The organism is Agrococcus sediminis (assembly GCF_007923295.1).
Lineage (GTDB): Bacteria > Actinomycetota > Actinomycetes > Actinomycetales > Microbacteriaceae > Agrococcus > Agrococcus sediminis.
In genome coordinates this window covers 205,569-262,090 of sequence record NZ_VOIR01000014.1, presented here as the reverse complement: position 1 = coordinate 262,090, position 56,522 = coordinate 205,569, and the positions used below count along the sequence as shown (strand labels likewise).

50 protein-coding genes and 1 other RNA gene (2 of these 51 cut by a window edge) are annotated in these 56,522 nt (G+C 73.4%); 22 read left to right on the top strand and 29 right to left on the bottom strand.

Annotation, left to right across the window (positions count from 1 at the left end):
- The 4 genes from FQ330_RS08825 to FQ330_RS08810 all read right to left on the bottom strand — a co-directional run.
- A protein-coding gene (locus FQ330_RS08825; protein WP_128189667.1) for a hemolysin family protein crosses the window boundary here: on the bottom strand, positions 1–768 show its 5' portion. Its footprint begins 276 nt before the window's first position; only the first 768 of its 1,044 coding nucleotides appear in the window; it begins with the start codon at positions 766–768; the stop codon falls past the left edge of the window.
- Positions 765–2,078 carry a hemolysin family protein gene (locus FQ330_RS08820; protein ID WP_146356834.1) on the bottom strand — a complete coding sequence of 438 codons (1,314 nt, stop codon included), beginning with the start codon at positions 2,076–2,078 and terminating at the stop codon, positions 765–767. The genes FQ330_RS08825 and FQ330_RS08820 overlap by 4 nt, the downstream gene beginning before the upstream one ends.
- Before the next feature lie 63 nt (positions 2,079–2,141).
- Complete coding sequence (gene guaB1, locus FQ330_RS08815; RefSeq protein ID WP_146356832.1) at positions 2,142–3,584, bottom strand: GMP reductase; 1,443 nt, start codon at positions 3,582–3,584, stop codon at positions 2,142–2,144.
- 18 nt (positions 3,585–3,602) lie between these two features.
- Positions 3,603–5,180 (bottom strand): bifunctional 3'-5' exonuclease/DNA polymerase, encoded by a 1,578-nt coding sequence (locus FQ330_RS08810; protein WP_146356830.1) that lies wholly within the window; start codon positions 5,178–5,180, stop codon positions 3,603–3,605.
- 90 nt (positions 5,181–5,270) lie between these two features.
- On the opposite strand from FQ330_RS08810, the gene FQ330_RS08805 reads away from it, so the two are divergent.
- The 6 genes from FQ330_RS08805 (at position 5,271) to FQ330_RS08780 (ending at position 15,078) form a co-directional block, all read left to right on the top strand.
- Complete coding sequence (locus FQ330_RS08805; RefSeq protein ID WP_146356828.1) at positions 5,271–5,777, top strand: HNH endonuclease; 507 nt, start codon at positions 5,271–5,273, stop codon at positions 5,775–5,777.
- Positions 5,778–5,870: 93 nt separating this feature from the next.
- Complete coding sequence (locus FQ330_RS08800; protein ID WP_146356826.1) at positions 5,871–9,722, top strand: multifunctional oxoglutarate decarboxylase/oxoglutarate dehydrogenase thiamine pyrophosphate-binding subunit/dihydrolipoyllysine-residue succinyltransferase subunit; 3,852 nt, start codon at positions 5,871–5,873, stop codon at positions 9,720–9,722.
- 136 nt (positions 9,723–9,858) lie between these two features.
- The gene (locus FQ330_RS08795) at positions 9,859–11,394 is read left to right on the top strand and encodes a sugar transferase (RefSeq protein ID WP_225792775.1); all 1,536 of its coding nucleotides are present in this window, start codon (positions 9,859–9,861) and stop codon (positions 11,392–11,394) included.
- Positions 11,395–11,405: 11 nt separating this feature from the next.
- Complete coding sequence (locus FQ330_RS08790) at positions 11,406–12,557, top strand: glycosyltransferase (protein ID WP_225792774.1); 1,152 nt, start codon at positions 11,406–11,408, stop codon at positions 12,555–12,557.
- A 20-nt stretch (positions 12,558–12,577) separates the two neighbouring features.
- Positions 12,578–13,912 carry a polysaccharide biosynthesis tyrosine autokinase gene (locus FQ330_RS08785; RefSeq protein ID WP_146356821.1) on the top strand — a complete coding sequence of 445 codons (1,335 nt, stop codon included), beginning with the start codon at positions 12,578–12,580 and terminating at the stop codon, positions 13,910–13,912.
- A gap of 2 nt (positions 13,913–13,914) precedes the next feature.
- Complete coding sequence (locus FQ330_RS08780; RefSeq protein WP_146356977.1) at positions 13,915–15,078, top strand: glycosyltransferase; 1,164 nt, start codon at positions 13,915–13,917, stop codon at positions 15,076–15,078.
- Between the two features lie 1,182 nt (positions 15,079–16,260).
- Here the strand turns inward: FQ330_RS08780 and FQ330_RS08775 are convergent.
- The 6 genes from FQ330_RS08775 to FQ330_RS08750 form a co-directional block, all read right to left on the bottom strand.
- Positions 16,261–17,610 carry a lipopolysaccharide biosynthesis protein gene (locus FQ330_RS08775; RefSeq protein ID WP_128189659.1) on the bottom strand — a complete coding sequence of 450 codons (1,350 nt, stop codon included), beginning with the start codon at positions 17,608–17,610 and terminating at the stop codon, positions 16,261–16,263.
- A complete protein-coding gene (locus FQ330_RS08770) occupies positions 17,607–18,749 on the bottom strand; it encodes a glycosyltransferase family 4 protein (protein ID WP_146356819.1) in 1,143 nt (380 codons plus the stop codon). The genes FQ330_RS08775 and FQ330_RS08770 overlap by 4 nt, the downstream gene beginning before the upstream one ends.
- A gap of 24 nt (positions 18,750–18,773) precedes the next feature.
- Positions 18,774–23,255 carry a PKD domain-containing protein gene (locus tag FQ330_RS08765; RefSeq protein ID WP_225792773.1) on the bottom strand — a complete coding sequence of 1,494 codons (4,482 nt, stop codon included), beginning with the start codon at positions 23,253–23,255 and terminating at the stop codon, positions 18,774–18,776.
- 136 nt (positions 23,256–23,391) lie between these two features.
- Entirely contained in the window at positions 23,392–24,102 is a 711-nt protein-coding gene (locus FQ330_RS08760) for a hypothetical protein (protein WP_128188483.1), read from the bottom strand.
- 24 nt (positions 24,103–24,126) lie between these two features.
- A complete protein-coding gene (locus FQ330_RS08755; protein ID WP_146356817.1) occupies positions 24,127–25,053 on the bottom strand; it encodes a glycosyltransferase in 927 nt (308 codons plus the stop codon).
- Complete coding sequence (locus FQ330_RS08750) at positions 25,043–25,774, bottom strand: CDP-alcohol phosphatidyltransferase family protein (protein WP_128188481.1); 732 nt, start codon at positions 25,772–25,774, stop codon at positions 25,043–25,045. Before FQ330_RS08750 ends, FQ330_RS08755 begins: the two co-directional genes overlap by 11 nt.
- Before the next feature lie 143 nt (positions 25,775–25,917).
- Here FQ330_RS08750 and FQ330_RS08745 point away from each other — a divergent pair, with 143 nt between their 5' ends.
- The 4 genes from FQ330_RS08745 to FQ330_RS08730 all read left to right on the top strand — a co-directional run bounded on the left by FQ330_RS08745 (position 25,918) and on the right by FQ330_RS08730 (position 30,388).
- Complete coding sequence (locus FQ330_RS08745; protein WP_146356815.1) at positions 25,918–28,110, top strand: glycosyltransferase family 4 protein; 2,193 nt, start codon at positions 25,918–25,920, stop codon at positions 28,108–28,110.
- The gene (locus FQ330_RS08740) at positions 28,107–29,144 is read left to right on the top strand and encodes a glycosyltransferase family 2 protein (RefSeq protein WP_146356813.1); all 1,038 of its coding nucleotides are present in this window, start codon (positions 28,107–28,109) and stop codon (positions 29,142–29,144) included. The genes FQ330_RS08745 and FQ330_RS08740 overlap by 4 nt, the downstream gene beginning before the upstream one ends.
- Positions 29,141–29,857, top strand: a complete 717-nt coding sequence (locus FQ330_RS08735) for a polysaccharide deacetylase family protein (RefSeq protein ID WP_146356811.1) — start codon at positions 29,141–29,143, stop codon at positions 29,855–29,857. The genes FQ330_RS08740 and FQ330_RS08735 overlap by 4 nt, the downstream gene beginning before the upstream one ends.
- Before the next feature lie 72 nt (positions 29,858–29,929).
- A complete protein-coding gene (locus FQ330_RS08730; protein WP_146356809.1) occupies positions 29,930–30,388 on the top strand; it encodes an adenylyltransferase/cytidyltransferase family protein in 459 nt (152 codons plus the stop codon).
- A gap of 9 nt (positions 30,389–30,397) precedes the next feature.
- Here FQ330_RS08730 and FQ330_RS08725 read toward each other — a convergent pair whose 3' ends face one another.
- Positions 30,398–31,885: a helix-turn-helix domain-containing protein gene (locus tag FQ330_RS08725; RefSeq protein WP_146356807.1), complete on the bottom strand. Its 1,488-nt coding sequence runs from the start codon at positions 31,883–31,885 to the stop codon at positions 30,398–30,400.
- Positions 31,886–32,036: 151 nt separating this feature from the next.
- Between FQ330_RS08725 and aceA the strand changes: the two genes are divergently transcribed.
- Complete coding sequence (aceA, locus tag FQ330_RS08720) at positions 32,037–33,335, top strand: isocitrate lyase (protein WP_146356805.1); 1,299 nt, start codon at positions 32,037–32,039, stop codon at positions 33,333–33,335.
- Positions 33,336–33,361: 26 nt separating this feature from the next.
- Positions 33,362–35,002 carry a malate synthase A gene (aceB, locus tag FQ330_RS08715; protein WP_146356803.1) on the top strand — a complete coding sequence of 547 codons (1,641 nt, stop codon included), beginning with the start codon at positions 33,362–33,364 and terminating at the stop codon, positions 35,000–35,002.
- A gap of 72 nt (positions 35,003–35,074) precedes the next feature.
- Here aceB and FQ330_RS08710 read toward each other — a convergent pair whose 3' ends face one another.
- Both FQ330_RS08710 and FQ330_RS08705 read right to left on the bottom strand, forming a co-directional pair.
- Positions 35,075–35,335, bottom strand: coding sequence for a zf-HC2 domain-containing protein (locus tag FQ330_RS08710; protein ID WP_128188473.1), 261 nt, complete (start codon positions 35,333–35,335; stop codon positions 35,075–35,077).
- Positions 35,332–35,967 (bottom strand): sigma-70 family RNA polymerase sigma factor, encoded by a 636-nt coding sequence (locus FQ330_RS08705; protein ID WP_146356973.1) that lies wholly within the window; start codon positions 35,965–35,967, stop codon positions 35,332–35,334. Before FQ330_RS08705 ends, FQ330_RS08710 begins: the two co-directional genes overlap by 4 nt.
- Before the next feature lie 62 nt (positions 35,968–36,029).
- On the opposite strand from FQ330_RS08705, the gene aroA reads away from it, so the two are divergent.
- From aroA to FQ330_RS08685, 4 genes are read left to right on the top strand one after another with little or no spacing between them, the layout of a single operon-like run.
- Complete coding sequence (aroA, locus tag FQ330_RS08700; protein ID WP_146356801.1) at positions 36,030–37,340, top strand: 3-phosphoshikimate 1-carboxyvinyltransferase; 1,311 nt, start codon at positions 36,030–36,032, stop codon at positions 37,338–37,340.
- Positions 37,341–37,347: 7 nt separating this feature from the next.
- Positions 37,348–38,388, top strand: a complete 1,041-nt coding sequence (gene rsgA, locus FQ330_RS08695; RefSeq protein WP_146356799.1) for a ribosome small subunit-dependent GTPase A — start codon at positions 37,348–37,350, stop codon at positions 38,386–38,388.
- 22 nt (positions 38,389–38,410) lie between these two features.
- Positions 38,411–39,187, top strand: a complete 777-nt coding sequence (gene hisN / locus FQ330_RS08690) for a histidinol-phosphatase (protein WP_225792771.1) — start codon at positions 38,411–38,413, stop codon at positions 39,185–39,187.
- A 45-nt stretch (positions 39,188–39,232) separates the two neighbouring features.
- The gene (locus FQ330_RS08685; RefSeq protein ID WP_146356795.1) at positions 39,233–39,877 is read left to right on the top strand and encodes a methyltransferase domain-containing protein; all 645 of its coding nucleotides are present in this window, start codon (positions 39,233–39,235) and stop codon (positions 39,875–39,877) included.
- A 1-nt stretch (position 39,878) separates the two neighbouring features.
- On the opposite strand, the gene FQ330_RS08680 is transcribed toward FQ330_RS08685, so the two are convergent.
- On the bottom strand, positions 39,879–40,358 hold the full coding sequence (locus FQ330_RS08680) for a VOC family protein (protein WP_128188467.1): 480 nt from the start codon (positions 40,356–40,358) through the stop codon (positions 39,879–39,881).
- A gap of 47 nt (positions 40,359–40,405) precedes the next feature.
- Between FQ330_RS08680 and FQ330_RS08675 the strand changes: the two genes are divergently transcribed.
- From FQ330_RS08675 to FQ330_RS08665, 3 genes are read left to right on the top strand one after another with little or no spacing between them, the layout of a single operon-like run.
- Entirely contained in the window at positions 40,406–40,696 is a 291-nt protein-coding gene (locus tag FQ330_RS08675) for a rhodanese-like domain-containing protein (protein ID WP_146356793.1), read from the top strand.
- Between the two features lies 1 nt (position 40,697).
- Complete coding sequence (locus FQ330_RS08670; protein ID WP_146356791.1) at positions 40,698–41,243, top strand: TetR/AcrR family transcriptional regulator; 546 nt, start codon at positions 40,698–40,700, stop codon at positions 41,241–41,243.
- A gap of 51 nt (positions 41,244–41,294) precedes the next feature.
- Positions 41,295–42,095 (top strand): SDR family NAD(P)-dependent oxidoreductase, encoded by an 801-nt coding sequence (locus FQ330_RS08665; RefSeq protein WP_146356789.1) that lies wholly within the window; start codon positions 41,295–41,297, stop codon positions 42,093–42,095.
- Between the two features lie 26 nt (positions 42,096–42,121).
- Here the strand turns inward: FQ330_RS08665 and FQ330_RS08660 are convergent, their stop codons facing one another.
- From FQ330_RS08660 to prfB, 8 genes are all read right to left on the bottom strand, one after another.
- On the bottom strand, positions 42,122–43,489 hold the full coding sequence (locus FQ330_RS08660; RefSeq protein ID WP_146356787.1) for an aldehyde dehydrogenase family protein: 1,368 nt from the start codon (positions 43,487–43,489) through the stop codon (positions 42,122–42,124).
- A gap of 79 nt (positions 43,490–43,568) precedes the next feature.
- Positions 43,569–43,939: a transfer-messenger RNA gene (ssrA, locus tag FQ330_RS08655) on the bottom strand.
- Between the two features lie 108 nt (positions 43,940–44,047).
- Positions 44,048–45,076: a 6-phosphofructokinase gene (locus FQ330_RS08650; RefSeq protein WP_128188462.1), complete on the bottom strand. Its 1,029-nt coding sequence runs from the start codon at positions 45,074–45,076 to the stop codon at positions 44,048–44,050.
- Positions 45,077–45,163: 87 nt separating this feature from the next.
- Positions 45,164–45,640 carry an SsrA-binding protein SmpB gene (smpB, locus tag FQ330_RS08645; RefSeq protein ID WP_128188461.1) on the bottom strand — a complete coding sequence of 159 codons (477 nt, stop codon included), beginning with the start codon at positions 45,638–45,640 and terminating at the stop codon, positions 45,164–45,166.
- 65 nt (positions 45,641–45,705) lie between these two features.
- Entirely contained in the window at positions 45,706–46,620 is a 915-nt protein-coding gene (ftsX, locus tag FQ330_RS08640; protein ID WP_146356785.1) for a permease-like cell division protein FtsX, read from the bottom strand.
- Positions 46,617–47,345: a cell division ATP-binding protein FtsE gene (gene ftsE / locus FQ330_RS08635; protein ID WP_128188459.1), complete on the bottom strand. Its 729-nt coding sequence runs from the start codon at positions 47,343–47,345 to the stop codon at positions 46,617–46,619. Before ftsE ends, ftsX begins: the two co-directional genes overlap by 4 nt.
- 58 nt (positions 47,346–47,403) lie before the next feature.
- Positions 47,404–48,804, bottom strand: a complete 1,401-nt coding sequence (locus FQ330_RS08630) for a 4-hydroxyphenylacetate 3-hydroxylase N-terminal domain-containing protein (protein WP_146356783.1) — start codon at positions 48,802–48,804, stop codon at positions 47,404–47,406.
- Between the two features lie 21 nt (positions 48,805–48,825).
- Entirely contained in the window at positions 48,826–49,941 is a 1,116-nt protein-coding gene (gene prfB, locus FQ330_RS08625; protein ID WP_128188457.1) for a peptide chain release factor 2, read from the bottom strand.
- A 65-nt stretch (positions 49,942–50,006) separates the two neighbouring features.
- Here prfB and FQ330_RS08620 point away from each other — a divergent pair, with 65 nt between their 5' ends.
- A complete protein-coding gene (locus tag FQ330_RS08620) occupies positions 50,007–51,236 on the top strand; it encodes an MFS transporter (RefSeq protein ID WP_225792770.1) in 1,230 nt (409 codons plus the stop codon).
- A gap of 6 nt (positions 51,237–51,242) precedes the next feature.
- Here the strand turns inward: FQ330_RS08620 and FQ330_RS08615 are convergent, their stop codons facing one another.
- Entirely contained in the window at positions 51,243–51,482 is a 240-nt protein-coding gene (locus tag FQ330_RS08615) for a hypothetical protein (protein WP_128188455.1), read from the bottom strand.
- 124 nt (positions 51,483–51,606) lie between these two features.
- Here FQ330_RS08615 and FQ330_RS08610 point away from each other — a divergent pair, with 124 nt between their 5' ends.
- Together FQ330_RS08610 and FQ330_RS08605 are read left to right on the top strand one after the other, a co-directional pair.
- Entirely contained in the window at positions 51,607–52,326 is a 720-nt protein-coding gene (locus FQ330_RS08610) for a metallophosphoesterase (RefSeq protein WP_146356779.1), read from the top strand.
- A 69-nt stretch (positions 52,327–52,395) separates the two neighbouring features.
- A complete protein-coding gene (locus FQ330_RS08605; protein WP_225792769.1) occupies positions 52,396–53,817 on the top strand; it encodes a PKD domain-containing protein in 1,422 nt (473 codons plus the stop codon).
- A 12-nt stretch (positions 53,818–53,829) separates the two neighbouring features.
- Here the strand turns inward: FQ330_RS08605 and FQ330_RS08600 are convergent, their stop codons facing one another.
- The 6 genes in view from FQ330_RS08600 to FQ330_RS08575 are tightly spaced (at most 11 nt apart) and all read right to left on the bottom strand, a layout consistent with a single transcriptional unit that may run on beyond the window.
- Positions 53,830–54,276 carry a pilus assembly protein TadG-related protein gene (locus tag FQ330_RS08600; protein ID WP_146356775.1) on the bottom strand — a complete coding sequence of 149 codons (447 nt, stop codon included), beginning with the start codon at positions 54,274–54,276 and terminating at the stop codon, positions 53,830–53,832.
- Positions 54,273–54,746, bottom strand: a complete 474-nt coding sequence (locus FQ330_RS08595; RefSeq protein WP_146356773.1) for a TadE/TadG family type IV pilus assembly protein — start codon at positions 54,744–54,746, stop codon at positions 54,273–54,275. The genes FQ330_RS08600 and FQ330_RS08595 overlap by 4 nt, the downstream gene beginning before the upstream one ends.
- Positions 54,721–55,101 (bottom strand): TadE/TadG family type IV pilus assembly protein, encoded by a 381-nt coding sequence (locus FQ330_RS08590; protein WP_310124406.1) that lies wholly within the window; start codon positions 55,099–55,101, stop codon positions 54,721–54,723. Before FQ330_RS08590 ends, FQ330_RS08595 begins: the two co-directional genes overlap by 26 nt.
- Entirely contained in the window at positions 55,101–55,289 is a 189-nt protein-coding gene (locus tag FQ330_RS08585) for a hypothetical protein (RefSeq protein ID WP_146356771.1), read from the bottom strand. Before FQ330_RS08585 ends, FQ330_RS08590 begins: the two co-directional genes overlap by 1 nt.
- A gap of 11 nt (positions 55,290–55,300) precedes the next feature.
- On the bottom strand, positions 55,301–56,236 hold the full coding sequence (locus FQ330_RS08580) for a type II secretion system F family protein (RefSeq protein ID WP_225792768.1): 936 nt from the start codon (positions 56,234–56,236) through the stop codon (positions 55,301–55,303).
- A protein-coding gene (locus FQ330_RS08575) for a type II secretion system F family protein (RefSeq protein ID WP_146356769.1) crosses the window boundary here: on the bottom strand, positions 56,233–56,522 show its final stretch. It continues 568 nt past the right edge of the window; 290 of the gene's 858 nt are visible here — the last part of the coding sequence; its start codon lies beyond the right edge, outside the window; the stop codon is at positions 56,233–56,235. Before FQ330_RS08575 ends, FQ330_RS08580 begins: the two co-directional genes overlap by 4 nt.

Sequence of the window (56,522 nt, the reverse complement as noted above, 5' to 3'; positions counted from 1 at the left end):
GGCGTCGGAGATCACGTAGCGCGAGAAGCCGCGCTCGCGCACGGCCGCCTCGACGTCGCCGGGCGTCGCGCCCGCGGGCAGCGTGACGATCTCGTCGAGCGGCAGCGCCACGTCGCGCACCCGGCGCTCGGTGAACTCGAACGTGCGCGAGATGGCGCCCGTCGGGTCGAACAGCAGCCCCTCGCGCTTCGAGGTCTCGACGATCGTCTCGACCTCGTCGATCGTGAAGGTGCTCGACGCCTCGTCGACCGGCTCGACGCGGAAGAGCCGCAGGATGCCGTTCGCGACCGCGTTCATCACCCAGATGACGGGCTTGAACACGCGCGAGATGAGCACGAGCGGCGGGGCGAGCAGCAGCACCGCGCGGTCGGGCACCGAGAACGCGGCGTTCTTCGGCACCATCTCGCCGAGCACGACGTGCAGGTACGTGACGAGCAGCAGCGCGATCACGAACGCCACGACCGACACGACCTCGGGCGCGAGGCCCGTGAACGCGAGCGGCCCCTCGAGCAGGTGGTGGATCGCCGGCTCGGAGACGTTGAGGATGAGCAGCGAGCAGATCGTGATGCCGAGCTGGCACATCGCCAGCATGAGCGAGACGTGCTCCATCGCCCACAGCGCGAGCTTCGCGGCGCGGTTGCCGCGGTCGGCGAGCGGCTCGATCTGGCTGCGCCGCGCCGAGATGACGGCGAACTCGGCGCCGACGAAGAAGGCGTTCGCGACCAGCAGGATCACGAGCCAGAGGATGCCCAGCCAGTCCTCGCTCATCGGTGCCCCTCCTCGGTCGCGGTGGGCCTCGCGGTGAACCGCACGCGGTCGACGCGGCGGCCGTCGACGCGCTCGACGCGCAGGCTGCCGCCCTCGACGTCGACCGTGTCGCCGACGGCGGGCAGCGAGCCCAGCTCGGCCATGATGAAGCCGCCGATCGTCTCGTAGGGGCCGTCGGGCGGCACGGCGACGCGCGTGCGCTCGAGCAGCTCGTCGGGGCGCAGCGAGCCCGGGAACGTCACCCATCCGGGGCCCTGCACGACCTCGACGAGGTGGCGGTCGTGCTCGTCGGCCACCTCGCCGACGACCTCCTCGATGAGGTCCTCGAGGGTCGCGATGCCGGCGGTGCCGCCGTACTCGTCGACGATGATCGCCATCTGGTAGCCGCGCTCCTTGAGGTCCGACAGCAGCGCATCGAGGTGCAGCGACTCCGGCACGCGGTGCGGCTCCTCGGCGATCGCGGCGACCGGCACGTCGGCGCGGCGATCGCGCGGCACGGCGATCGCCTGCTTGATGTGGGCGATGCCCTGCACCTCGTCGAGGTCGCCGTCGATGACGGGGAACCGGGACAGCCCGGTCGCGTGCGCGAGGGCGACGAGGTCGGCCACCGACTCGGAGCGCTCGATCGCCTGCACGCGCGGGCGCGGCGTCATGACGTCGCCGGCGCTCAGCTCGGAGAAGCGGAGCGTGCGGGAGAGCAGCGTGGCCGCCCCGGCGTCGAGCGCGCCCTCCATGGCGCTGCGCCGCACGAGCGTCGAGAGCTCCTCGGCGGTGCGGGCGCCCGAGAGCTCCTCCTTCGGCTCGAGGCCGATGGAGCGCAGGATGCCGTTGGCGGAGCCGTTGAGCGCCAGCACGGCCGGCTTGAAGATCGCGGTGAAGGCGCGCTGGAAGGGCGTGACGGCGATCGCGGTGCCGAGCGGCCGCGCGAGCGCGAAGTTCTTGGGCACGAGCTCGCCGACGATCATCGAGAGCACCGTGGCCCCGGTCATGGCGATCACGCTCGCGAGGGGCCCCGCGAAGCCCTCGTCGAGCCCCCACGAGACCAGCACGGGCGTGAGCTGGCGCGAGATCGCCGGCTCCATCGTGTAGCCGGTGAGCAGCGTCGTGAGCGTGATGCCCAGCTGCGCGCTCGAGAGGTGCGTGGACGTCTGGCGCAGCGCCTTGATGGTGCCCTCGAGCCGGCCCTCGCCGCGGGCGCGGCGCGCCTCGAGCTCGGAGCGGTCGAGGTTGACGAGCGCGAACTCGCTTGCCACGAAGAGGCCGGTCCCGATCGTGAGCACCACGCCGATGGAGATGAGGATCGCATCCATCAGCGGATCGGGTCCGGCGAGGGACTATGACTGTCGTCGTTCACCCGGGCATCCTACCCGGCCTCACCACGAGACCGGCAGCGCCTTGCCCTCCTCGTAGCCGGCGGCCGACTGCACCCCGACGCGCGCCCGCTCGCGGAACGCGGGCACCGTGTCGGCCCCCGCGTACGTGAAGGACGACCGCACGCCGGCGGTGATCATGTCGACGAGGTCCTCGACGCTCGGCCGCTGCGGGTCGAGCAGGATCGTCGACGACGAGATGCCCTCGGCGAAGAGCCGCTTGCGCGCGAGCTCGTAGGCGTCGAGCTGCCCGAAGCGCCCCAGCACCGCACGCGTCGAGGCCATGCCCCACGACTCCTTGTACAGGCGGCCCTGCCCGTCGCGCTGCAGCCTCCCGGGCGCCTCGATCGTGCCGGCGAACCACGAGCCGATCATGACGCTCGAGGCGCCGGCCGCGAGCGCGAGCGCCACGTCGCGCGGGTAGCGCACGCCGCCGTCGGCCCACACGCGCGCGCCGAGCTCGATGGCCGTCGCCGAGGTGTCGAGCACCGCCGAGAACTGCGGCCGCCCGACGGCCGTCATCATGCGCGTCGTGCACATGGCGCCGGGCCCGACGCCCACCTTCAGGATCGACGCGCCCGCCGCGACGAGGTCGCGGACGCCGTCGGACGAGACGATGTTGCCCGCGGCGACCGGCACGTCGTCGCCCACCGCGGCGCGGACGGCCTCGAGCGCCCGCAGCATCCCCTCCTGGTGGCCGTGCGCCGTGTCGACGACGATCACGTCTGCCCCTGCGTCGACGAGCGCCTTCGCCTTCGCTCCCGGGTCGCCGTTGATGCCGACCGCGGCGGCGACGCTCAAGCGGCCGGATGCGTCGAGGGCGGGCCGGTAGATGTCCGAGCGGATGGCGCCGAGGCGCGAGGCGATCCCGATCGCCCTGCCCTCCTCGACGACCGGCGCGACGTCGACGCCCTCGCGCTCGAGCGCGGCGAACATCGCGCGGCCGTCGGCCGCGTCCGAGGGCGACAGGTGCGACAGGTGCGAGTGCAGCAGGTCGCCGAGCCGCGCGTCGCCGAGCGCCGAGCCGAGCCGCTCCGCCGGGATCGCGCCGAGCAGCGTGCCGTCGGCGTCCTCGACGACCACCGCGTGCCCGGCCATCGCCGGCACCCGCTCGAGCACGTCCTGCACGACGTCGTCGGCGCTCGCCCGGTGCGGCGACTCGAGCCGCACCGGCTGCGCCTTCACCCAGTCGATCGACGCGACCGTCTCCTCCAGCGGCGGATCCTGCGTGAGCACCGCCATGCCGCCGCGCCGCGCGAGCGTCGCCGCCATGCGCGGGCCGGTGACCGAGCTCATGTTCGAGGCGACGATCGGCAGCGACGCGCCCGTGCCGTCGTCGGGCGAGAGGTCGACGCTCATGCGGGAGCCGACGTCGCTGCGGCTGGGGACCAGGAACACGTCGGAGTAGGTGAGGTCGTGCTCCGGCAGGTCGTCGATGAAGCGCATGCCACCAGGGTAGAGCGGTCAGTCCTTCGCCTGACCCCAGTCGTCGACGACCGCGGTCTGCACCGGGAAGTCGACCGGGAAGTCGCCGAAGAGCACGCGGCCCGCGAGCGCCGCCGCCTCGCGCACCGACTCGGCCACCGCATCCGCGTGCTCCGCCGGCGCCTGCACGATCACCTCGTCGTGCAGGAAGCACACGAGCGCCGCGCCCTCGACGTCGCGGATCGCGCGGCGCACGCCGGCCATCCAGGCGAGCGCCCACTCGGCGGCGGTGCCCTGCACGACGAAGTTGCGCGTGAACCGGCCCCAGGCCCGCGCCTGCCGGGCGCCGCGCTCGTCGTCGCGCCAGCGCGGCGGCAGCGGCGACGTGCGCCCGAGCCACGTGCGCACGCGCTCGCGCCGCTCACCGGCCCGCGCCGCCTGCTCGACCGCCGCGAGCGCCTTCGGATAGGCGCGGGCGAGGCGCGGCAGCACCACCGCCGACTCGCCGGTCGTGCCGCCGTAGAGGGCGCCCAGCATGCCGAGCTTGCCGTGCTGGCGGCTGTCGACCACGCCCCGGTCGACGAGCCCCTGGTAGAGGTCGGCACCGCGCCCCGCCTCCGCGAGCGCCTCGTCGCGGGCGAGCGCGGCGAGCGCGCGCGGCTCGAGCTGCGCGGCGTCGGCGACCACGAGGCGCATGCCGGGCTCGGCCGCGACCGCGCCGCGGATCTGCCGCGCGATCTGCATCGCCCCCGAGCCCTCAGTCGCCCACCGGCCGGTGACGACGCCTCCCGGCACGTACTCGATCGCGAGCCGGCAGCGGCCCCGCTCGTCGACCCGCGCCCACCGCTGCGCCCACGCCCAGCCGTTGGCCGTGTGCAGCCGCGAGAGCCGCTTGTACGCCAGCAGCGGCGCGATCGCGGGGTGCTCGAGCTCGCGCAGCTCCCATCGCGCCGTCGAGGACGCGTCGAGGCCCGCGCGCCGCAGCGCCCGCAGCACCTCCTGCGGCGAGTCGGGGTTGAGGCCGGGCTCGCCGAGCGCGGCGCGCACCTCGCCGGCGAGCTGCTCCATGCGCCGCGGCCTGCCGCCGGCGCCGGCGCCGCGCTCGCCGAGCGCCTCGACGAGCAGCGCATCGTGCCTCGCGCGGTCGAACGGCAGGCCCTCGCGGCCGAGCTCGGTCGCGACCACCGCCCCCATCGACTCCGCCCCGGCCAGCATCGCGAGGCCCGTGTCGGCCCCGATCGCGCGCTCCTGGGCGCCGAGCTGCAGCGCGAGCTCGTCGAGCGGCTCGGCCTCGGGCGCGAGCGAGAAGAGGCCCTCGGCGTCGCGGCGCAGCGGGCGCGCCCAGCGCTCCTCGAGCGGGAGCCCGCGCGCGTCGGCGAGGATGCGGTGCACGAGCCGCACGTCGCGCGCGCGCTCGATGCGCACCCCGGCCGCGAGCAGCGCCGGCACGACCGCGCGCGCGTCCTGCCAGACGAGGCGCACGCCTGCCCGCGTCAGGCGCTCGTCGTCGGCGATGCGCTGCGCGTCGTGGACGCGCACGTCGACGGCCCGCTCGGCGTCGAGCGTCGCCACCGCCATGCGCTCGCCGTGCGCCAGCGGCACGACCGCGACATCCATGGCCCGAAGCTACGCCGAGCCGCCCACGCGCTCGCGCGCCCATAGCCCCCGTTCACCGGCGTGGTGCACCATGTCCCTGGAGGCAGTGCGATGACCGCGCAGGTGGTGGTGCTCAACGCGACGCTCGAGCCGATCGGGGTCGCCTCGCTGCAGCGCGCCGTCGCGTTCATCGTCAAGGAGCGGGCGCAGATCATGCTCGCCGCCGACGGCACGATCCGGTCGAACTCCCTCGAGCTGCCCGTGCCGCGCGTCGTGGTCTTCAACGAGTACGTGCAGATCCCCCACACCCGGCTGTACGACCGCATGCCGTGGAGCAGGCGGGGCGTGCTCGACCGCGACCGCCGCCGCTGCGCCTACTGCGAGGGGCCGGGCGCGACGATCGACCACATCCACCCCGCCTCGCGCGGCGGCGCATCGACGTGGCTCAACACCATCACGGCGTGCGTGGCGTGCAACGGCGCGAAGGGCGACCGCACGCCGAGCGAGGCCGGCATGCCGCTGCGCTTCGAGCCGCGCGTCGTCTGGCGACGCGAGGTCATGCTGCTCGCCGTCGAGGCCGCCGGCGTCGACCTCGCGGAGCTCGGCCTGCGGCACTGAGCGCGGCCGCGGCGCGACTATGCTGGAGGGCGATGTCGCCGCGGACTGCCTGCGGCATGCCCGAGAAGAACATCGGAAGAGGCGATCGATACCGTGTCCAGCCCGGCGGACGACAGTGACTTCGGAGCGAACGAGTGGCTCGTCGAGGAGCAGTACCAGCTCTTCGTGAAGGACAGGGGGTCGGTCGCCCAGTCGTGGTGGCCCATCCTCGAGCGGTACGCCGCGCAGCGTGACGGCGGCGGTGCCGCCACCGGCATGAGCGAGGCGCCGAAGGCCGCGACCGCGACGGCCACCGCAGAGCCGCCGAAGCCCGCGCCGGCGACCGAGGCGCCCGCCGCTCCCGCCGCGACGCCCGCTCCGCCCAAGCAGCCCGCGCCGCCGCGGAAGCCGGTCCGCGCCGAGTCGCGCCCCGACCAGCCCGTCGACTCGGGCGAGGGCCAGCGCAACCAGGACGCGCCGCAGGAGAACACCGAGGGCCAGGCCGACACGCCCGCCCCCGCGAAGGCCGACGGCGGCATCGTCGCCCGCACGACCCGGCAGGCGGCGCGCCCGAAGCCCGTGCCCGCCGACGCGCCGACCGCGAGCGACAAGCAGGCGGCGAAGGAGGCGAAGCCGACCGAGGAGCCGGTCGTCACGACCCTCCGCGGCATGCCGAAGTCGCTCGCCGCCAACATGGACAAGTCGCTGTCGGTGCCGACCGCGACGAGCGTGCGCACCGTGCCGGCGAAGCTGATGATCGACCAGCGCATCGTCATCAACAACCACCTGCGCCGCACGCGCGGCGGCAAGGTCTCGTTCACGCACATCATCGGCTACGCCCTCGTGCAGGCGCTCAAGGCCTTCCCGAGCCAGAACGTCTACTACGACGAGATCGACGGCAAGCCCGCGATGGTCGCCCCGCCGCACATCAACCTCGGCATCGCGATCGACATGCCGAAGCCCGACGGCTCGCGCGCGCTGCTCGTGCCGAGCATCAAGAGCTGCGAGACGCTGGACTTCTCGGAGTTCGTGGCCGCGTACGAGGCGCTCGTCAAGAAGGCGCGGGCCAACAAGCTCGAGGCCGGCGACTTCGCCGGCACCACCATCTCGCTCACGAACCCGGGCGGCATCGGCACTGTGCACTCGGTGCCGCGCCTCATGCAGGGCCAGGGCGCCATCATCGGCGTGGGCGCGCTCGACTACCCGGCGGAGTTCATGGGCTCGAGCCCGGAGCGGCTCGCCGAGGCGGGCATCGGCAAGACGGTCACGATGACCTCGACCTACGACCACCGCGTGATCCAGGGCGCAGGCTCGGGCGAGTTCCTGAAGATCGTGCACGGGCTGCTCGTGGGCGAGCAGGACTTCTACCGCGGCATCTTCGCCGACCTGCGCATCCCGTACGAGCCGATCAAGTGGTCGACCGACGTCTCCGTGCGCGCCGCCGACGAGCTCTCGAAGCAGACGCGCGTCGCGCAGCTCATCAACTCGTTCCGTGTGCGCGGCCACCTCATGGCCGACATCGACCCGCTCGAGTACGTGCAGCGCACCCACCCCGACCTCGAGATCGAGCAGCACGGCCTGTCGTTCTGGGACCTCGACCGCGAGTTCGTCACCGGCGGCTTCGGCGGCAAGCGCTCGGCGCTGCTGCGCGACATCCTCGGCGTGCTGCGCGACACCTACTGCCGCACCATCGGCATCGAGTACATGCACATCGCCGACCCGGCGCAGCGCCAGTGGTTCCAGAGCCACCTCGAGGTGCCGTACGTCAAGCCCACGCACGACGAGCAGATGCGCATCCTGCGCAAGCTCAACGAGGCCGAGGCGTTCGAGACGTTCCTGCAGACGAAGTACGTCGGCCAGAAGCGCTTCTCGCTCGAGGGCGCCGAGTCGATGATCGCGTTCCTCGACGCCGTCCTCGCCGGCAGCGCCGAGGCGGGCCTCGACGAGGTCGCGATCGGCATGCCGCACCGCGGCCGCCTCAACGTGCTGACCTCGATCGCCGGCAAGACCTACGGGCAGGTCTTCCAGGAGTTCGAGGGCGCCGCCGTCTTCCAGGGCTCCGGCGACGTGAAGTACCACCTGGGCAACCAGGGAGAGTTCACCGCCGCCGACGGCTCGACCGTGCCGGTCTACCTCGCCGCGAACCCCTCGCACCTCGAGGCGGTCAACGGCGTGCTCGAGGGCATCGTCCGCGCCAAGCAGGACCGCATCGGCGACGGCGAGCACTCCGTGCTCCCGATCCTCGTGCACGGCGACGCGGCGAACGCCGGCCAGGGCGTGGTCTTCGAGACGCACCAGCTCTCGCAGCTGCGGGCCTACCAGACCGGCGGCACCATCCACCTGGTCGTCAACAACCAGCTCGGCTTCACGACGCCGCCGAGCGAGTCGCGCTCGTCGACCTACGCGACCGACATCGCGAAGTCGATCCACGCGCCCGTGCTGCACGTGAACGGCGACGACCCCGAGGCCGTCGTGCGGGTCGCCGAGCTCGCGTTCCAGTACCGCCAGGAGTTCAAGCGCGACATCGTCGTCGACCTCATCTGCTACCGCCGCCGCGGGCACAACGAGGGCGACGACCCCACGATGACGCAGCCGCTCATGTACTCGCTCATCGAGGCCAAGCGCTCGGTGCGCACGCTCTACGCCGAGAACCTCGTCGGCCGTGGCGACATCACGAAGGACGAGTACGAGGCGGCGCAGGCCGACTTCCAGGGCAAGCTCGAGCAGGCGTTCATGGAGACGCACGCCGCGGCAACCGGCTCGATGCCCATCGTCACGCCGCACGCCGAGCAGGCGGTCGCGGGCGAGCCCGAGACGACCGGTGTCGACGCATCCGTCATCGCCGCCATCGGCGACGCGCACGGCAACGCGCCCGAGTCGTTCACGGTGCACCCGAAGGTCAAGCAGGTGCTCGACAAGCGCGTCAAGGCGAGCCGCGAGGGCGGCGTCGACTGGGCGTTCGGCGAGCTGCTCGCGCTCGGCTCGCTGCTGCTCGAGGGCACGCCGGTGCGCATGTCGGGCCAGGACACGCGTCGCGGCACCTTCGTGCAGCGGCACGCGGTCATGCACGACCGGCACAACGGCCAGGAGTGGCTGCCGCTCGCGAACCTCGGCGAGCAGCAGGGGCGCCTGTCGATCTACGACTCGCTGCTGAGCGAGTACGCGGCGATGGCGTTCGAGTACGGCTACTCGGTCGAGCGGCCCGATGCGCTCGTGCTGTGGGAGGCGCAGTTCGGCGACTTCGCCAACGGCGCGCAGATCGTGATCGACGAGTTCCTCGCCTCGGCCGAGCAGAAGTGGAACCAGCAGTCGTCGCTCGTGCTGCTGCTGCCGCACGGCTACGAGGGCGCCGGCCCCGACCACTCCTCGGCCCGCATCGAGCGGTTCCTGCAGCTGTCGGCCGAGAACAACATGACGATCGCCCGGCCGTCGACGCCCGCGAACCACTTCCACCTGCTGCGCCGCCAGGCGTACGCGCGTCCGCGCCGCCCGCTCGTGGTCTTCACGCCGAAGGCCATGCTGCGCCTGCGCGACGCGACGAGCGCGGTCGAGGACTTCACGAGCGGCCGCTTCCAGCCGGTGATCGACGACCAGCAGGTGCAGGACGCGGGCGCTGTCACGCGCGTGCTGCTGCACTCGGGCAAGATCCACTACGACCTGAAGGCCGAGCTCGCCAAGCGCGGCCGCAGCGACATCGCGCTCGTGCGGGTCGAGCAGCTCTACCCGCTGCCGGTGGACGAGATCAACGCCGCCGTCGACCGCTACCCGAACGCGCAGCTCGTCTGGGTGCAGGAGGAGCCGCTCAACCAGGGCGCGTGGCCGTTCGTGCACCTCGCGCTCCCCCGCCACCTGCACGGCCGCACGCTCAAGGTGGTCGGCCGCGCCGCATCCGCGAGCCCCGCGACGGGCTCCGCGAAGCGCTCGTCGCAGGAGCTGCAGGCGATCCTGGAGTCCTCGCTCGGCTGAGCATCCTTCGGCTGAGCAACGCCTCAGCGCCGCCTGACGATCCCCGCATGAGTCCGCTCATGCGGGGATCGTCGCTTGCCGCCCCCTCGACGCCGCGCATACTGTGTTCTAGAACGCTGTTATTGCAATCGAGCGGGTGGTGCAGGTGGTGCAGGTGCAGGGAGCGGCCGCTCCGCTCGGAGCCCGCGCGCGAGCGGTCGGGATCACGCTCCCCGGGGCGCAGTCGCCCCGGGCGACCAGCACCCTGACCCGCCGGCTGCGGTGGGAGCGGCGCAGCCGCACCCGCCTCGTGATCGCCGACACCGCGATCGTGCTCGCCGCGAGCCTGCTCGTCGCGCTCGGCGGCCTCGACACCGCCGCCATCGAGGTCGCCGCCTGGCCCGTGGAGCCGGCCCTCGCGGCGCCCCTCGCGACCATGGTCGCGTGGCTCGTCGCACTCGCGGCCTTCCACTCCCGCGACTCCGCGATCCTCGGCGGCGGCGCGACCGAGTACCGCCGCGTCGCCCACGCGACCGGCATCGCGTTCGCCGTGCTCGCGGCCGCTGCGCTCGTCGTCGAGTGGCCGGAGCTGCGGCTGCAGCTGCTGCTCGCGCTGCCGATCGGCCTCGTCGGCCTGCTCATCAGCCGCTGGCAGTGGCGGCGCTGGCTGCTCGCCCGGCGCCGCGAGGGCGAGTGGGCGTCGCGCACCATCATCATCGGCGACCGCGACGAGGTCCAGTACGTGCTCGAGCGGCTCGGCGGCACCCGCGACCTCGCGTACCGGGTGGTGGGCGCCGCGGTCACGGGCGACCCCGGCGACCCGCTCGAGCTCGACGGCCGGCCGGTGCCGGTGCTCACCTCGAAGGCCTCGCTCGCCGAGAGCGCGGAGCGGATGGGCGCCGACACCGTCATCCTCGCGGCGAAGCCGGACGCCGATCCCGAGTACCTGACGCGCGTCAGCAGGCAGCTGGAGGGAACGTGCGCCGAACTCGTGCTCTTCAGCAGGCTCACCGACGTCGCCGGCCCCCGGATCTCGTTCCGGCCCGTCGACGGCCTGCCGCTCATCCAGGTGCGCATCCCCACGTTCGACGGCGGCCGCCACGTGCTGAAGCGCGCGCTCGACATCGTCGTGGCGACCTGCGCGCTGCTCGCGATCGCAGTGCTCGCGGTGCCGATCGCGATCGCCATCCGGCTCGACTCCCCCGGCCCGGTGCTGTTCCGCCAGCAGCGGGTGGGCCGCGACGGCCGCACGTTCGGCATGCTGAAGTTCCGCACCATGCACATCGACGCCGAGCAGCAGCTCGAGGCCCTCCGGGCGCAGAACGAGGGCGCCGGGCCGCTGTTCAAGCTGCGCAGCGACCCCCGAGTCACGCGTGTGGGCGCCGTGCTGCGCAAGTACTCCCTCGACGAGCTGCCGCAGTTCTGGAACGCGCTGAAGGGCGACATGAGCGTCGTCGGGCCGCGGCCGCCGCTGCCCGGCGAGGTCACCGCCTACGACGGCACCGTCATGCGCCGGCTGTACCTCAAGCCCGGCATCACCGGCCTCTGGCAGATCAGCGGGCGCAGCGACCTCTCGTGGGACGAGAGCGTGCGGCTCGACCTGCGCTACGTCGAGAACTGGTCGGTCATGCAGGACCTCATGATCATGGTCAAGACCGCCCGGGTGATGGTGCGCCCGGCCGGCGCGTACTGAGGCGGCCCCCGATGCGCATCGCGATGCTCGGCACCCGGGGCGTCCCCGCCGCCTACGGCGGCTTCGAGACGGCCGTCGAGGAGATCGGCTCGCGGCTGGCCGCGCGCGGGCACGAGGTGACCGTCTACGGCGACCGCGCGCATCCGCGCCTCGACGAGCACCTCGGCATGCGCCTCGTGCACGTGCCGTCGCTGCCGGTGAAGCAGCTCGAGACCCTCAGCCGCACCGGGATCGCGACGCTGCACGCGATCGCCGGCCCGCCGCCCGACGCCGCGTTCGTCTTCAACGCCGCGAACGCGCCGTACGTCTCGCTCCTGCGCGCCCGCGGCATCCCCGTCGCGGTGCACGTCGACGGGCTCGAGTGGCGGCGCGCGAAGTGGGGCGGCGCGGGCCGCGCCTACTACCGCTGGGCCGAGGCCCGCTCGGTGCGCACCGCCGACGCGCTCATCGCCGACGCGCCGGGCATCGCCGACTACTACCTCCGCGAGTTCCGGGTGCCGACCGAGCTCATCCGCTACGGCGCGCCCGTGCTGCACCGCTGCTCGACGGCGCCGCTGCGGGCACTGGGGCTCGATGCCGAGCGCTTCCACCTCGCCGTCGCGCGCTTCGAGCCCGAGAACCACGTGCTCGAGATCGTCGAGGGCTACCGGCGAAGCAGCGCGCGGCTGCCGCTCGCGGTGGTGGGATCGGCGCCCTACAGCGCCGACTACACGCGCGCGGTGCGCGACGCGGCCGCCGGTGACGACCGCATCCGGCTCCTCGGCGGCGTCTGGGACCAGGAGCTGCTCGACGCGCTCTACGCCCACGCCTACACCTACGTGCACGGGCACTCGGTCGGCGGCACGAACCCGTCGCTGCTGCGCGCCATGGGCGCCGGCACCGCCACGATCGCCTTCGACGTCGACTTCAACCGCGAGGTGCTCGCCGACGACGCGTGGACCTTCCGCGACGCCGAGCAGCTGGCCACGGCGCTCGCGCGGGCGGAGGCCGACGAGCCGCTCGTCATCGCGCGGGGCCTCCGCGCCCGCGAGCGCGCGGCCCGCGTCTTCCGCTGGGAGGACGTCGCCGACGAGTACGAGCGGCTCGCCGAGGAGCTCGCGACGGGCGCGTCGATGCACGGCTTGGGCCGGACAGCCAGGAGGACGGTGCAGAATGCGAGGTGAGGCTCTGAGAGGGGGTCGCGTTGACGCTCCACGAGTACGCCGCAGCGCTGCGGAAGCACTGGCTGGTGATCGTGCTGCTCGCGGCGCTCGGAGCCGGGGCCGGGTGGGGCGTCTCGCAGCTCATGCCTGAGCGCTTCCGTGCCGAGACGACCGTCATGATCATCCCGGCGCGCGGCGACTCGACGACCGAGCTCGTGCAGGGCTCGAACTACGTGCAGAGCCTCGTGGAGACGTACACCGTGCTCGCGCGCTCCCCCGTGGTGCTCGAGCCCGTCATCGAGCAGATGGGGCTCGACGAGACCGCCGCGCGGCTCGCCGCCCGCACCGACGTCGACGCGCCGCTCAACACCGTCGTGATCGAGATCGGGGTGTCGGATGCGTCGGGCGAGCGCGCGAGGGACGTCGCCGACGCGATCGCCGTCGAGTTCGCGGACGCCGTCGCCGCGACCTCGCCGGAGGGCGCGGACGGCGAGCCCGCCGTGCGCGTGTCGGTGATCGCCCCCGCGCGCACGCCGCTCGCCGCGATCGCGCCCAACACGCGGCTCAACACCGTGCTCGGCGGCGGCGCGGGCCTCGTGCTCGGCGTGCTCGCCGCGCTCGGGCTGCGCCTGTTCGGCAGCCGGATGGGCACGGTCGAGGAGCTCCAGGAGGTGCTGGGCGAGACGCCGGTGCTCGGCACCGTCGGCCGCGCCGGCGCGGGCGGCGTCGCCGCGTCGCTGCGCGACCATCCCGGAGGGCGCGTCGCCGAGACGCTCCGGCACACGACCGCCGCCTTGAAGTTCGTCGACATGGATCAGTCGCGGCGGGTGCTGCTCGTCTCGAGCGCCGCCGCCGGCGAGGGCAAGTCGTCGCTGAGCGTCGGCCTCGCGCTCACGCTCGCGGATGTCGGGCACCGGGTGCTGCTGGTCGAGGCCGACCTGCGGCGGCCGACGCTCGCCGAGACGACCGGCGTCGAGGGCGCGGTGGGACTGACGACCGTGCTCGTCGGCGACGCGACGCTCGCCGAGGCCGCGCAGCAGTGGGGCCACGCCCGGCTCTCGGTGCTGCCGAGCGGTCCGAAGCCGCCGAACCCCGGGCAGCTGTTCACGAGCGGCAGGCTGCGCGGCGTCATCGAGCAGGCGCGCGCCGCCTACGAGTACGTGATCATCGACGCGCCGCCCGTGCTCGCGGTGAGCGACGCGCTCTGGCTCGCGCCCGCCGCGGACGCCTCCATCCTCGTCGCGCGCGCCGACCGCACCAAGCGCGCGACCCTGCTGCGCGCGATCGCGGCGCTCGACGCGACACCGGCGACGGTGCTCGGCGTGGTCCTGAACGCCGTCACGCTCTCGCGGAGCCCGTACGACAGCACGTCGTGAGCATGCCCACCTGCCTGTTCGCGCATCCGGGGGCCGAGCTGTTCGGCTCCGACCGGATGCTGCTCGAGAGCGTCGTCGCCGCCCGCGAGCAGGGCTGGCGGTGCGTGGTCGCGCTCCCCGAGCACGGCCCGCTCGTCGATGCGCTCCGCGGGGCGGGGGCGACGATCGTGATCGCGCCCTCGCTCGTGCTGCGGAAGGCGCTGCTGCGGCCGAGCGGATGGCCGGCGCTCGTGCGCTCGACCCTCCGCGGCACCGCGGCGGCATGGCGGATCGTCGCTCGCGCTCGGCCGGACGCCGTGTACGTCAACACCATCACGATCCCCCTCTGGCCCGTGGTCGCCCGCCTGCGGGGCGTGCCCTCGATCAGCCACGTGCACGAGGCGGAGGCGTCGGGCTCGCGGCTGGTGAACGCGCTGCTCTACGCGCCGCACCTGCTGTCGCGCGGCGTGCTCGCGAACAGCGCGTTCAGCCTGCGGACGATCGCCGCGAGCCTGCCCGCGCTCGCCCGCAGGGCCGTCGTCGTCGCGAACGGCGTCGCCGCCCCGGCCGACCCCGCTCCCCCGCGCGCCCGCCTCGACGGCCCGCTGCGCGTGCTCTACCTCGGCCGGCTCTCGCCGCGCAAGGGGCCGCAGGTGCTCGTCGCCGCCGCACGGCTCCTGCGCGAGCGCGGCGTCGCCGCGCACGTGGGACTGCTCGGCTCGCCCTTCGCCGGCTACGAGTGGTTCGAGGACGAGCTGCGCGCCTCCGTGCGCGAGGCGGGGCTCGGCGACGCCGTCGCGTTCCACGGGTTCCACGATGACGTCTGGGCGTTCGTCGACGCCTGCGACGTGCTCGTCGTGCCGAGCACCATCGACGAGCCGTTCGGCAACACCGCGGTCGAGGGGATCCTGGCGCTCCGGCCGGTGGTCGCGAGCGACACGAGCGGGCTGCGCGAGGCCGCCGGCGGCTACCCGACCGCGACGCTCGTGCCGCCGGGCGACGCCACGGCCCTCGCGGACGCGCTCGCGCGGGTCGTCGAGCGCTGGGACGAGGTCGTCAGCGGCGTCGCGGCGAGCGCGGCCCAGGCCCAGCGACGCCATGCGCCTGCCGCCTACCGTGCGACGGTCTCCGAGGCACTGCGCGCGGCAGCGCAGGCAGCAGCACCGCGAGGGCGAGCGGGAGCGTGACCATCGCGCTTGCGAACGGGCTGAAGGCCACGTCCCACACGCTCCTGATCGCCAGGAACAGCGCGACCGCCGAGATCGCGCCGCTCGCGATCCCGTGGCCAGCCGAGGCCACGACCGCGAGCAGCACGCACAGCGCCAGTGCCGCGCCGGCGAGGCCGTAGATCAGCCAGAGGTCGCCGAGCACGGAATGCACCTCGAGCCCGTTGCCGAACATGTAGTTGTGCACGTAGCCGTTGTCCGGGTCGTAGCCGAGCGCCCACATGCCCTCCGCGCCCAGGCGACGCTCGTCGTAGGTCACGAGGGCTCCCGAGCCGTAGCCGAGCGGCCGTTCGGCGATGAGCGACGCGGCGGCGCCCATCTCGGGGCGCCCTCCCACGATCGCGGTGCCGGATCGGTCGATCTGCAGCTCGGTGCGAGCGCGCGCCGCATCGCCCAGCACCCCCTCGAGGATCGCGGCCTGCACGGCGAAGTAGCCCGCGATGGCGATGACGCCGAGCCGCGCGATCGCGCCCCACGCGCTCCGCGCCCGGAGCACTCCGCCCCGTCCGCGCCGCTCGAGCAGGACGATGGCGGCCGCGATGACGAGCATCGCCGCGAGCGATCGCGAGTCGGCGAGGGCGGAGACGGCGGCCAGCGCGCCCAGGCTCAGGAGCTGCCGGCCCGTACTCGCCCACACCCATGGCAGGCTGAGGACGATCAGCGTCACCGGCACCGAGAACGAGAACTTCCAGACGTTGTCGAGGTTCACCCCCGTCACCGCGAGCGACGCGAGGCTGCCCAGCCCGAAGACGAGCACCAGCCGCTGCAGCCCGAGCACCGACCGCGCCCAGAGCAGGCTGGCGAGCACGAGCGGCAGCGCCAGCACGCGCACGGTCTGGACGGTCCGGAGCGCGTCGCTCACGGCCACGGTCCCGGAGCGCGCTTCGGTGATGATCGCCCCGCTGAGGGCGGCGAGCAGGGCGAGCGCCGCGAGCACGGCGGCTCCGCGGTGCCGCAGCAGGAGTCCGGCCGTCATCGGCAGGATCGCGATCGAGATGAGGAAGCTGATGGGCACGTCGGGCGAGAACCTGTAGCGGATCGCGATGGCGAAGACCACCAGCCCGGCGACCGCGAGCTCGGTGGTCGCGCGCCGTCGGGAGTCGGTCGCGTCGACGCGCGTCCTCGTCTCCAGGGCGTGGGCCATCACTGCGCCGCCTGGGCGGCGCGGCGGTCTCGGAGGTCGCGCGCCACGTAGGAGACGTTCGGCAGCACCTGGCAGACGACGACCGCCGCGGTCACCGCGATCACGCTGCCCGCAGCGCCGAGCACGGGGATGAGCCAGAGCGACATCCCGAGCCCGATCGGGATCATCATCAGCGTGGGCACCACCTGGAACCGCAGACCGCGCGCATCCGTCATGTACATGCCCAGCGGATACTTCGCCGCCTGCGCGGCGACGAACAGCACGAACGCCGCCAGCAGCAGCGGGTCGAGCGTCAGCTTCCCAGCAGACACGAGCTCGACGAGCCACGGCGCGAGCACGGCGACACCGCCGCCGAGCACCAGCCCTCCGCCGAGGAACCAGAGCGCGACGCTGCGCGGCGAGTCCACGCGATCCGCGGCGCGGGCGCGCGCGAAGATCGGCCACAGGGCGAGCCCCGCGGCTGCGATGGTCTGCAGGGCGATGCCGAAGAGCTGGGATGCGAGGTTGTAGTCCGCGAGCTCCTCGGCGCCGTCGAGGTGGCTGATGAGGATGCGCGCGGTGTGCATCGTCGCCGGCAGCGCGAGCATCTGCACGAGCATCGGGAGCGCGAGGTGCATGACCGGCACGCTCGGGGCCTGGCGGAGATGCGGCACCTCGCGTGCGGCGGCGCCGAGCTGCGGCGAGACGATGCGCGCCGCGACCACGAGGCTCGTGGAGGCGACCGCGGCGCTCGCCATGTAGGCGAAGACCGCCAGCTGCTGGCCGGCGGGGACGCCGAGCAGCGCGCACCCGCCGATGAGCACCAGGATGAGCGGGGCGGTCAGCGCCTGCGTGAAGATCTGCGTCGTGTTGCGCCCGAGCCCGACCAGCAGGCGAGCGCCGATCGTCAGCGGCAGCGTCAGGCCGAAGATCGCCATGCACGCGGCCGCCACCCAGCCGCCGCCGGACATGAGCCCGGGGCCGAGGATCGCGGGCCACGCGTCGAACGCGCCCAGCAGCAAGGAGGCGGCCGCGATGATGCCGCCCGCGACGAGCAGGATGCGCAGCGCGCTCGTGATGGTGCGCCGCAGCAGCGCGTCCCGGCGCGGATCCTCCGACTCGGCTGCCGCGTTGATCAGCACGGCGGCGATGCCGAGGTCCGCGAAGGGCAGCAGCGCCGGGAGGCTCGCCAGCAGTCCGTACTGCGCGTACGCCTCGACGCCGAATCCGTCGAGGATGATGCGGCTGGTGACGAGGCCGACGATGCCGGTGAGCGCCATGACGACCACCTTCGCGGCTGCCGCCGAGCCGACCTGGTGCCACCGGCCCCGCGTGCGCCGCGCCGGCCGCGCGCGAGTCGCGCCGATCATCGCAGGCCCTCGTACATCCAGTCCTGCGCAGCTCGTCTCCCGTCCGCCGCCGGGAGGTCCGTGACCACGCCCTCCGGTGTCCGAGCGCTCGTGAGGGCACGCACGAGCGCCGCCGCCAGCGCCTCATGCGCGTCTGCCGGCACGATCTCGTGCCCGTGCTGCTGCAGCCAGCTCGCGAGCCCGGTCTCGCTCGTCGTCACCACGATGCACCCGGAGGCGAGGGCCTCGACGATCGGCAGCCCGACCTGCTCTCGCCAGAGCGGCGTGCGCCGAGAGGGCAGCACCAGGACCTTGCTGCGCTCGAGCGTCTCGAAGATGCTGGCGCGGGGCGGGTCGAGCCGCACGACGACGCGGTCGTCGGCCGCCGCCAGCGCCATGGCGGCTGCCGCCCCGGATCCGCGCCCGAGGATGGTCAGCCGCGCCTCGGGCAGCGCGGCTCGGACCGCAGGCCAGACGTCGAGCACTGCGGGGAAGCCCTTGCGCTCCGCCATGTCGCCGAGGAACACCAGGTGCGGCGGGCGCGGCACCGACGCCGGCGCGACGAGCCTCGACACGGGCAGCGCGGGAATCACGCGGTGCTCCGGCCATCGCGCGGGGAACGCCGAGCGGTACACCTGCTCCGAGAGGGCTGTGCCGAACGCGATGCGGTCGAGCACGCGCCATACGATCGGCTGCAGCGGCGCGAGCAGCGCATGCCGCAGTCGTGCCCTGCGCGGCAGGTTGGCGACTGCCTCCGCGAGCGGCATGGCCTCGATCGCGTACGTCACGACGCGAGCCGGACGCTCCCCGCGCACGAGCGAGCGGATGCGGTTCCCCAGCACGGCGCTGAGCGTGCGCAGCGACGCGGCGGCCATGAGCGGCTCACTCACCTCGATGACCGCCACCGGGTGCGACAGCGTCCACCGCAGGGTCCCGAGCGCGCCGGCCCGCTGCACGTCGAGCGCGGCGGCGAGCGCGCGGTCGAAGTCGTAGCGCCGCGCGCGGAACAGGATCGTGACCCGGCGGTCGCCGGCGAGCCGCTCGAGGTGCGCCGTGCGCACCTCGTCGTACAGCTGCAGTGCGCGACCTGCGACTGCCTCGACCGCATCAGCCGTCGACAAGGCTCCGGTCGTCGCCGCGTGCTCGCTGTGCGCTGCCATCGGATCGGCCTCGTGACGGCCGGCTCATCCCCCGAGGGCGGGGTCGGAGACGGTGATGCTGTCGAAGGCGACTGCGCCGCCGCCTGGGTTGTTCGGCACGTAGGTGAACACCGACACCGCACCCGCCGTCTGCAGCGCTGCGAGCGAGTTCGTGCCCTCGCGCATCCAGCCCGGCTCCGCCTGACCGACCTCCCACAGCTTCGCCCGCACCGTCGTCGGCGACGTGCCCGTCACCTCCATGCTGAACGCGTACTGCTCCCCCGGCACGATCGTGATCGGCACCTGCAGCATCGGCGCGATCGCCGTCGCCCCGTCCTGCAGCAGGTACAGCCGCACACCGCCATCGGCCTGCAGCCGCAGTCTCGCGATGTAGTTCGTCGAGCCCACCCGGCGACCCACCAGCGAGACGTACTGCGCCTCAACCAGCGAATCCACGCTGAACACCGCATCGATCCGCGTGCTCGCGCTCGACACCCCGTTCAGATCCGCATACACCGTCTGCGACGTCGACGCCGGGATCGTCATCCGACCCTCGCCATCCGCCACCGAGAACCGGCTCGCCGTCCCCCGCAGGGACCACGGCCCGCCGACATCCGCAGTGCCCCAGCCGTTCGACACCGTCCGGTCGAACCCATCCTGCGCCAGCACACCCGCACCCGGCTCGGCGACCGTGATGGACCGTTCCGCGGTCGCAGTCGCGCCGTCGTCGTCCGTCACGCGCAGCCGCACGGGATAGCTGCCGACGGCGGAGAACTCGTGCGTCGCGGTGGCGCCGCCCTCGACGAACCCGCTGCCGAAGTCCCACGCGTACGACTCGATGGAGCCGTCGGGGTCGGAGGAGCCGGAGGCGTCCACCGACACGACCAGGCCCGAGCTCGAGCTCGTGAAGGACGCCGTGGGCGCGACGTTCGGCGCCGGTGCGCCTCCGGCGGGGTCGGAGACGGTGATGCTGTCGAAGGCGACTGCGCCGCCGCCTGGGTTGTTCGGCACGTAGGTGAACACCGACACCGCACCCGCCGTCTGCAGCGCTGCGAGCGAGTTCGTGCCCTCGCGCATCCAGCCCGGCTCCGCCTGACCGACCTCCCACAGCTTCGCCCGCACCGTCGTCGGCGACGTGCCCGTCACCTCCATGCTGAACGCGTACTGCTCCCCCGGCACGATCGTGATCGGCACCTGCAGCATCGGCGCGATCGCCGTCGCCCCGTCCTGCAGCAGGTACAGCCGCACACCGCCATCGGCCTGCAGCCGCAGTCTCGCGATGTAGTTCGTCGAGCCCACCCGGCGACCCACCAGCGAGACGTACTGCGCCTCAACCAGCGAATCCACGCTGAACACCGCATCGATCCGCGTGCTCGCGCTCGACACCCCGTTCAGATCCGCATACACCGTCTGCGACGTCGACGCCGGGATCGTCATCCGACCCTCGCCATCCGCCACCGAGAACCGGCTCGCCGTCCCCCGCAGGGACCACGGCCCGCCGACATCCGCAGTGCCCCAGCCGTTCGACACCGTCCGGTCGAACCCATCCTGCGCCAGCACACCCGCACCCGGCTCGATGACCGTCACGCTCTGCTCGTCGACGTCCGTCGCGCCGTCGTCATCGGTGACGCGCAGCCGCACGGGATAGGTCCCCGCCGAGCCGAACTCATGCGAGGCGGTCGCGGCGCCTGCGGCGAAGCCGGCGCCGAAGTCCCACTCGTACGATGCCACCGAGCCGTCCGGGTCGGACGAGGACGAGCCGTCCACCGAGACCTCCAGGCCCTGCGACTGGATGGTGAACGACGCGCTCGGCGCCGCGTTCGGCACCGGCTCCACCGTCACCTGGGTGGTGGCGGTGCCGGTGGCGCCGTCGTCGTCCGTCACCGTCAGGGTGACGTCGTACGTGCCGGCCGTCGAGTAGGTCTTCGTCACCGACGCCCCGGTGCCCGTCGAGCCGTCGCCGAAGCTCCAGGCGTAGGACACCACCGTGCCGTCGGCGTCGGTGGCGGAGCCGCTGAAGCCCACCTGCAGCCCGTCGACCGAGGGCGTGCCGATCGCGGCGCTCGGGGGCGTGTTGGGGGCGACGCCCGTCGTGCCCGCCTCGTAGTGCGCCTGGACGCGGTCCGCGGAGAGCGGCCGGTCGTAGATCGCGACCTCGTCGAGCAGGCCTTCGAACTGCCTCGATCCCGGCGCGCTGGTCCACGAGTTCAGGTTGTCGTTGGCGATGCGCCAGTAGCCCTGGTACGCCTGCGCGGATGTGACGTCGTTCCGCTGCGCGCGCAGCTGCCCATCGACGTACAGCCGCATGCCCTCGCTGCCGAGGGTCGCCACCGCGTGGTGCCACTCGCCGTCCCGGTAGGTGCCCGGTGTGGTGATGACCTGCACGGACCCGGGGTACACGCCGAAGAGCAGCTGACCGGCGTTGTTCATGTAGAGGTGCCGGTCGTAGGAGGTGGACGAGCCGGTCCGCGCGTTGCCGAATCCGACGAGCTTTCCTCCGCTCGTCGTGCTGGTGCGGAACCATGTCTCGATGGAGAAGCGCTGAGGGCCCGCGATGCGCGTCGTCGACCCGCCGCTGCCATCGTTCTGCGAGTTCGTGGTCGCCGTGTTGAAGCGGATCGCGGCATCGGCGTCGGAGGCCAGCGCACCCGGTTCGCCGTACGTCATGCGGCCGCTCAGCTGCATGTCGGAGCCGCCGAAGAGGTCGACGGAGGAGCCGCTCGCCTCGCCGAGGCGCCACATGCTGACGACGTCGTCCTGCGCAACGCTCTCGAGGTAGGCGGAGATGGCTCCGCTCGACACCGTCGCGGTCGCCCACTCCGAGCGGAAGACATTCCCACCCGGATCGCGCGCCACGACGCGCACCTGATGCGTCGACCCCGGCTCGAGGCCGGAGATCAGTGTGCGCACAGTCTGGACGTCCCAGAACTTGTTCGACATGGTCTGCTCGCCCACGAGGCCGGCGGTCGTCTCCGAGTCGAGGTACACGCGGTAGGTCAGCGCCTGGTCGTCGCGATCGAAGATCGTCGGGAACGAGACCCGGAGGGAGCCGGGGATGACGGCGCTGACAGACGGCGTCCACCAGGCGTTCGGAGTGATGCCGGCCGCGATGGCGAGCCGCTCCTGATCCTGCGAGAGGCGCGGCCCCTGGTCGTCCGGCGCATTCTGGCGCAGGGTGTAGCGCACGAGCCCCTGCTGCGTAGCGCCGTTCACCCGGGGGAACTCGCCGCCGTAGACCAGGTACTGGTCGTTGCCGTCGAGGGCCCAGACCGCCTGGTTCTTGCCGGTGAACGTGCCGATGTCCGTCTGCGGGTACCAGTTGAGGATCTCCGGGCGTGGGCGGCCAGGGTGGTCGGGGTAGCCGTAGATGTCGGGCGTGTTGGCGCCGTGGACCTCGGTGGTGACCGCGGTCGAGTGGTAGAAGGTCCACGGATCGGACTGCGGGAATCCGCCGCTGTTGCCGCAGTAGTGCTTGTGGCTGGCCATGTACACCTGGCCGGCGACCGCAGCCGCGTCGTAGGTGTCGCCGTGGCAGTCCTCGATCCAGACCATCTCGCCGTCCGACCAGCGCGCCTGGAACGCGCCCTCCATGTTGCCGCCGCGGCCGTAGTGCCAGCCGACGCCGTAGAAGTTGACGCCGTCGGTGCTCAGCTTCGTGACGCCCGAGTTGTCGCCCGCGTTGCGCACGATCGAGTTCACGGGCAGCGGCAGCTGCGCGCCGGTGGAGGCGTCGACCATGGACAGCCCGTACCCGGGCTCGCTCTGCCCGCCGGCGACCGAGGTGAAGTTGCCCGACAGCATCACCTTCGTCGCGTCGGGTCCGACCGCGAGCGCCTGCACCATGCCGTTGTCGACGATGGGGCGGAACGGCAGCACCGCGCCGTTGGAGGCGTTGACCGCGCCGATGCGCGCCCGGGCACTGCCGTTGACGGCGCTGAAGTAGCCGCCCACGTAGACGGTCGAGTTGGTCGCCGCCACGGACTGCGTGGTGCCGTTGATGTTCGGCACCACCGTGGTGCTGAGCGTGTGGCCGGGCAGGTCGAAGACGGCGATGCGATTGCGCGTCTGGCCGTTGACCGCGGTGAACGCGCCCACGACGTAGAGCCGCCTGCCGTCGGGGGAGACCGCGATGTCGTTGACCCGTCCGTTGAAGGAGGGCGCGAAGGACGTGACCTGACCGGTCTGCACGTCGAACGCGAGGAAGTTGCTGCGGGGGATGAGATTGGTGCCGGGGGCCGCGCCGGCCGGGCGGGCGTTCGAGAACTGTCCTCCGGCGTAGGCGATGTTGCCCGCGACGTGCACGTCCCACACCACGCCTTGGTCGATCTGCACCGTCGGCAGCGCGTCGGCGGACATGCTCGCCTCGTGGGGCAGTGCCGACGCCTCGAGCGCTGCAGGCTCGATGACCGGATCGGCCGCCACGGCCGCGCTCGGTGCGCTGACCAGGATCGCGGCGCCGACCGCGATCGCTCCGACGGCGGCGACGTGCGTGCGGATCAGCGTGCGGATCGGTGTCGAGGTGCGCATGTGACGTTCCTGTCCTCAGTGCCAGCGGACCGCATCCCATGACACCGTCCAGTAACGGCGTTATCGTACGCCCGGCCACGGACCGCCGAGGGCTTCCGCGCTGAGACTGCGGGAATCCTGAGGTCTCGCGCGCGGCTCAGCGCGCGGCGCCCTCGAAGAGCACCACGGGCTCACCGGCCTGCAGCACCACCTCGATGCCGATGAGGCCGCGCTGGTCGTGCGGCACCGTGAAGAGGTAGACGCCCGAGCTCGAGCCGCCTGCCGGTATCGACGCGGGGAACGCTCGGCCGCCGGGCTCCCGGATCTCGTTCGCCGGCAGCCGGTCCTCGCCGATGTAGAGGTTGACCACCACGACGGGCGTCGGGAACGGATCGTCGCCCGTGTTCGTCGCCTCGACGGTGACTCGGATCGCCGGTCCGGCGATCTCGCCGGCGATGTTGGCCTCGCCGTCGACCGACTCGAGCGACGCCAGCTCCAGCTCGACGTCGGCGGTAGGCTCGACGACCGCATCCAGCGGCACCGGCGCGAGCGTCTCGGTCGGCAGGGATCCGGGAGGCGACCCCGGGGGCGCCGTCGCACCCGCGGAGGTCGCGGGCGCCGACGGGAGCGCGCTCGGTGCCGCGGAGCCCGACGGCGTCGGTGTCGACGTGGGCGCAGTCGACGGCAGCGACGTCGAGGTGCCGGGCGTCGACGACGGCGAGCCGCTCGCCGTGCCCGGCTGCTCGGCGTCGCCCGCCCCGCTCGCGCTGAGGACGCCCCAGAGCACGAGCCCGACGACCGTCACCCCGCCCAGCACGAGCGCGGCTCGGGCGCGAGGCGTCGACGCACTCCGCTGCTCGCTCGTCATGGGCACACTGTACGTGCGGCGGGTTCAGCGCACGCCAGCCGATTCGCGCACGATTCGCCGAGCATCAACCACGCCTCGCAACGCGGCGCGCACCGGCGCCGGCGACCGCAGCAGCTGTCGGCGCCCGCTTCTGCCGAGCACCTCCCATGCCGCGCCCAGCACGCCGCGCCGCCATCGCCGCACGCCCTGCGCATCCAGGTGCTTGACCGCGAACAGCATGCGGTTGCGGATGTTGTAGTACGTGTAGACGCTCGACTTGCCGCGCCCGAGCTGACCACGCTCGCGGTGAGTGCCGCCCTCGTCGTGCACCGCGACGGCGTCCTCGACGACGCGGAGCCGGCCGCCGCGCTCCACGAGGCGCCGCGACAGGTCCACGTCCTCCCAGTAGAGGAAGTAGTCCTCGTCGAACCCGCCGACGAGCTCCCACGCCTCCTCCGGGATCCACAGGCACGCGCCGCTCAGCCACTCCCAGCGCTCGGCGTCGGCGTGCGCGGCGCGGCGCGCGCGGCCCCGGGTTGCACCATCGGCGATATAGAGATCGGATCCGGCCGACCACGTGCCGCCCTGCGGATCGCGGATCACGGGCGCGAGCACCGCGAGCCCGTCCGCGTCGGCGGCCGCGCGGAGCGCAGCGACCGCGGCCGACTCGATCTGCGCATCCGGGTTCAGCACGAGCAGGTCGCGGGCTCCGAGCGCGCGGGCCCTGGCGACGCCGCAGTTGACGCCGCCGCCGAAGCCCAGGTTGCGCTCCGGCGTCACGACCTGCCAGCCGTGCCGCTGCGCGAGCGCCAGGACCCGCTCCCGCTCATCGGAGGACGAGAGGTTGTCGACGACCACCACCAGCTCGGGCGCGACGCTCCGGGCCGAGGCGACCAGGTGCTCGGAGAGCAGCTCGGACGACGCGTAGCTGACGACGACGATCGCGAGCGGACGCCGAGGCTCAGCCGACATGGCGCATCTCACGGAACCACTTGACCGCCGCCAGCGCCAGGAAGGCCGTCTGCAGCAGGAGCAGCAGCGCGTACGCGGGGAGGAAGAGGGCGGGCCATCCCCACAGCACCATCAGCCAGCACACGACGCCGAAGTCGGTCGGCAGCAGCAGCATCGAGCGCCCGAGCGAGCCTCCGCCGCGCGCGTGGGTCGACGGCACACCCCTCGCACCGCGCAGCAGGTCGTTGAGGATCATGCCGAAGAAGGTGACGGTCGCGACCACCGAGAACGCGATCGGCAGCAGCAGCACCGGCTCCGGGAGCCCGGGCGCGCCTCGGTAGAGCCCGACGAGCAGCGCCAGGTGCAGCGAGGCGATCTTGAGCGCGTCCACGAAGTGGTCGAGCCACTCCCCCGCGAGCGAGCCGCCGCCGCGCAGGCGCGCCACCTGGCCGTCGGCGGAGTCCCACGCATATCCGAGGGCGAGCAGGACCGCCGCGACGATGCCGGTCCAGGACTCGACGGGCGCGACGGCGAGCAGCGCGATGGCGGCGAAGGTGTGCACCGCGCTGATGGCGGTGACCTGGTTCGGCGTCAGGCCGGCGGCGTGGGCCGCGGCGGCCAGCGCACGGCCGATCCGGCGGTTGACGTACACCGAGTAGGCGGGCGCTCCCCTGGCGTGCCCCTTCTGCGCCGAGGACAGGCGCGCGTGCGCGGCGCGGATGCCGAGCGTCGCTCCAGTCATGGCTCGCCCTCCACCCTCGACGCCGGGCGTCTGCCCGAATTGATGTAACGATGTTACGATACTCCCGCGAGTCGGACTCGCAAGCCGCGCAGGTCACGAGAGCGGAGCACGAGATGCCCACAGCCGAGGGTCGGCGGCCGGAGATGACCCGCCTCCGCATCCTCGTCGGCGCGTACGCCTGCGGGCCGTCCGACGAGCCCGAGGCGAGCGCCGGCTGGGCGTTCGCGACCGCGGCCGCGGCGACCCACGACGTCTGGGTCATCACGCGCCGCCGCTTCGCGCCGGCCATCGCCGAGGCGCTCGCCGCCGACCGGGAGCTCGCGCGCCACCTGCACGTCGTCGCGATCGACCTGCCCGAGCGCGTCATGGCGCGCAAGCGCCGCCCCCGCGACCTCTACTGGTACTACGCGCTCTGGCAGGCGAAGCTCGCGCGCACCGCGGTGCGCCTCCACGCCCGCCACCGGTTCGACGTCGCGCACCACGTGACCTTCGCGAACGACTGGCTGCCGTGCGGGCTCACCGCGCTGCGCGACGTGCCGCTCGTGTGGGGCCCGGTCGGCGGCGCGACCCGCATCCCGGTCTGGCGGCTCCGCCGCTGGCTCGGCGCCAGAGGGGTCGCCACCGAGGTCGTCCGCACCGTCGCCACCACGCTGCCCCGGGCGGTCTTCGGCGACGGCACCGCCCGACGCGCGGCGCTCGTGGTCGCGCAGAACGGCGACGTCGCGCGGCGGTTCCGCCGCGCGCGGCGGGTGGTGGTCGAGCCCAACGCGGCGCTCGACCTCACGGCGCTGCCGGCACGCGCACGCCGCGAGCCGGAGGGGCGGATGCGCGAGGCCGTCGCCGTCGGACGCCTCATCCCGCTCAAGGGCGTCTCGATCGCGCTCGCCGCGCTCGCCAGGCCCGCGGCCTCGCACTGGCGCCTCACCCTCTACGGCGAGGGGCCGCTGCGCCGCGCGCTCGAGGCGGAGGCGGAGCGCCTCGGCCTCGGCGACCGGGTGCGGTTCGCCGGCCACGTGCCGCGCCGCGAGGCACTCGAGGCGATGGCGCGCGCGGACGCGCTGCTCTTCCCCTCGATGCACGACCAGGCGGGCTGGGCGGTCGCGGAGGCGAGCTCGATGGGCACGCCCGTCGTCTGCCTGCCGCTCGGCGGCCCACCGCTGCTCGCCCAGCCCAACGGCTTCGTCGCGAGCCTCGAGGGCGACGTCGTCGCGAGCGTCGTCGAGCAGCTCGCGCTCGCGGGCGACGCCACCGGCGTCCCGCACGAGCGCTGGTCGCGGGAGCGGCTCGCGCCCCTCGTCGACGGCTGGTACCGCGGCGCCGCGAGCCCCGCCCGGCACCGGCCGGTCCGCGTCCTCGAGTCGGTCAAGGCCATCCGTCCCACCACCAACCCCTACCTCGCGCAGCTGCTCGCCGAGCTCGACGGCCGCCCCGATGCGGCCGTCGAGACCTTCAGCTACCCGCGCGCGCTCCTCGGCCGCTACGACGTCTTCCACGTCCACTGGCCCGAGGTGCTGTTCGGCGGCCATCGCACCCCCGGCCGCCTCGCGCGCAGGAGCCTCACGACCCTGCTGCTCGCGCGCCTGACGCTCACGCGCACGCCCATCGTGCGCACGTGGCACAACACCGAGCGCCCCCAGGAGCTGTCGCGCTGGGACCACGCGCTGCTCGACGCCGTCGACCAGCGCACGACCGGGGTCATCCGGCTCAACGAGACGACCGCGGTGCCGCTGCGCGTGCCCGTCCACACCATCCCCCACGCGCACTTCCGGGACTGGTTCGGCGAGCACGAGACGCTGCCGGCGACGCCGGGCCGGCTCGTGTCGGTCGGGCTGATCCGCCGGTACAAGGGCACCGAGCAGCTGCTCCGCGCCTTCCGCGAGTGCCGCACGCCCGGCGCGACGCTGGCGATCGCCGGCAGGCCGACCTCCGACGACCTCGCGCGCACGCTCGAGGAGCTCGCCGCAGGCGACGACCGCATCGAGCTCTCGCTGCGCTTCCTCGACGACGCCGACTTCGTGCGCGCCATCACCGGCGCATCCCTCGTCGTGCTGCCGTACCTGCACATGCACAACTCCAGCGCGGCGCTCGCGGGCCTCTCGCTCGACCGCCCGGTGCTCGTGCCCGACAACGCCGTCAACCGCGCGCTGGCCGACGAGGTAGGACCGGGGTGGGTGCACCGCTTCGAGGGCACGCTGACCGGTGCCGCGATCGATGCCGCGCTCGCCGAGCTCGCCGCGCATCCGCCCGAGGAGCCGCCCCGGCTGGCGGCCCGCACCTGGTCGTCGAGCGCCGAAGCGCACGTCGAGGCCTTCCGCACCGCGGCGGGGCTCCGATGACGGTGCAGCGCGTCCGCGGGCGCCTCGAGCAGGCCGAGGCGGCGGCGCCCCGCGCCCGGCACGCCGCGCCCCTGGGCCGGCCCGTGCTGACCGTCGCCATCCTGACCTTCCGGCGACCCGAGCAGCTGCGCGCCAACCTGCAGGCGGTGAGCCTGCGGGTGCGGGAGGCGCTCGAGGCCGTGGAGCCGCGCATCCTCGTGGTCGACAACGACCCGGCGGGCTCGGCCCGGCCCGTCGTCGACGCGGTGCGGCGCGACGCCGAGGCATCCCACGGCATCCGCATCGCCTACGCGCACGAGCCGCGCCCGGGCATCCCCGCCGCCCGCAACCGGGCGCTCGACGAGAGCGCCGGCTCGCGGCTGCTCGCGTTCATCGACGACGACGAGATCCCCCAGCCGGGCTGGCTCACGGCCCTCGTCGACGTCTGGCGCGAGTCGGAGGCGGATGCGGTGATGGGCCGGGTGGTCGCGCAGCTGCCCGAGGGCGTCGAGCCGTGGGTCGCCTCGAGCGAGTTCTTCCACCGCGCCTCCCGCGAGACCGGCACCCTGCTGCCCGCCGCCGCCACCGGCAACCTGCTCCTCGACCTCCGCTCGGTGCGGCGCGCGGGCCTGCGGTTCGACGAGTCGCTCGGCCTCACCGGCGGCGAGGACACCATCTTCACCCGCTTGCTCGTGCGCGCCGGCGGCCGGATCGTCTGGTGCCAGGAGTCGGTGACCCTCGACCCGGTCGTCCCGGAGCGCACGACGCGCGACTGGGTGCGGCGGCGCGCGTTCGCGCACGGGAACACGCTGCAGCACACGCGGGAGCGACTCGCCCCCACGCCCGCGCTGCGCGTGCGCGCGCGCCTCGGGGGCCTCGCCGGCGGTCCCGCGCGCATCGTGCTCGGCGCCGCCAGGCACGCCTGGGGCGTGTGCACGCGCGACCCGGTGCGGCAGCAGCGCGGCGAGAGCCAGGTGCGCCGCGGGTGGGGCGTGCTGACGGCGGCGATGGGCCACCGGTTCGAGGAGTACCGCAGGCGGGAGGCGGAGCGATGAGCGTGGGAGCTGCCGTGCACGGGGTGCTGCGCCGCCACGTGCGGGCGATGGGCTCGGTGGTCGGCGTCGACACCGACCAGCCGGTGGTGGTGCTGACCTACGACGACGGCCCGGAGCCGCCGCAGACCGAGCGGGTGCTCGACGCCCTGGCCGAGCGCGGCGCGCACGCGACCTTCTTCATGCTGAGCGCGAGGGCGCGGCGCCTGCCGTGGCTCGCGCGGGCGGTGATCGCGGAGGGCCACGAGGTGGCGCTGCACGGCATCGACCACCGGCCGCTCAGCGGGCTCACCCCCGAGGAGATCACGCGCCGGACGCTCGACGGCAAGGCCCAGCTCGAGGACGTCGCCGGCGCGCCCGTGCGATGGATGCGACCGCCGTACGGCCGGCAGTCGCCGCGCGCCTACCACGCCATCCGGCGGGCGGGCGTGATGCCCGTGCTCTGGGGCGGCACGAGCCTCGACAGCGCCGACACCACGAGCGACGGGCGGGTCGCGAGCGCCATGCGCAACGCCCGACCGGGTCTCATCCTGCTCGGGCACGACGGCCGGGCCGGCGCGGAGGACGGCGTCGACGACGGCGACATCCCGGCGTTCGACCGAGGCGCGCTCACCGCTCGGCTGCTGGCGGGCTTCGCCGAGCGCGGGCTGTCGGGCACGTCCCTCGAGCGCGCGCTCGAGCGCGGCCGGCCTCGGCTCGGGGCGTGGTTCGCGTGAGGCGCTCGCGTCCCGCCCGTGCGTGCCCTACGCTGATGTAACACTGTTTGCAAACGGGGATCGGAGGAGCGGATGAGCCAGCGCATCGGCTACGCCGCAGGCGCCTTCGACCTGTTCCACGTCGGCCACCTCAACGTGCTGCGGCACGCGCGCGAGCACTGCGACGTGCTCATCGCCGGCGTCGTGAGCGACGAGATGCTGCTGCAGGTCAAGGGCGTCGAGCCCGTGATCCCCACGCTCGAGCGCGTCGAGATCGTGCGCTCCATCCGCTTCGTGGACCGCGTGCACGTCGAGACGGTGCCCGACAAGCTCGACACGTGGCGCGAGGTCGGGTTCACGCACTACTTCAAGGGCGACGACTGGCGGGGCACCGAGCGGGGCCTGCGGCTCGAGCGCGAGCTCGGCGCGGTGGGCGTCGAGGTCGTCTACTTCCCTTACACGGCGCACACGTCGAGCACGGCCCTGCGGCGCGCGCTCAGCCTGCTCGAGGGCACGGCGGATGCGTCGCCCGCCCTCGCCCAGCACTCCTGACGCCGGGGGCTACGCCCGCGACGCGAGGAAGCTGTAGACCTCGGTCTCGTCGACGCCCGGGAAGGCGCCCGGCGGCAGCGCGGCGAGCAGGTGCGAGTGCGCCCGCGCGCTCGGCCACGCCTGCCCGGCCCAGGCCTCGGCGAGATCGGCAGGCGGCGTGCGGCAGCACGAGGGGTCGGGGCAGCCCGAGATCGACCGCTCCTTCGTGCCCCTCCCCCGGAACCACTTCGCCTGCGCGAACGGCACGCCGATCGAGAGCGAGAACTCCCCCGACGGGCTGCGCTCGGTCATCGCCGTGCACCAGAAGGTGCCCGCCGGCGTCTCGGTGTACTGCTCGAAGGCGTTGACCTTGTCGGCGACGTCGAACACCTCGCGGCTCGTCCAGCGCTTGCAGACCGGCTGCCCCTCGATGGCGCCGGTGTGATCGGAGGGGAAGGTCACGCCGTCGTTCTCGTAGGCCTTGTAGATGATCCCCGACTCGTGCACCTTCTGGAAGTGCAGCGGGATCCCGAGGTGCACGGTCGCGAGGTTCGTCAGCCGGTGCGCGGCGGTCTCGTACGAGACGGCGAAGGCGTCGCGCAGGTCCTCGACCGCGAGCTGCCGCTCCTCCTTCGCGGCGCGCAGGAACTCGACGGCGGTGCGCTCGGGCATGAGCAGGGCCGCCGCGAAGTAGTTCGTCTCGATGCGCTGCCGCAGGAAGGCGCCGTAGTCGGCGGGCACCGAGTGCCCGAGCACGTGGTGCCCGAGCGCCTGCAGCAGCACCGACCGCGGGTCGTGGCCGATGCGGGAGGAGCGCGAGAGGTAGATGCGCCGGCGCTTGAGGTCGGTCACCGAGCGCGTCGAGTGCGGCAGGTCGCCGACGTGGTGCACGGTGAAGCCGAGCCGCTCGACGATCGCCGCGATGAGGTGCTGCGAGAGCGGCCCCGACTGGTAGCCGACCTTCTCCAGCATGCGCGCCGCCGCAGCCTCGATCTCGGGGAAGTGGTTGTCGCGCGCGCGCATCTCGGCCCGCAGCTGCGTGTTGGCGCGCCGCGCCTCCTCGGGCGTCGCGACCCGCTCCTCGGCGACCCGGTCGAGCTCGTCGACGAGCGCGAGCATCGTCTCGAGCACGTCGTCGGGCGTGCGCGGGCCGATGCGCATCGTCGGCAGCCGCTTCTGCTGCCAGGTCGACGACTGCATGGCGCGCTCGAGCCGCAGCTCGAGCTCGGCGCGCCGCGACGGCGGTTCGGTGCCCGTGAGCTGCTCGAGGCTGACGCCGTAGAGGGCCGCAAGCTGCTGCAGCTGCGAGAAGCGCGCCTCGCGCTTGCCCGTCTCGAAGCCCGACAGCTGCGACGGCGCGAGGCCGATGGCGTCGTGCACGGCGTCGAGCGTGAGCCCGGCCTGCTTGCGCGCGTGCCGCAGCGCCTTGCCGAGCTGCAGCGCGTCGACCTGCGTCGGCGCGGGCGCCGAGCGCGCGGGTCGGTCCCAGGTGGCGGATGCGGTGCCTCGCTCGGTCATGCGAGCACCATACGCCAGTTCTGCGGGATCTGGCAGAAGTGATGATCTTCACCGTGCAAATCGCCGCTCGCAGTGCAGTTCTGCACGCACAGTGGTGGCACGACCGGACGCCGAGGGCGCAGGAGCCCCGGCGCGACAGCAGGAGGACACCATGACCGAGCAGCACGACACGACGATGGCCACCGAGGCGGCCGAGCTCGAGCTCGAGTGGGCGGCGGACGCCCGCTGGAGCGGCATCGCCCGCGACTACAGCGCCGCCGACGTCATCCGCCTCCGGGGCTCCGTCGTCGAGGAGCACACGCTCGCCCGCCGCGGCGCGGAGCGCCTCTTCGACCGGCTGCACGCCGACGAGCAGCCGGTGCGCGCGCTCGGCGCCCTCACCGGCAACCAGGCGGTGCAGCAGGTGCGCGCGGGCCTCGAGGCCATCTACCTCTCGGGCTGGCAGGTCGCGGCCGACGCCAACCTGTCGGGCCAGACCTACCCCGACCAGTCGCTCTACCCCGCCAACTCTGTGCCCGCGGTGGTGCGCCGCATCAACAACGCGCTGCAGCGCGCCGACCAGATCGAGCGCAGCGAGGGCCGCCGGGCCGTCGACGACTGGCTCGTGCCGATCGTCGCCGACGCGGAGGCCGGCTTCGGCGGACCGCTCAACGCCTTCGAGCTCATGCGCTCGATGATCACCGCCGGCGCCGCGGGCGTGCACTGGGAGGACCAGCTCGCGAGCGAGAAGAAGTGCGGGCACCTCGGCGGCAAGGTGCTCATCCCCACCCAGCAGCACGTGCGCACGCTCAACGCCGCGCGCCTCGCGGCCGACGTCGAGGACGTGCCGACCGTCATCATCGCCCGCACCGACGCCGAGGCGGCGACGCTCCTGACGAGCGACGTCGACGAGCGCGACCGCCCGTTCCTCACCGGCGAGCGCACGAGCGAGGGCTTCTACGAGGTGCGGAACGGCATCGAGCCGTGCATCGCCCGCGGCCGCGCCTACGCCGAGTACGCCGACCTGCTCTGGATGGAGACGGGCAAGCCCGACCTCGAGGTCGCCCGCCGCTTCGCGGAGGGCATCAAGGCCGAGTTCCCCGACCAGCTGCTCGCCTACAACTGCTCGCCGTCGTTCAACTGGCGCAAGCACCTCGACGACGACCAGATCGCCGCGTTCCAGCGCGAGCTCGGCGCCATGGGGTTCCGCTTCCAGTTCATCACCCTCGCGGGCTTCCACGCCCTCAACCACTCCATGTTCGACCTGGCGAAGGGCTACGCCGAGCGGCACATGACGGCCTACGTCGACCTGCAGGAGCGCGAGTTCGCTGCGGAGGCAGACGGCTACACCGCTACGAAGCACCAGCGCGAGGTCGGCACCGGGTGGTTCGACCTCGTCGCCACCGCTCTCAACCCGAGCTCCGGCACGCTCGCGCTCGCCGGCTCGACCGAGTCCGAGCAGTTCCACTGATCCGCACCCACGTCAGGAGCCAGACCATGGACATCACGCGCATCCGCATCACCGCCCACGCCCCCGGTCAGGACCGGGTGCTCACCGACGAGGCGCTCGGCTTCCTGCTGCAGCTGCACGACGCGTTCGAGTGCACGCGCCAGCAGCTGCTGCAGGACCGCCGCCGGCGCCGCGCCGCGTTCGCCGACGGCGACAGCCCCCGCTTCCTCGAGTCGACGCGGCGCATACGCGAGGACGCGAGCTGGCGGGTCGCCCCGCCCGCTCCCGGCCTCGAGGACCGCCGCGTCGAGATCACCGGCCCCATCGAGCGCAAGATGACCATCAACGCGCTCAACTCGGGCGCGAAGGTGTGGCTCGCCGACTGCGAGGACGCCTCGAGCCCCCTGTGGCGCAACGTCATCGCGAGCCAGGTGAACCTGCAGGACGCGATCCGCGGCAGCATCGCCTTCACGAGCCCCGAGGGCAAGGAGTACAAGGTGACGGCCCCCGAGACGCCGACGATCGTCGTGCGGCCGCGGGGCTGGCACCTCGACGAGCACCGCATCCTCGTCGACGGCAGGCCCATGTCGGGATCGCTCGTCGACTTCGGGCTCCACGTCCTCCACAACGCCGACGACCTCATCGCCGCCGGCCGGGGCCCGTACTTCTACCTGCCGAAGCTCGAGAGCCACCACGAGGCGCGGCTCTGGAACGACGTGTTCGTCATGGCGCAGCAGCTGCTCGTGCTGCCGCAGGGCACGATCCGGGCCACCGTGCTCATCGAGACGATCACGGCGGCGTTCGAGATGGAGGAGATCCTCTTCGAGCTGCGCGAGCACTCGGCGGGCCTCAACGCCGGCCGCTGGGACTACCTGTTCTCGATGATCAAGGCGTTCCGGCTCCGCGGGCCGGAGTTCGTGCTCCCCGACCGCGCACGGCTCACGATGACGGCGCCGTTCATGCGCGCCTACACCGAGCAGCTGGTGCGCGCATGCCACCGCCGCGGCGCGCACGCGATCGGCGGCATGGCGGCCTTCGTGCCGAGCGCGAAGGACCCAGAGGCGACCGAGCGCGCGCTCGCGGCGGTCGCGAGCGACAAGGCGCGCGAGGCGGGCGACGGCTTCGACGGCTCGTGGGTCGCGCACCCCGGCCTCGTCGAGACCTGCCGGAGCGCGTTCGACGCGGTGCTCGGCGACCGCCCCAACCAGCTCGAGCGCACCCGCGAGGACGTGCCGGTCGACGGCGCGGCGCTCATCGACCTCTCGACCACCGAGGGCGACATCACCGAGGCGGGGCTCCGCTCGAACATCGAGATCGGCATCCGCTACATGGAGGCGTGGCTGCGCGGCCACGGCGCCGTCGCGATCCACTCGCTCATGGAGGACGCCGCGACCGCCGAGATCTCGCGCTCGCAGGTCTGGCAGTGGATCCACAACGAGTCGGCCACCGCCGACGGCCGCACGATCACGCGCGAGCGCTGCGAGGCCATCGTCGACGAGCTGGCCGCGGGCTTCGACCGGAACCCGGGCAACCGCTACCGCGAGGCCATCGCGCTGTTCCGCGAGATCGCGCTCGAGGAGACCTATCCGGCCTTCCTCACGCTCGCCGGCACCGAGCGCTACCTGGGCGACGGCGCCGAGCGGCCGATCACCGGCCCCATCCCGGTGCAGGAGCGCGTCGCGGCCTGAGCGGCGCGGGTGCAGACCGGCGACGGATGCGCGGGGCGGGGTCCGAGGGATCCCGCCCCGTCGCGTTTCGTGTCAGGCGTGGCTCGCCTTCGCGGCCCGGAGGCTCTCGAGCAGCTTCGCTCGCAGCTCCTCGGGGGCGCGGTCCTTGCAGGCGCCCTGCAGGGCGGCGGTCAGCATCTCGCCGACGTGGTGCTCGGCCGAGCACTCCTCGCACTCCGCCAGGTGCGCACGCACATCCGCGGCGTCCTCGGCGCAGAGCTCGTGGTGCAGGTACTCCTCGAGGGCGGCACGGGCCTCGGTGCAGTCCTTCGTGGCCTGGGGCGTCTCGCTCACGGCTTCTTCTCCTTCACGATGGTGTCCTGCACGGCGATGCCCTGCTCCCGGGCGTAGTCGGCCAGCAGGCCTCGCAGCAGCTTGCGGCCGCGGTGCAGGCGGCTCATGACGGTGCCGACGGGGGTCTCCATGACCTCGGCGGTCTCGGCGTAGCTGAGCCCTTCGACGTCGACCCAGTAGACCGCCATGCGGAAGTCGACGGGCACCTGCTGCAGTGCGTCCTTCACGATCCCGGAGGGCATCCGGTGGATCGCCTCGGCCTCGGCGCTGCGCGACGACATGGCGGTGAACGACTCGGCGTCGCCGATCTGCCACTCCTCCAGGTCGTCGAGGGGCGCCTCGAACGGCCTGCGCTGCTGCTTGCGGTAGGTGTTGATGTAGGTGTTGGTCTGGATGCGGTACAGCCACGCCCGCAGGTTCGTGCCCTGCTGGAACGAGTCGTACGCGGCGTAGGCCTTGAGCAGGGTCTCCTGCACGAGGTCGGCGGCGTCGGCCGGGTTGCGCGTCATGCGCATGGCGGCCGCGTAGAGCTGGTCGGCGTACTGCATCGCCTGCTCCACGAAGTCGTCGCGCTTGGCCTCGTCACGCTGCTCGTCCATCGCGGGCGAGTCTAGTGTCGCCGTCGGCGCCATGACCGTCGTCCCTGCCACCGGCCCCTCCTCCGCTGTACTGCCCGACCGATAGATTGCAACCGATGAGCCCGCTCGAGCATTCCCGCCCCTGGACCGCGCCGACCGCGACCGCGCGCCTCGACGCCCGCGTGCAGCTGCCCGGCTCGAAGAGCCTCACGAACCGCGCGCTGCTGCTGGCGGCCCTCGCCGACGCGCCCTCGACGCTGCACCGGCCGCTGCGCAGCCGCGACGCGCAGCTCATGACCGCGGGGCTGCGCGCGCTCGGCGCCGACATCCGCGAGGCGCCCGGCGACGGCCGATTCGGCCCCGACCTCGTCGTCGCCCCTGGCCCCGTCGTGGGCGGCGCATCCATCGACTGCGGGCTCGCCGGCACGGCGATGCGCTTCCTGCCGATCATGGCGGCGCTCGGCGACGGCCCGGTCGCGTTCGACGGCGACCCGCACGCGCGGAAGCGCCCCATGGACCAGACGATCGGGAGCCTGCGCGGCCTCGGCGTGCGCGTCGACGCCGACGAGCCGCGCCTGCCGTTCACCGTGCACGGCGCGGGCGGGGTGCGCGGCGGCGAGCTCGAGATCGACGCGAGCGCCTCGAGCCAGTTCGTGTCGGCGCTGCTCCTCGTCGCCGCCCGCTTCGACGAGGGCCTCACGCTGCACCACCGGGGCGAGCGGCTGCCGTCGCTGCCGCACATCGAGATGACGCTCGCGGCGCTGCGGCAGCGCGGCGTCGACGCCCGCGCGATCGGCGAGGCCTCGTGGCGGGTCGAGCCCGGCCCGATCGGGGCGCTCGACGAGCGCATCGAGCCCGACCTGTCGAACGCCGCGCCGTTCCTCGCGGCCGTGGTCGCGGTGGGCGGCCGAGTCGTGCTCGACGGCTGGCCGGACGGGACGACGCAGGTGGGGCGGCTGCTGCCCGAGCTGCTCGCCCCGTTCGGCGCGACGTCGTCGGTCGCCGACGGCTCGCTCACGATCGAGGCCGTCGGCGGCGAGATCCCCGGCGCGACGCTCGACATGCACGCCGCGGGCGAGCTCGCGCCGACCATCGTGGCGCTCGGCGCGCTCGCGTCGGGCCCGGTCGAGGTGACCGGCATCGGCCACATCCGCGGGCACGAGACCGACCGGATCCAGGCCCTCGTCGACGACATCGCCGCGCTCGGCGGCTCGGCGACGGCGCTGCCCGACGGCATCCGCGTGGAGCCGGCACCCCTGACCGGCGGCCCGTGGCGCGCCTACGACGACCACCGCATCGCGACCGCCGGCGCGGTCGTGGGCCTCCGCGTGCCGGGCGTCGAGGTCGACGACATCGGCGCCACCGCCAAGACCATCCCGGAGTTCCCGGAGCTGTGGGCCGCGATGCTCGCGGGCGAGCTGGAGTGAGCCGCGCATGAGCTGGATGACCGAGCACGAGGACCCGTACGAGCAGTACGACGAGTCGAGCGTGCGCGAGCGCCCGAACCCGAAGGCCAACCGGCCGCGCTCGAAGCAGCGCCCCGAGCACGAGGACGCCGTCACCGGCATCGTCACCGCCGTCGACCGCGGCCGGTACACGCTCGCGGTGCGCATCGACGAGCAGGACGAGGCGATCGTCACCGCCGCCCGCGCGCGCGAGCTGCGCAAGCAGGCGATCGTCGCCGGCGACCGCGTCGACGTCGTGGGCGACACCACCGGCGAGACGGGCTCGCTCGCTCGCATCGTGCGCATCCAGCCGCGCACGACCGTGCTGCGCCGCTCCGCCGACGACACCGACGTGGTCGAGCGGGTCATCGTCGCGAACGCCGACGTGCTCCTCATGGTCGTCGCCGCCGCAGACCCCGAGCCGCGGCCGCGGCTCGTCGACCGCTACCTGGTCGCGGCGCTCGACGCCGGCATCACGCCGATCATGGTCGTGACGAAGACGGATGTCGCCGACCCCGAGCCGTTCCTCGCGAACTTCGCCGGGCTCGACATCGAGGTGTGGCGCTCGTCGATCGACGACCCGCCCGTCGAGGCGCTCCGCGAGCGGCTCGACGGCCACACGACCGTCGCGGTGGGGCACTCGGGCGTCGGCAAGTCGACGCTCGTCAACGCGCTCGTGCCGGAGGCCAGGCGCGCCGTCGGCCATGTGAACGCCGTGACCGGCCGCGGCCGCCACACCTCGTCGTCGACGGTGTCGTTCAAGCTCGGCTCCGGCTGGATCATCGACACCCCGGGCGTGCGCTCCTTCGGGCTCGGCCACGTCGCCACCGCGAACGTGCTGCGCGGCTTCCCCGACCTCGCGGAGGTCGCCGAGGACTGCCCGCGCGGCTGCACGCACCTCGTCGACGAGCAGTACTGCGAGCTCGCGATCGCGGCCGCGGACGGCCGCCTCGAGCCGCGCCGCGTCGACTCGATGCAGCGCATGCTCGGCACGCTCGTCGCCGCGCGCGAGCAGCGCCACCAGGAGTGACGCGCCGCCGTACGCTGGGATCGTGACCGGCTACGACGACGACCTCGACCTCGCCCTGCGCCTGGCGGATGCTGCCGACGCCATCTCGATGGAGCGCTTCGGCGCGCAGGACCTCGAGGTGACGACGAAGGCCGACACCACCCACGTCACCGACGCCGACCGCTCGGTCGAGCAGCGCATCCGCGCCGTGCTCGCCGAGGAGCGCCCCGACGACGCGATCTTCGGCGAGGAGTTCGGCACCTCCGGCGACGCGAGCAGGCAGTGGATCATCGACCCGATCGACGGCACCGCGCACTTCCTGCGCGGCGCGCCCATCTGGGCGACGCTCATCGCGCTCGCGGTCGACGGCCGCCCGGTCGTGGGGGTCGTCTCCTCCCCCGCGCTCGGCGCGCGCTGGTGGGCCGCCGAGGGGCAGGGCGCGTGGACCGACCCCGCGCGGCCGCGGCCCATCCGGGTCTCGGGCGTCGGCGCGCTGTCGGATGCGGTGCTGTCGTACAACGCCATCCAGGGCTGGGACGGCGCGGGCCGGATCGACGACCTCGTCGCGCTGCAGCGCGACGTCTGGCGCGCCCGCTCCTACGGCGACGCGTGGAGCTACATGCTCCTCGCGGAGGGCAAGGTGGATGCGGTGGCGGAGTTCGACCTGCAGCCCTACGACATGGCCGCGCTCGTGCCCGTCGTGCAGGAGGCCGGCGGCACCTTCACCTCGGTCGACGGGCAGCCGGGGCCCTGGCACGGCTCCGCCCTCGCCACCAACGGGCGCCTGCACGACGCGCTGCTGGAGCGGCTCGCGCGCTGAGGCGAGGTGCTGTCGCGCGGGCCGCGGCGCGCGCATACTGGCGCCATGGCCGAGTGCTGCGACTCGCGCGGGTGCGCCGAGGAGTTCGACGCCGCGTTCGCCGAGCGGATGGCGGCGCGCTACCGCCGGCGCGGCCTCACCCGCGCCGAGCGGCGCCTCGTCGACTTCCTCGCGGCCGACGGCGTGCGCGGCGCGACGGTGCTCGAGATCGGCGGCGGCGTGGGCGAGATCGGGCTCGAGCTGCTGCGCCGCGGCGCCGAGCGCTGCACGACGCTCGAGCTGTCGTCGGCCTACGACGAGCAGGCGGCGCGGCTCGCCGCCGATGCGGGCATGGCCGACCGGGTGCGGCGGCGCATCGTCGACCTCGCCGCCGAGCCCGAGGCGGTCGAGCGGGCCGACCTCGTGGTGCTGCACCGGGTCGTGTGCTGCTACCCCGACGCCGGGCGACTGCTCTCGGCCGCGGCCGGCCGCTGCCGCCGGCGGCTCGCGTTCACGCATCCGAGCCGCGATCCCGCGTCGCGCGTCGTCTCGGCGATCGAGAACGCGCTCGCGGGCGCCCGCGGCATCCGCTACCGCTCCTTCCTGCACGCGCCGAGCGCCATGCTGCGCGCGCTCGAGGAGGGTGGGATGCGTGCGGTGCTGCCCGGCCGCGGGTGGCCGTGGCGGGTGCAGGGCCTCGTCGCGGCCTGAGTCAGCCCGCGGCGGCCGCCTGGAGCGCCGCGACGTCGAGCTTCTGCATCGTGAGCATCGCGCGGGTGACCTCCGCCGAGCGCGGCGTCTGCATGAGCTCGCCGAGCTGCTTCGGGATGACCTGCCACGAGACGCCGAAGCGGTCGCGGCACCAGCCGCACTGGGACTCGGCACCGCCGTCGGCGATCAGCCCCTCCCAGAGCCGGTCGACCTCCTCCTGCCCGTCGACGGTGACCGAGATCGACACGGCCTCGGACTGCGGGAACTGCGGCCCGCCGTCCAGCAGCTGGAAGGGGGCGCCGCCGATCGTCAGGTCGACCGTGAGGGCCTCGCCGGCGGGCGCGTCGCCGGGCCACGGGTTGTCGCCGGCCGGGATCCGCAGCACGTCGGTGATCTGCGAGCCCGGCACGAGCGAGACGTAGAGCTCGGCGGCCTCCTCGATGCGGCCGTCGAACCAGAGCACTGTGCGCACGTCGGTCATGGGGGCCATGATGCTCCTCGGCGCGCGCCTTGGGTAGCCTCGGATCCATGCGCGAGATCACGCCCGCCGAGGCCGCCGCCCTGCCGATCGTCGACGTGCGGGAGCCGCACGAGTGGCAGGCGGGGCACGCCGACGGCGCCATCCACATCCCGATGAGCGAGATCGTCGCCCGCGTGGCCGAGGTGCCCGACGGCGCGGCGATCATCTGCCGCTCCGGCGCCCGCAGCGCCCAGGTGGTCGCCTACCTCGCGCAGCAGGGGCTCGATGCGGCGAACGTCGAGGGCGGCACGCTGCGCTGGGCCGCCGAGGGCCGGCCGATGACCGGCCCCGTGGTCTGAGGTGGCGCGCTCCCCCGCCGACTCCGACGCGATCGCCCGGGCCGCGGCCCGGCTGTTCGTCGACCGCGGCTACGCCGCGACGACCGTGCGCGACATCGCGGCCGCGGCCGACGTCGATCCCGCGGTCGTCATCCGCCGCTTCGGCTCGAAGGAGGCGCTGTTCCTGCGCACCATGGAGTCGGAGGAGCTCGCGCGGGCATGGCGGGCGACGCTCGACGGCCCGCTCGACACCTTCGGCGAGCGGTGCGCCGCGGCGCTGCTCGACAGCCGGCAGGACACCCAGGGCGTCTTCCTCGCACTGCTGCGCGCGAGCGACGCCGAGGGCATCGGCTCGCGGCTGCGCGACGCGCACGAGGAGCGCTTCGTGGCGCCGCTGCGCGAGCGGCTGGGCGGCGGCGACGCCGCCGACCTCCGCGCGCGGCTCGCCGCGGCCGCGGCCGGCGGGCTGCTCTACGCCCTGTGGGCGGTGGGCGACGAGGCGCTCGACGCCGATCGGGACGCGCTCGTGCGCTGCTACGGCGCGGTGATCCAGGCGGCGATCGCGTAGCATCGCCTCGAGGCGTCAACTTAGTTGACAGTTCACTCGAGGAGGAGACCCATGGAGATCACCCAGCGCACCTTCGTCGTCACCGGCGGCGGCAACGGCATCGGCCGCGAGGTCGTGCTGCAGCTGCTGCGCCGCGGCGCGCGCGTCGCAGCCGTCGACCTGAGCGAGGACGGTCTCGCCGAGACCGCGCGGCTCGGCGCCGCGGGCGACCGGCTCTCCACGCACCGGCTCAGCGTCGCCGACCGCGCCGCCGTCGAGGCGCTGCCCGAGGCGGTGCTCGCCGCGCACGGCCAGGTCGACGGGCTGCTCAACGTCGCCGGCATCATCCAGCCGTTCCAGCGCATCGGCGAGCTGCCCTTCGAGCAGATCGAGCGCGTCATGCAGGTGAACTTCTGGGGCGTCGTGCACACCGTGAGCGCGTTCCTGCCCCTCCTGCGCGCGCGGCCCGCCGCGTCTGTCGTCAACGTCTCGAGCATGGGCGCGCTCGCGCCGGTGCCCGGCCAGTCGGCGTACGGCGCCAGCAAGGCGGCCGTCAAGCTGCTCACCGAGGGCATGCACGCCGAGCTCGAGGGCACACCGGTCGCCGTCACGGTCGTCTTCCCCGGCGGCGTCGGCACGAACATCACCGGCAACTCGGGCGTCACCATGCGGCGCACCGCCGATGCCTCGGCGTCGGCCGGCTCGCTCACGAGCCCCGAGGACGCCGCGCGGCAGATCGTCGATGCCGTGGCCTCCGGCGCGCCCCGCGTCGTCATCGGCAAGGACGCCCGGGCGCTCGACCGGCTCGCGCGCCTCATGCCCGCGAAGGTCGGCGGCATCATCGCCAAGAAGATGCGGGGCCTGCTCGACTGAGCAGACCCCGCAGCGCTCGCGCCGGCTCAGCCGACGACGAGCTTCTTGTTCATGAACTCCTCCATGCCGTGCGGGCCCAGCTCGCGGCCGAAGCCCGAGCGCTTCGTGCCGCCGAAGGGCATGTCGACGTCCTCAGAGCCGGCGCCGTTGATCGACACCATGCCGGCGTCGAGCCGGTCGGCGACCGCGAGGGCGAGCTCGGGGTCGGTGCACCAGACGCGCGCGCCGAGGCCGAAGGGCGTGCCGTTCGCGATGCGCACGGCGTCGTCGACGTCCTTCGCGCGGTAGACGGTGCCGACGGGCCCGAAGAGCTCCTCGCGGTAGGCCTGCATCTGCTCGGTCACACCGCCGAGCAGCGCGGGGGCGACGCGGGCGTCGCCGCCGTCGTCGAGCGAGCCGGCGAGCACCTCGGCGCCCTCGGCGACGGCCGACGCCGTCTGCTGGCGCAGCCGCTCGGCGGCGGCCTGCGACGACAGGGGACCCACGAGGGCGTCCTCGTCGCCGGGCTCCCCCACCGGCACCGCGGCGATCGCGGCGCCGAGCCGCGACGCGAAGTCGTCGTAGAGCTCGTCGAGCACGATGAAGCGCTTCGACGCGTTGCAGGACTGGCCCGAGTTCTCGAGCCGCGTGTCGACCGCCGCCTGCACCACGGCATCCATGTCGTCCGCCGACAGCACCACGAAGGGGTCGGAGCCGCCGAGCTCGAGCACGACCTTCTTGAGGTGGCGGCCGGCGACCTCGGCCACGGCCGCGCCGGCGCGCTCCGAGCCGGTCAGAGAGACGCCGCGCACGCGCGGGTCGGGGATGACGATGTCGGCGATCTGCTCGTTCGTCGCGAAGATGTTCTCGTACGCGCCGGCCGGCAGGCCCGCCTCGGCGAGGATCTCGGCGATCGCGGTCGCCGACCACGGGCACTGCGGCGCGTGCTTCAGGAGCACCGTGTTGCCGAGCATGAGGTTCGGGAAGGCGAAGCGCGCGACCTGGTAGTACGGGAAGTTCCAGGGCATGATGCCGAGGATCACGCCCTGCGCCGACTTGCGGATGCGCGCGTCGACGCCGGAGCGCACCTCGAGCACCTCGTCGGCGAGGAAGGCCTCGGCGTTGTCGACGTAGTACTGCACGATCTCGCCCGAGAACTCCGCCTCGGCGATGCCCTGCCCGAGCGGCTTGCCCATCTCGGTGCGGATGATCTCGGCGAGCTCCCGCGAGCGCGACGCGAACGCGTCGGCCGCCCGGCCGAGGATCGCCGCGCGCTCGGCCATCGGCGTCGTGCACCACGGCTCGTACGCCGCGTCGGCGCGCTCGATCGCGGCGCGGATCTGCTCGTCGGTCGCCGTCGGGAACTCCTTGACGACCTGGCCGGTGTAGGGGTCGGTGACCCGGTACTCGCTCACGCTGCCTCCTCGCAGGATCGGATGATCCCAGCGTACTGGGGCGGCGGCGAGGGACTCTCACAGCGTGCGACTCGACCGATGGTGGAGATGGGGGGAATCGAACCCCCGTCCAACGCTCGGACCGTGCGGCTTCTCCGGGTGCAGCTCAGGGGTGGCGTTCTGCTCGGCTCCGACCTTTGTCCTGAGCACCTAGGTCGACGAGCCCAGTCACAGGAAAAGTCCCGCGATGCCCTGTGACGCAGCATCGCAGCAAGCCCTCTTCATGACGCCAGGGTCCGGAGCGAGGGCGTCTCCGGTCTGACGGACTTCAGGCTCGCTTAGGCAGCGAGGGCGAAGTCGGTGCGCTTTGCGTTGGCACCTATGGGTTTGCAGGGGGCGTTGAAGAGATGACCCTGCATCCTCTACCCGCTTCCCGCAGCGACTGAGACGATGTCGAAACCGATCATCCCCGTGCTGGGTGCGAGTCGCACGCTGTGGAGTTGTCAAGGCCGGATGCGTCCGGCGCGCTGGCGGGGCCAGCCCACCATGGTACCGCGTCGGGCCGTCGGCCGGCAAACGTCAGCCGAACAGCAGCTCCGCCTCGCGGTAGCGGTGGTCGGGCACGCGCTTGAGGTCGCCGAGCGCATCCGCCATCCGCACGCGCACGATGTCGGTGCCGCGCAGCGAGACCATCGAGCCCCACGCCTCGTCGGTGATCGCGTCGATCGCGGCGAGGCCGAAGCGGGTCGCGAGCACCCGGTCGGCGCCGCTCGGCGCGCCGCCGCGCTGGATGTGGCCGAGCACGGTCGCGCGCGACTCGATGCCGGTGCGTTCCTCGATCATCGGCGCGATGACCTCGCCGATGCCGCCGAGGCGAGGGCGGTTGAAGGCGTCGAGCCCCTTGCGCGAGTACTCCTCCTCCATCCCCTCGAGCTTGAAGCCCTCGGAGACGACGACGAGCGGCGCGCGCCGGCGGTCGTAGACCGACTGCACGTACTCGCAGATCCACTCGATCGAGCGCGGCTGCTCGGGGATGAGGGTGACGTGCGCGCCGGTCGCGATGCCGGTGTGCAGCGCGATCCAGCCGACGTGCCGGCCCATCACCTCGAGCACCATGCAGCGCATGTGCGAGTCGCCGGTGGTGCGCAGGCGGTCGCCTGCCTCCGTGGCGATCTGCACGGCGGTGTCGAAGCCGAACGTGTAGTCGGTGGCGTCGAGGTCGTTGTCGATCGTCTTCGGCACGCCCACGATCGGGATGCCGTCCTCGGCGAGGCGGTTGGCCGCCGCGAGGGTGCCCTCGCCGCCGATCGCGATCACCGCGTCGATGCCGAGCCGCTCGAGCGTCGCGGCGATCCTCACCGGCCCGCCGTTGGGGCCCTCGTAGGGGTTCGTGCGGCTCGTGCCGAGGATCGTGCCGCCGATGCGCGACGTGCCGCGCACCGACGAGCGGTTGAGCACGCGCACATCGCCCTCGACGAGGCCTCGGTAGCCGTCGCGGATGCCCACGAACTCGAGGCCGTGGTGCACCATGCCGGTGAGCACGGCGGCGCGGATGACTGCGTTGAGTCCGGGGCAGTCGCCGCCGGATGTGAGGATGCCGACTCGCATTTCGCCTTCCACCGGAGGGCCCTGGGTGAATCCTGCCGGTGCCGACCATTCAACCCGTCGGCGCATGGCGATGTCGAACCGGTGCCGCTATTCGTTGAGGCGGTTCCTCGTGCGCATCGCCCGCTCGGCCTCGCGCTTGTCCTGCCGCTCGCGCAGCGCGTGGCGCTTGTCGTACTCCTTCTTGCCCTTCGCCACGGCGAGCTCGACCTTCGCCCGGCCGTCGGAGAAGTAGAGCGACAGCGGCACGAGCGTGTAGCCGCCCTGCGCCACCTTGGCGGCGAGCTTGTCGATCTCGTCGCGGTGCAGCAGCAGCTTGCGCTTGCGGCGCGGCGGGTGGTTCGTCCAGGTGCCCTGGCCGTACTCGGGGATGTGCACGGCGTCGAGCCATGCCTCGCCGCGGTCGACGTAGGCGTAGCCGTCGACGAGCGACGCGCGCCCTGCCCGCAGCGACTTCACCTCGGTGCCGGTGAGCACGAGGCCCGCCTCGATGCGGTCCTCGATCGTGTAGTCGTGGCGCGCCTTGCGGTTCTGCGCCACGACCTTCTGGCCCTGTTCGCGAGGCATGGCGTGCTCCTGGGGTGTGCGGTCGTCGGATGCCCGGACGGGCAGCCGACCAGTCTAGCGCGCGATCAGATCCTGAGGTACCGGCGGATCGCGACCGCTGCGGCCACCCCGGCGAAGAGCACGCCGATCCCGACGAGCACGGGCGCCACCACGAGCGCGTCGTCGATCGTGACGATCGCGATGGTCTGCAGCATCGGGGCCACGTAGCCCTGCAGGAAGAAGTGCACGAGCGCCACCACCGATCCGGCGGCGAGCACCGCTCCGATGAGCGCCGCGACCACCCCCTCGATGATGAACGGCGTCTGGATGAACCGGTTCGACGCGCCCACGAGCCGCATGATCCCGAGCTCCCGCTTGCGCGAGAAGGCGGAGAGGCGGATGGTCGTGGAGATCAGGAGCACGGCCGCGACGAGCATGAGCACGGCCACGCCGATCGCCGCGAGGCTCGCGGTGTTGAGCACCTGGAAGATCGGCTCGAGCAGCGCGCGCTGGTCGCGCACCTCCAGCACCCCCGGGAGCGCCGAGGTCGCCTCCCGGATGAGGTCGGCGTCCTGCGGCGACGTGGGGCGCACCCACAGCGCCTCGTTCATGGTCTCGGGGCTCGCGAACTCCGCGCTCGCGGTGCCGCTGAACTGCTCCATGAAGTGCTCGTAGGCGAGCTGGCGGTCCTCGAACTCGACTGCGGCGACGTACGGCTCGATCGCGCCGCTGTCGAGCACGTCGCGCACCGCCTGCACCTGCTCCTCGGTGGCGGCGGTCTGCGTGCAGGTCGCGGTCGAGTCGACCGGCCCGCAGAAGTAGATCCCCACCTGGGCCCGGTCGTACCAGAAGCCCTTCATCTGGTTGATCTGCATCTGCAGCAGGATCGCCGCGCCCACGAACGAGAGCGAGATGAACGTGACGAGCACGACCGAGACGACGACCGAGAGGTTGCGGCGCAGGCCGTTCCAGACCTCGTTGGCGATCAGCTGGAGCCTCACGCGGTCTCCTCCTCGAGCTCGTCGACGCGCAGCTCCTCGAGGTGCCGGCGGTAGCTGCCGTGCGCCTCGTCGCGCATGATGCGGCCGGCGTCGAGCTCGACGACGCGCTTCTGCAGCTCGTCGACGATCGACGCCTCGTGCGTGGCCATGACGACCGTCGTGCCGCCCTCGTTGATGCGGGCGAGCAGCGCCATGATGCCCGCGCTCGTCGAGGGGTCGAGGTTGCCGGTGGGCTCGTCGGCGAGCAGGATCGGCGGGCGGTTCACCACCGCGCGGGCGATCGCCACGCGCTGCTGCTCGCCGCCGGAGAGCTCGTGCGGCAGGCGGCTCGCCTTGCCGGCGAGGCCGACGATCTTCAGCACGTCGGGCACCGCCTCCGAGATGAAGCCGCGGCTCTTGCCGATCACCTGCAGCGTGAACGCGACGTTCTCGTAGACCGTCTTGTTGTTCAGCAGGCGGAAGTCCTGGAAGACGACGCCGAGGTTGCGGCGGAAGAAGGGCACGCGGCGGCTCGGCAGCGCCTTCAGCCGCTGGCCGAGCACGTGCACCTCGCCGCTCGTGGGGCTCTCCTCGCGCAGCACCATGCGGATGAGGGTGCTCTTGCCGGAGCCGGAGGCGCCGACGAGGAAGACGAACTCGCCCTTGAGGATCTCCAAGGAGACGCCGTCGAGGGCTGGCCGGGCCTTGCGGGAGTAGGTCTTCGAGACCTCGTCGAAGCGGATCATGGCCTGTCGAGGGTATGGGCGGGCCCGGCCCGCGGCCGCGTACCGCCCCGGCGCGGCGCTAGTTCTGCCAGGCGTCGAGGCGCCCGGTCGCGCGCGCGTGCCCCAGGATGCCGACGTGGGTGCGCTCCGGCTGGCCCCAGTGGCTGCGCTCGTACAGCTCGTGCCGGGCGCCGAAGCCCGAGGCGACCGCGTCCCACAGGGCCCCGAAGACCGCCAGCCGCTCCGTCGCATCCGCCCCGCCCGAGCCGCGCAGCAGCCGCGCCGCGTCGGGGTGGTCGGCGAGCGCGCCGGCGGGCAGCGGCAGGTGCGCGAGGCCTGAGGCCAGGGCCGTCTGCAGCAGCGCGCGCATGCGGCCGTAGGCGTCGGGCGCGAGCGCCGAGAAGGCGAGCGCCGGCTCGACCGCCGGTCCCCACGCGCGCCCGGCAGGGTCGTCGTCGCCGACCGGCCCCGCCTGCTCGATCATCGCGTCGCGCAGCCCCGCGACCGTGTGCCGCAGCGCGATGACCTCGCCGAGCGCCGCCTGCACGCCGCGCAGCTCGCCCGTGCCCATGATCTCCGTGGCCCGCACCGCGAGCCCGGCGATCCACTCGAGCTTGGCCTCGAGCCGTGTCGCCGACTGGAAGGCCAGCCGCGCGTTCCAGCCGACGGCGCCGCGGTTGTGGGCGAGCATCGTCTCGGCGTCGCGGATGAGCACGTCCTCCCACGGCACGAGCACGTCGTCGAAGACGACGAGCGCGTCGTGCTCGGCGAAGCGCGTCGCGAGCGGCTGGTCGTCGCGCGCGGGCGTGCCGCGCGTGTAGAGCGTGATGCCGGGCGCGCCGACCGGCACCGTCGCGGCGATCGCGAAGTCGTCGTCCTGCACCTCGCCGCCGAAGTGCGACACGAGCAGCCGCTGCGCGGTCGCGGCGCCGGTGACGACCGCCTTCGCGCCGCGCAGCACGACGCCCTCGTCGGTCTCGCGCACGACGTGCAGGAAGATGTCGCCGACCTCGTCGGGCGGCAGGTCGCGGTCGACGGGCGGGTTGACGAGCGCCTGCGCGTAGTGCGTGACCGCGGCGGCGTCGCGCGCGAGCGTGCCGCGCACGCCGTCGGCGAAGCGGCCGTAGGACGAGGCGTGCGCGGCCATCGACGTGAGCACCGACGCGAGCGTCTCGGGCGTGCGGCCCATCCACCCGTGCGTCGTGCGCTGCCAGGCGCGGATCGCGTCGCGCTGCCCCCGGAGGTCGTCGCGCGAGCGCGGGATCGCGTAGAACGCATGGGTGCGCACGCCGTCGACGACCGTCGTCAGCGCATCCGCCTCATCGCCGTGCAGGCGGTCGTAGAGCGAGGCGATGGTGGATGCGGCGCCGGCGAAGGCGGGATGGTCGGCGACGCGCTCGACGCGCGCGCCGTCGTGGACGACCGCCCGCCCGTCGTCGAGGCTCGCGAGGTAGTCGCTGCCCGTCTGCGGCTCGGTCATGGCGCTCCCCTGCCGCTCGGCCTAGTCATCGGCGAGCTGCTGCTGCTTGCGCCAGCGGATGCCGGCGGCGATGAAGCCGTCGAGGTCGCCGTCGAAGACCGCGCTCGGGTTGTTGACCTCGTGCAGCGTGCGGAGGTCCTTGACCATCTGGTACGGCGCGAGCACGTAGGAGCGCATCTGGTCGCCCCAGCTCGCGCTGATGGTGCCGGCGAGCTCCTTCTTGCGTGCCGCCTCCTCCTCGCGCTTGAGCAGCATCAGGCGGCTCTGCAGCACGCGCATGGCGGCGGCGCGGTTCTGGATCTGGCTCTTCTCGTTCTGCATCGAGACGACCGTGCCGGTCGGGAGGTGCGTGATGCGCACGGCGGAGTCGGTGGTGTTGACGCTCTGGCCGCCGGGGCCCGACGAGCGGAACACGTCGACGCGGATGTCGCTCTCGGGCACCTCGACCTCGTCGACCTGCTCGAAGAGCGGCACGACCTCGACGGCGGCGAACGAGGTCTGGCGCTTGCCAGCGGCGCCGAACGGGCTCATGCGCACCAAGCGATGCGTGCCCGCCTCGACCGACATGTTGCCGAAGGCGTAGGGGGCGCTCAGCTCGAACGAGGCCGACTTGATGCCCGCCTCCTCCGCGTAGCTCGTCTCGTAGACGGTGACGGGCATGCCGTGCTGCTCGGCGTAGCGCAGGTACATGCGCAGCAGCATCTCGGCGAAGTCGGAGGCGTCGACGCCGCCGGCGCCGGCGCGGATCGTGACGACGGCCGGCAGCGGGTCGAACTCGCCGTCGAGGAGCGTCTGGATCTCCATGTCGGCGACGATGCGCTGGATCGCGGCGAGCTCCTTCTTGGCCTCCTGCTGCGTCTCCTCGTCGCCCTCCTCGTTGGCCATCTCGACGAGCACCTCGAGGTCGTCGATGCGCGACTCGGTCTCGGTGATGCGCTTGAGGTCGGTCTGCGCGTGGCTCAGCTGGCTCGTGACCTTCTGGGCGGCGTCGGGGTCGTCCCAGAGGTCGGGGGCGCCGGCCTCCTCGGAGAGCCGCTCGATGTCGGCGGCGAGCCTGTCGACGTCGGCCACCGCCTTGATGTCGGCGAAGGTGGAGCGGAGGGCGGCGATGTCGCCGGCGATGTCGAGATCGGCCATGGTCCCCCCAGCCTACCGACGAGCGACCGCCCGGCCGCCCCGCGCATCCGCCGTAGGCTCGGATGGTGAGCGGCGTCGACCAGTCCGAGCGGTTCCCCTGGCGCAGGGTCGCCGGCGCCGCCTATGTGCCCACCGCCGCGTTCGCGATCGGCGAGGGCGCGGTCATCCCCTACATCCCGCTGATCGCCGGCGACCTGGGCGCGTCGCTCGCGGTCGCGGCGGTCGTCGCCGCGATGCTGACGGTCGGCCAGCTGGCCGGCGACGTGCCGGGCGGCGCGGTCGTGGGGCGCTTCGGCGAGCGCCCGACGATGATCGGCGCGGGCCTGCTCGTGCTCGTCGCGCTCGCGCTGGCCTTCGTCGCGAGCGAGGTGTGGATGCTCGGGGTCGCGGTCTTCGTGCTCGGCCTCGGCCACGCGGTCTTCGGGCTCGCCCGCCACGCGTTCATGACCACGTATGTGCCGCTGCGCTACCGCGCCCGCGCGCTGTCGACGCTCGGCGGCATCTTCCGCATGGGCATGTTCGTGGGCCCGCTGATCGGCTCGGCCGTGCTCGGGCTCGGGCTCGGGCTCGGCGCCGTGTGGGTCGTGTGCGCGATCGGCACGGTGATCGCGATCGCCGTGCTCGTGGTGCTGCCCGACCCGACGTCGGTCTTCGAGCGCACGCCCGCGACGACGGGCGTGATCGAGCTGGCGTCGGAGCGCGCAGGCGTGTGGCAGGTGGTGCGCGAGCACGCGCGCGTGCTCGGCACGGTCGGCGTCGGGGCGGCGATGCTGTCGCTCGCCCGCTCGGCGCGCAGCGTGCTGCTGCCGCTGTGGGCGGTGTCGATCGGGCTCGACGGCGTCACCACTGGCCTCGTGATCGGCATCGCGGGCGGCGTCGACTTCGCGCTGTTCTTCGTCTCGGGCTGGGTGATGGATCGCTTCGGCCGGCTGTGGAGCGTCGTGCCGTCGCTGTCGATCATGGCGATCGCGTTCGTGCTGCTGGCCGCGTCGCACGACCTCGACGCGGCCACGACCTGGTTCATCGCCGCGGCGATCGTGCTCGCGCTCGGCAACGGGCTCGGCTCCGGCATCCTCATGACGCTCGGCGCCGACCTCGCCGATCGGCAGAACCCGGCGCCGTTCCTCGGCGCGTGGCGCCTCACCGTCGACCTCGGGGGCGCGGCGGCGCCGCTGCTCATCTCGCTGCTGGTCTCGGTCGCGTCGATCGCGTGGGCTGCGGGCGGCCTCGCCGTGATGTGCGTCGCGGGGGCGGGGATGCTGCTGCGCTGGCTGCCGCGGAAGCCGCGGGAGTAGCCAGCCCTACGGCTCGTCGCGGCGGAGCTCCTGCCGGGCCGCGAGGTCGTGCGCGATCGAGGTGGCCTCCTCGCGCAGCTCGTCGTCGCCGAGCTCGCCGGCCTGCACCTGCTGCACGAGCTGCCGGAACCCCGGGTGCTCCATCAGGGCGCGCAGGCCCTCGGCTGCGCGCTCGGGCTGGTCGGTCGGCAGGCTCGCCGCCACGGCGTCGACGTCGAACGGCAGCTCGTCGGGGTTCGGGCTCATACCCGCGAGGCTACCGGGCACCCCTTGTCGCCGTCCGGCGCCGGTGGGATCATGCGCGTCAGGGAGCCCCACCCAGCCGCTCCCACGATCCGCTTGGCGTCACGGGCCGGTTCTGGAGCACACCGTGGCGCGTCGACCCCTCTCCCGCACGACGAGCGTCGGCTGCGCGGTCATCGCCGCGATGGTGCTGAGCCTGACGGTGCCGATCGCCGCCTCGGCCGCGCCGCCCGCCGCCCCCCTGCTGGTGGCTCCCGCCGACGGCAGCACCACCGCATCCGTCAGCCCGACGCTGAGCGTGGCCGCGAGCGACCCGGACGGGGGCAGCGTCGACGTCGCGTTCGAGGGGCGCGAGCACGGCGCGACCGTGCCGAGCGACCCCGCCGCCGAGGGCTTCACGGTCGTCGTGGTGCCCGACACGCAGAACTACAGCGACGGGAAGCAGGCGCTGCTGCAGCAGCAGCTGACCTGGGTGCGCGACAGCCGCGACGCGCTCGACACCGCGTTCGTGATCCAGCTCGGCGACCTCGTCAACGACTGGACGCTCGAGCGCGGCTGGGACAACATCTCGGACGCCTTCCGGATCCTCGACGACGGCGCGGTGCCGAACAGCGTCGTGCCGGGCAACCACGACTTCGACATCGCCACCGGCGACATGGGCCCGTACAACGCCCACTTCCCGCCGTCGCGCTACGCCGAGGGCTCGTGGAGCACGGAGACCACCCGCTATGGCGGCTATCTGGGGCAGGACCAGTTCGGGCCGGACCCCATCGACCGCGGCAACGCCGACAGCTACGCGCTCTTCACCGCCGGCGGCGTCGACTTCCTGTTGCTCAACCTCGAGTGAGAGGCGCCGGGCTACGCGCTCGACTGGGCCGACCGCGTGCTCGACGCGCACCCTGACCGCACGGTCATCATGGCGACCCACAGCTTCCTGAGCATCACGGGGACCCACCGCACGACGCCCCAGCGCCCGGGCGGGACCGCACCCGCGGCGATGTGGCAGGACTTCGTCGCGCAGCACTGCCAGATCCGCCTCGTCCTCTCCGGCCACGAGCACGACGGCGACCTCGGCGAGGCGAGCCGCACCGACGAGAACGTCTGCGGCCAGCCGGTGCACCAGATCCTGACCGACTACCAGGCCCGGGCCAACGGCGGCAACGGGTGGCTGCGGTACTACTCGTTCGAGCCGACGGAGGGCACGCTGACCGCGACCACCTACTCGCCGGTGCTCGGGCAGTACGAGACCGACGCCGACTCGTCCTTCACCCTCCCGTTCGACCTGACCTCGCGGGAGCCGGCGCCGTTCGAGCCGATCGGCACCGCGCGGGTCGACGCGGGCGAGGTCGCCTCCGTGGAGTGGCCCGACCTCGCGCTGGGCACCGAATACGAGTGGCGAGCGGTCGTCTCCGACGGGGCGTCGACCACGACGTCCTCGACGTGGACGCTGCGCACCCCCGCCGCCAACGCCCCGCCGACGGCATCGATCGCCGTGGAGTCCGACGGCCTCGCGGTGACGGCGAGCGCGAGCGGCTCGAGCGACGCCGACGGCACCATCGCGTCGTACGCATGGCAGCTCGGCGACGGCAGCACGGCCACGGGCGAGACCGTGACCCACACGTACGCCGGCACCGGCGTCTACCCGATCACCCTCACCGTGACCGACGACGAGGGCGCGAGCGGCGAGGCCGTCCGGAGCGTCACCGTGCTCGACCCCGCAGAGCGCGTGCTCGCCCTCGACGCCTTCACCCGCACGCTCGCCAACGCATGGGGGTCGGCGGATGTCGGCGGCCCCTGGACCCTGCGGGGCACGGCGAGCAGGTTCTCGGTCTCCGGCGGGGCCGGCCGCATGACCATCCCGCCCGCCACGACCCAGACGGTCTTCGCCGACCTCAACGGCGTCTCGAGCGCGAGCACCCGCATCGACGCGGTCTTCTCCGTCGGCTCGCTGGTCGAGGCGCAGTACGTCTCGCTCGTCGGGCGTCGCATCGGCTCGGCGAACTACATCGCGAGGCTGCGGCTGCAGGCCGACGGCGGCGTGCGGATGTACCTGCTGCAGGACGGCGCGACCGCGATCGCGCCGATGCTGCAGGTGCCCATCACGATCGCGCCGGGCCAGCAGTACGCCTTCAGCATGGAGGTGACGGGCACCTCGCCCACCACTGTGCGGGCGAAGCTGTGGCCGGTCGGGCAGGCGGAGCCCGGCTGGCTGCGCTCGGGGACGAACAGCCTCGCCGCCCTCCAGGCACCCGGCGCCGTCAGCGTCTTCACCTACGTGCCGAACAACCCGGGCGGCGGCAGCGTCGCCTTCGACCGCATCACCGTCACCGAGCCCTGAGCGCCGGCGACGTCAGTCGACGAAGACCGCCCTCGCGGTCGACGTCACGTCGAGGCGGATGCCCTCCGGCAGGAAGAGGGAGACCACCGGCGGGCGCCACGCGCTCGAGACCGTGACGGAGGCGCTGCGAGCGTCGGCGCTCGCGCCGTCGACGCGCACGTCCGCGAGGCCGGCGGCAGCGCGCGACGCCCACGACGCGGCCGCCTCGTCGACGGCCGCGTCGGCGAGCTCGGGCGCGGCGGCGGTGCCGTCGAAGCGCACCTGCTCGAGCGCGAACGCCTCGGCCGCCGCGAGCGCCGCGCCGTCGGCGACGGTGAAGAGCCGGCGCCGCTCGATCAGCATGCTGGTCGCCGCCGTCACCGCGAGGATGAGCGCGAGCGCGAGCGCCGCGAACCCCATGGTGAGCACGAGCGTCGAGCCGTCGTCCTCGCGCGCGAGGCGCCGCAGCACGCTCTTCACGGCGCGCCGCCGAACGCCGAGACCGGCTGCGACGCGAGCGCCGAGACCGGGACGCCCATTCCGACGTCGAGCGCGAGCACGGGCGGCGCGAGCGGCAGCGGCACCGTCGCGTCGACCTGCACGGAGACGGTGCCGCGCGGCGTCTGGCAGTCGCCCGCCGCCGGCGCGCACGAGATCGCGACCTCGGCAGCCGCAGGCTCGAGCCCCGCGTCGGCCAGCGCGACGCGGATCGCGCGGTCGGCTGCGGCGAGCCCCTCGTCGTGCCCGTCGGCCGCGGCGATGACGCGCGCCGCGTGCCGCGCCGCCCCCTCGATGCCGAGCACGGCGTGCTGGATCTGCCCGAGCGAGAGCGACAGGTAGACGAGCGGGACGAACAGCAGCACCCCGACCGTCAGGAACTCGAGCGAGGCGCTGCCGGCGTCGTCGCGGAGCGCGCGCCGCAGCTCAGCCCAGCGACTCGAGCGGCGCATGCCCGCGCACCTCCAGTCCCACGGGGCCGACGAGCCCGATCACGGGCAGCGGCGCCGCGACCCGGATCTCGATCGTCTCGAGCCCTGCGACGACCGCCGTCCCCGCCGACACCTGCTCCGCGTAGGCGGGCCCGACGGCGGTCGTGATCAGCTCGCGCGTGCGCGCGATGCCGGCCGACGCATCCGACCCGACCAGCGACGCGTGCCGCGCCCCCTCCGCGGCCGCGTCGGCGAGCGTCGCGCGCACGTGCAGCGCGAGCGAGAGCTGCACGACCGAGAGCACGAGCAGCACGAGCAGCCCGGCGACCATCGTGAACTCCGCGACCGCCGAGCCACGCTCGTCGGCCAGGCGCATCAGAAGCTCGTGACCCTCGCGATGGCCTGCTCGAACACACCCGACAGGGCGGGCCCGGCGACCGTCCAGATGACGATGACGAGCCCCGCCGTCATGAGCGTGACGAGCACCCAGCCGGGCACGTCGCCGCGCTCCTCGTCGCGAACCCTCCCGACGAGGCGGGCGAAGCGACAGCTGATCGTGGACATGGTCTCCTCCTTCAGAATCCGACCTGCAGCACATGGATGCCCGGCCACATCGCGAACGCCACCGTGGTCGGCAGCAGCCCGAACACGAGCGGCACGAGCATCGAGATCTCCTTGCGGCCCGCCGCCTCGAGCAGGTCGCGCTTCGCGGCGTCGCGCGCGTCGAGCGCCTGCGCCTGCAGCGTCTGGGCGAGCGGCGTGCCGCGCTCGATCGCGCCGCGCATCTGCTCGACGCTGCGAGTGACCCCGGGGTGCCCGAGCTCGTCGGCCAGCGCCCCGAGCGCGCTCGAGAGGCTCTCCCCCGCCGCCGACCGCGCGACGACACCCGCGAGCTCGCTCCCGAGCGCGCTGCGGCCCGCGGCGCCGACCCGGCGCAGCGCGTCCTGCAGGCCCTCCCCCGCGGCGAGGCTCAGCGACAGGAACTCGAGGATCGACGGCAGCTCGCTCGAGATGCGCGCGAGCCGCCGCTTCGCGCGTCGCTGGAGCAGCCAGTCGACGGCGGCGGCGCCGATCGCGGCGCCGAGCAGCGCGAGCCCCGCGGGCAGCGCGAGCTGCCCCTGCTGCACCGCGCCCACCACCCCGAGCGCCGCGCCGACGGCGGCTCCGAGCACCGTCCAGCGCAGCTGGCGCCCGCGGAAGTCGCTCACCGTCTCGCTCGCCGCCGCCTGCCGCAGCCGCAAGCGGATGCCGTCGGGCGCGCCGAGCACCGCGTGCACGAGCGGCGCCAGCCGATCGCCGACCGGCGACGCGACCACGCCGAGCACGCGCGCCGGGTCCACGCGCCTGCGTGCGAGCAGGTCGCGCGCGCCCGGCGAGACGTCGAGCACGTAGGGCGCGACCCGGTGCAGCAGCAGCGGTCGGCGCAGGATCGGCACGAGGCTCACGAGCATCCACAGCCCGAGCCCGAGGCCGGCGCCGAGGATCAGGCTCCACCCGACCGACGCGGTCACGCGAACCACCGCGCCTCGGTCGGCAGTGCGCCGATGCGCAGCATCACGCGGTACGCGATGAAGGTCACGACCGCGCCGCTGGCGATGAGCGCGAGTCCGCCGGGGGCGTTGTAGGCCTGGGCCGCCTCGGGGCGGGTCGAGAGGATGAGCAGCACGATCCACGGCGCGGCGACCCCCAGCCGTGCCGCGCTGACGATCCACGTCTGCCTCGCCTCCAGCTCGCCGCGAGTGGCGAGGTCGACGCGCAGGTAGGCGGCGAGCTCGCGCAGCACCGTCGTCACCTCCG

What these genes read in the sequence shown, in the direction of transcription:
- FQ330_RS08780 (WP_146356977.1), top strand. Translation starts at nt 13,915, where the DNA reads ATGCCCACCTGCCTGTTCGCGCATCCGGGGGCCGAGCTGTTCGGCTCC.
- aceA (WP_146356805.1), top strand. Translation starts at nt 32,037, where the DNA reads ATGACCGAGCAGCACGACACGACGATGGCCACCGAGGCGGCCGAGCTC.
- guaB1 (WP_146356832.1), bottom strand. Translation starts at nt 3,584, where the DNA reads ATGCGCTTCATCGACGACCTGCCGGAGCACGACCTCACCTACTCCGAC.
- FQ330_RS08630 (WP_146356783.1), bottom strand. Translation starts at nt 48,804, where the DNA reads ATGACCGAGCCGCAGACGGGCAGCGACTACCTCGCGAGCCTCGACGAC.
- FQ330_RS08605 (WP_225792769.1), top strand. Translation starts at nt 52,396, where the DNA reads ATGGCGACCCACAGCTTCCTGAGCATCACGGGGACCCACCGCACGACG.
- FQ330_RS08805 (WP_146356828.1), top strand. Translation starts at nt 5,271, where the DNA reads ATGACCGCGCAGGTGGTGGTGCTCAACGCGACGCTCGAGCCGATCGGG.
- FQ330_RS08750 (WP_128188481.1), bottom strand. Translation starts at nt 25,774, where the DNA reads ATGACTGGAGCGACGCTCGGCATCCGCGCCGCGCACGCGCGCCTGTCC.
- FQ330_RS08740 (WP_146356813.1), top strand. Translation starts at nt 28,107, where the DNA reads ATGACGGTGCAGCGCGTCCGCGGGCGCCTCGAGCAGGCCGAGGCGGCG.
- FQ330_RS08615 (WP_128188455.1), bottom strand. Translation starts at nt 51,482, where the DNA reads ATGAGCCCGAACCCCGACGAGCTGCCGTTCGACGTCGACGCCGTGGCG.
- FQ330_RS08685 (WP_146356795.1), top strand. Translation starts at nt 39,233, where the DNA reads ATGGCCGAGTGCTGCGACTCGCGCGGGTGCGCCGAGGAGTTCGACGCC.
- FQ330_RS08790 (WP_225792774.1), top strand. Translation starts at nt 11,406, where the DNA reads ATGCGCATCGCGATGCTCGGCACCCGGGGCGTCCCCGCCGCCTACGGC.
- FQ330_RS08770 (WP_146356819.1), bottom strand. Translation starts at nt 18,749, where the DNA reads ATGGCAGCGCACAGCGAGCACGCGGCGACGACCGGAGCCTTGTCGACG.
- aceB (WP_146356803.1), top strand. Translation starts at nt 33,362, where the DNA reads ATGGACATCACGCGCATCCGCATCACCGCCCACGCCCCCGGTCAGGAC.
- FQ330_RS08755 (WP_146356817.1), bottom strand. Translation starts at nt 25,053, where the DNA reads ATGTCGGCTGAGCCTCGGCGTCCGCTCGCGATCGTCGTCGTCAGCTAC.
- FQ330_RS08680 (WP_128188467.1), bottom strand. Translation starts at nt 40,358, where the DNA reads ATGACCGACGTGCGCACAGTGCTCTGGTTCGACGGCCGCATCGAGGAG.
- rsgA (WP_146356799.1), top strand. Translation starts at nt 37,348, where the DNA reads ATGAGCTGGATGACCGAGCACGAGGACCCGTACGAGCAGTACGACGAG.
- FQ330_RS08760 (WP_128188483.1), bottom strand. Translation starts at nt 24,102, where the DNA reads ATGACGAGCGAGCAGCGGAGTGCGTCGACGCCTCGCGCCCGAGCCGCG.
- prfB (WP_128188457.1), bottom strand. Translation starts at nt 49,941, where the DNA reads ATGGCCGATCTCGACATCGCCGGCGACATCGCCGCCCTCCGCTCCACC.
- FQ330_RS08590 (WP_310124406.1), bottom strand. Translation starts at nt 55,101, where the DNA reads ATGCGCCTGGCCGACGAGCGTGGCTCGGCGGTCGCGGAGTTCACGATG.
- smpB (WP_128188461.1), bottom strand. Translation starts at nt 45,640, where the DNA reads ATGCCTCGCGAACAGGGCCAGAAGGTCGTGGCGCAGAACCGCAAGGCG.
- FQ330_RS08665 (WP_146356789.1), top strand. Translation starts at nt 41,295, where the DNA reads ATGGAGATCACCCAGCGCACCTTCGTCGTCACCGGCGGCGGCAACGGC.
- FQ330_RS08725 (WP_146356807.1), bottom strand. Translation starts at nt 31,885, where the DNA reads ATGACCGAGCGAGGCACCGCATCCGCCACCTGGGACCGACCCGCGCGC.
- ftsE (WP_128188459.1), bottom strand. Translation starts at nt 47,345, where the DNA reads ATGATCCGCTTCGACGAGGTCTCGAAGACCTACTCCCGCAAGGCCCGG.
- FQ330_RS08775 (WP_128189659.1), bottom strand. Translation starts at nt 17,610, where the DNA reads ATGATCGGCGCGACTCGCGCGCGGCCGGCGCGGCGCACGCGGGGCCGG.
- FQ330_RS08745 (WP_146356815.1), top strand. Translation starts at nt 25,918, where the DNA reads ATGACCCGCCTCCGCATCCTCGTCGGCGCGTACGCCTGCGGGCCGTCC.
- FQ330_RS08595 (WP_146356773.1), bottom strand. Translation starts at nt 54,746, where the DNA reads ATGCGCCGCTCGAGTCGCTGGGCTGAGCTGCGGCGCGCGCTCCGCGAC.
- FQ330_RS08650 (WP_128188462.1), bottom strand. Translation starts at nt 45,076, where the DNA reads ATGCGAGTCGGCATCCTCACATCCGGCGGCGACTGCCCCGGACTCAAC.
- FQ330_RS08675 (WP_146356793.1), top strand. Translation starts at nt 40,406, where the DNA reads ATGCGCGAGATCACGCCCGCCGAGGCCGCCGCCCTGCCGATCGTCGAC.
- FQ330_RS08735 (WP_146356811.1), top strand. Translation starts at nt 29,141, where the DNA reads ATGAGCGTGGGAGCTGCCGTGCACGGGGTGCTGCGCCGCCACGTGCGG.
- FQ330_RS08820 (WP_146356834.1), bottom strand. Translation starts at nt 2,078, where the DNA reads ATGGATGCGATCCTCATCTCCATCGGCGTGGTGCTCACGATCGGGACC.
- FQ330_RS08810 (WP_146356830.1), bottom strand. Translation starts at nt 5,180, where the DNA reads ATGGATGTCGCGGTCGTGCCGCTGGCGCACGGCGAGCGCATGGCGGTG.
- aroA (WP_146356801.1), top strand. Translation starts at nt 36,030, where the DNA reads ATGAGCCCGCTCGAGCATTCCCGCCCCTGGACCGCGCCGACCGCGACC.
- FQ330_RS08730 (WP_146356809.1), top strand. Translation starts at nt 29,930, where the DNA reads ATGAGCCAGCGCATCGGCTACGCCGCAGGCGCCTTCGACCTGTTCCAC.
- FQ330_RS08705 (WP_146356973.1), bottom strand. Translation starts at nt 35,967, where the DNA reads ATGGCGCCGACGGCGACACTAGACTCGCCCGCGATGGACGAGCAGCGT.
- FQ330_RS08585 (WP_146356771.1), bottom strand. Translation starts at nt 55,289, where the DNA reads ATGTCCACGATCAGCTGTCGCTTCGCCCGCCTCGTCGGGAGGGTTCGC.
- FQ330_RS08765 (WP_225792773.1), bottom strand. Translation starts at nt 23,255, where the DNA reads ATGCGCACCTCGACACCGATCCGCACGCTGATCCGCACGCACGTCGCC.